This window comes from Nostoc sp. DSM 114159 (assembly GCF_053470285.1).
The window spans coordinates 6,392,501-6,450,171 of record NZ_JBPFEH010000001.1 but is presented as its reverse complement, the minus strand read 5'-3'; the positions used below and the strand labels follow the sequence as shown (position 1 = coordinate 6,450,171).

The 57,671-nt window shown below is 41.9% G+C and carries 48 protein-coding genes, 2 tRNA genes, 2 rRNA genes, 4 pseudogenes and 1 riboswitch (1 of these 57 cut by a window edge); of the genes and pseudogenes, 25 read left to right on the top strand and 31 right to left on the bottom strand.

Translation table 11 applies throughout. From position 1 onward, the window contains the following. Positions 1-485 precede the first annotated feature (485 nt). The 3 genes from ACR5KR_RS27240 (at position 486) to ACR5KR_RS27230 (ending at position 4,413) form a co-directional block, all read left to right on the top strand. On the top strand, positions 486-2,237 hold the full coding sequence (locus ACR5KR_RS27240; RefSeq protein ID WP_448268642.1) for a ScyA-related TPP-binding enzyme: 1,752 nt from the start codon (positions 486-488) through the stop codon (positions 2,235-2,237). A gap of 16 nt (positions 2,238-2,253) precedes the next feature. Further along, positions 2,254-3,372 carry a 3-oxoacyl-ACP synthase III family protein gene (locus tag ACR5KR_RS27235; RefSeq protein WP_448268641.1) on the top strand — a complete coding sequence of 373 codons (1,119 nt, stop codon included), beginning with the start codon at positions 2,254-2,256 and terminating at the stop codon, positions 3,370-3,372. A gap of 66 nt (positions 3,373-3,438) precedes the next feature. Next, the gene (locus ACR5KR_RS27230; RefSeq protein ID WP_445628361.1) at positions 3,439-4,413 is read left to right on the top strand and encodes an SGNH/GDSL hydrolase family protein; all 975 of its coding nucleotides are present in this window, start codon (positions 3,439-3,441) and stop codon (positions 4,411-4,413) included. Between the two features lie 123 nt (positions 4,414-4,536). Here ACR5KR_RS27230 and ACR5KR_RS27225 read toward each other — a convergent pair. After that, positions 4,537-5,449 (bottom strand): annotated as a pseudogene (locus tag ACR5KR_RS27225) (IS982 family transposase). A gap of 167 nt (positions 5,450-5,616) precedes the next feature. After that, positions 5,617-9,159, bottom strand: a complete 3,543-nt coding sequence (locus ACR5KR_RS27220; protein WP_448268639.1) for a WD40 domain-containing protein — start codon at positions 9,157-9,159, stop codon at positions 5,617-5,619. A gap of 437 nt (positions 9,160-9,596) precedes the next feature. Here ACR5KR_RS27220 and ACR5KR_RS27215 point away from each other — a divergent pair, with 437 nt between their 5' ends. Then, positions 9,597-9,776, top strand: coding sequence for a CopG family transcriptional regulator (locus ACR5KR_RS27215; RefSeq protein ID WP_448268638.1), 180 nt, complete (start codon positions 9,597-9,599; stop codon positions 9,774-9,776). Here ACR5KR_RS27215 and ACR5KR_RS27210 read toward each other — a convergent pair. Then, a complete protein-coding gene (locus ACR5KR_RS27210; RefSeq protein ID WP_445628358.1) occupies positions 9,761-9,904 on the bottom strand; it encodes a hypothetical protein in 144 nt (47 codons plus the stop codon). The genes ACR5KR_RS27215 and ACR5KR_RS27210 overlap by 16 nt on opposite strands. A gap of 359 nt (positions 9,905-10,263) precedes the next feature. Further along, positions 10,264-10,410 (bottom strand): ribbon-helix-helix protein, CopG family, encoded by a 147-nt coding sequence (locus ACR5KR_RS27205; protein WP_094348756.1) that lies wholly within the window; start codon positions 10,408-10,410, stop codon positions 10,264-10,266. Positions 10,411-11,430: 1,020 nt separating this feature from the next. On the opposite strand from ACR5KR_RS27205, the gene ACR5KR_RS27200 reads away from it, so the two are divergent. From ACR5KR_RS27200 to ACR5KR_RS27150, 11 genes are all read left to right on the top strand, one after another. Beyond that, the gene (locus ACR5KR_RS27200) at positions 11,431-11,931 is read left to right on the top strand and encodes a fatty acid hydroxylase (RefSeq protein WP_322674359.1); all 501 of its coding nucleotides are present in this window, start codon (positions 11,431-11,433) and stop codon (positions 11,929-11,931) included. A gap of 385 nt (positions 11,932-12,316) precedes the next feature. After that, a complete protein-coding gene (locus tag ACR5KR_RS27195) occupies positions 12,317-12,511 on the top strand; it encodes a hypothetical protein (RefSeq protein ID WP_448268636.1) in 195 nt (64 codons plus the stop codon). Then, positions 12,498-14,477, top strand: coding sequence for an ATP-binding protein (locus ACR5KR_RS27190; protein WP_448268635.1), 1,980 nt, complete (start codon positions 12,498-12,500; stop codon positions 14,475-14,477). Before ACR5KR_RS27195 ends, ACR5KR_RS27190 begins: the two co-directional genes overlap by 14 nt. 13 nt (positions 14,478-14,490) lie before the next feature. Then, entirely contained in the window at positions 14,491-18,621 is a 4,131-nt protein-coding gene (locus ACR5KR_RS27185) for a PAS domain S-box protein (RefSeq protein ID WP_445628355.1), read from the top strand. 265 nt (positions 18,622-18,886) lie between these two features. Next, positions 18,887-19,264, top strand: coding sequence for a response regulator transcription factor (locus tag ACR5KR_RS27180; RefSeq protein WP_322712093.1), 378 nt, complete (start codon positions 18,887-18,889; stop codon positions 19,262-19,264). Between the two features lie 458 nt (positions 19,265-19,722). Next, complete coding sequence (locus tag ACR5KR_RS27175; protein WP_445628353.1) at positions 19,723-20,796, top strand: hypothetical protein; 1,074 nt, start codon at positions 19,723-19,725, stop codon at positions 20,794-20,796. A 366-nt stretch (positions 20,797-21,162) separates the two neighbouring features. Next, entirely contained in the window at positions 21,163-22,257 is a 1,095-nt protein-coding gene (locus ACR5KR_RS27170; protein WP_448268634.1) for a phosphotransacetylase family protein, read from the top strand. Between the two features lie 151 nt (positions 22,258-22,408). Further along, the gene (locus ACR5KR_RS27165) at positions 22,409-23,320 is read left to right on the top strand and encodes a helix-turn-helix transcriptional regulator (protein ID WP_448268632.1); all 912 of its coding nucleotides are present in this window, start codon (positions 22,409-22,411) and stop codon (positions 23,318-23,320) included. A gap of 84 nt (positions 23,321-23,404) precedes the next feature. Next, the gene (locus tag ACR5KR_RS27160; RefSeq protein ID WP_292860451.1) at positions 23,405-23,908 is read left to right on the top strand and encodes a DNA recombination-mediator protein A; all 504 of its coding nucleotides are present in this window, start codon (positions 23,405-23,407) and stop codon (positions 23,906-23,908) included. A gap of 87 nt (positions 23,909-23,995) precedes the next feature. After that, a complete protein-coding gene (locus ACR5KR_RS27155) occupies positions 23,996-24,394 on the top strand; it encodes an MAPEG family protein (protein WP_448268631.1) in 399 nt (132 codons plus the stop codon). A gap of 115 nt (positions 24,395-24,509) precedes the next feature. Further along, complete coding sequence (locus ACR5KR_RS27150) at positions 24,510-25,001, top strand: YajQ family cyclic di-GMP-binding protein (protein WP_012411046.1); 492 nt, start codon at positions 24,510-24,512, stop codon at positions 24,999-25,001. A gap of 112 nt (positions 25,002-25,113) precedes the next feature. On the opposite strand, the gene ACR5KR_RS27145 is transcribed toward ACR5KR_RS27150, so the two are convergent. Next, positions 25,114-25,683 carry a glutathione S-transferase family protein gene (locus ACR5KR_RS27145; RefSeq protein WP_448268630.1) on the bottom strand — a complete coding sequence of 190 codons (570 nt, stop codon included), beginning with the start codon at positions 25,681-25,683 and terminating at the stop codon, positions 25,114-25,116. Between the two features lie 6 nt (positions 25,684-25,689). Beyond that, complete coding sequence (locus ACR5KR_RS27140; protein ID WP_448268629.1) at positions 25,690-26,154, bottom strand: hypothetical protein; 465 nt, start codon at positions 26,152-26,154, stop codon at positions 25,690-25,692. A gap of 461 nt (positions 26,155-26,615) precedes the next feature. On the opposite strand from ACR5KR_RS27140, the gene ACR5KR_RS27135 reads away from it, so the two are divergent. After that, complete coding sequence (locus tag ACR5KR_RS27135) at positions 26,616-27,314, top strand: tetratricopeptide repeat protein (protein ID WP_448268628.1); 699 nt, start codon at positions 26,616-26,618, stop codon at positions 27,312-27,314. A gap of 225 nt (positions 27,315-27,539) precedes the next feature. Here the strand turns inward: ACR5KR_RS27135 and ACR5KR_RS27130 are convergent, their stop codons facing one another. Beyond that, on the bottom strand, positions 27,540-27,950 hold the full coding sequence (locus ACR5KR_RS27130; protein ID WP_448268627.1) for a slr1601 family putative cell division protein: 411 nt from the start codon (positions 27,948-27,950) through the stop codon (positions 27,540-27,542). A gap of 296 nt (positions 27,951-28,246) precedes the next feature. Next, positions 28,247-28,378, bottom strand: coding sequence for a photosystem I reaction center subunit XII (psaM, locus tag ACR5KR_RS27125; RefSeq protein ID WP_190912801.1), 132 nt, complete (start codon positions 28,376-28,378; stop codon positions 28,247-28,249). Between the two features lie 158 nt (positions 28,379-28,536). Here psaM and ACR5KR_RS27120 point away from each other — a divergent pair, with 158 nt between their 5' ends. From ACR5KR_RS27120 to ACR5KR_RS27110, 3 genes are all read left to right on the top strand, one after another. Beyond that, positions 28,537-29,808 (top strand): FGGY-family carbohydrate kinase, encoded by a 1,272-nt coding sequence (locus ACR5KR_RS27120; RefSeq protein ID WP_448268626.1) that lies wholly within the window; start codon positions 28,537-28,539, stop codon positions 29,806-29,808. Between the two features lie 643 nt (positions 29,809-30,451). Further along, complete coding sequence (gene sat / locus ACR5KR_RS27115) at positions 30,452-31,630, top strand: sulfate adenylyltransferase (RefSeq protein WP_448268625.1); 1,179 nt, start codon at positions 30,452-30,454, stop codon at positions 31,628-31,630. Positions 31,631-31,819: 189 nt separating this feature from the next. Continuing rightward, the gene (locus ACR5KR_RS27110) at positions 31,820-33,931 is read left to right on the top strand and encodes a caspase family protein (RefSeq protein ID WP_448268624.1); all 2,112 of its coding nucleotides are present in this window, start codon (positions 31,820-31,822) and stop codon (positions 33,929-33,931) included. A gap of 417 nt (positions 33,932-34,348) precedes the next feature. On the opposite strand, the gene hisC is transcribed toward ACR5KR_RS27110, so the two are convergent. Next, entirely contained in the window at positions 34,349-35,410 is a 1,062-nt protein-coding gene (gene hisC, locus ACR5KR_RS27105) for a histidinol-phosphate transaminase (protein ID WP_448268623.1), read from the bottom strand. A gap of 163 nt (positions 35,411-35,573) precedes the next feature. On the opposite strand from hisC, the gene ACR5KR_RS27100 reads away from it, so the two are divergent. Beyond that, positions 35,574-36,338 carry a methyltransferase domain-containing protein gene (locus ACR5KR_RS27100; RefSeq protein WP_448268622.1) on the top strand — a complete coding sequence of 255 codons (765 nt, stop codon included), beginning with the start codon at positions 35,574-35,576 and terminating at the stop codon, positions 36,336-36,338. A 129-nt stretch (positions 36,339-36,467) separates the two neighbouring features. On the opposite strand, the gene ACR5KR_RS27095 is transcribed toward ACR5KR_RS27100, so the two are convergent. Further along, positions 36,468-36,540 (bottom strand) — tRNA-Ala (locus tag ACR5KR_RS27095). A 403-nt stretch (positions 36,541-36,943) separates the two neighbouring features. On the opposite strand from ACR5KR_RS27095, the gene ACR5KR_RS27090 reads away from it, so the two are divergent. Next, entirely contained in the window at positions 36,944-37,123 is a 180-nt protein-coding gene (locus ACR5KR_RS27090; protein WP_448268621.1) for a hypothetical protein, read from the top strand. 113 nt (positions 37,124-37,236) lie between these two features. Here the strand turns inward: ACR5KR_RS27090 and ACR5KR_RS27085 are convergent, their stop codons facing one another. From ACR5KR_RS27085 to ACR5KR_RS27060, 6 genes are all read right to left on the bottom strand, one after another. Beyond that, a complete protein-coding gene (locus ACR5KR_RS27085; protein WP_445628339.1) occupies positions 37,237-37,545 on the bottom strand; it encodes a metal-sensing transcriptional repressor in 309 nt (102 codons plus the stop codon). Positions 37,546-37,681: 136 nt separating this feature from the next. Then, a complete protein-coding gene (locus ACR5KR_RS27080; RefSeq protein ID WP_445628338.1) occupies positions 37,682-38,476 on the bottom strand; it encodes an energy-coupling factor ABC transporter ATP-binding protein in 795 nt (264 codons plus the stop codon). A gap of 20 nt (positions 38,477-38,496) precedes the next feature. Further along, positions 38,497-39,276 (bottom strand): cobalt ECF transporter T component CbiQ, encoded by a 780-nt coding sequence (gene cbiQ, locus ACR5KR_RS27075; RefSeq protein WP_445628337.1) that lies wholly within the window; start codon positions 39,274-39,276, stop codon positions 38,497-38,499. Between the two features lie 22 nt (positions 39,277-39,298). Further along, positions 39,299-39,670 (bottom strand): PDGLE domain-containing protein, encoded by a 372-nt coding sequence (locus ACR5KR_RS27070; protein WP_445628336.1) that lies wholly within the window; start codon positions 39,668-39,670, stop codon positions 39,299-39,301. A gap of 87 nt (positions 39,671-39,757) precedes the next feature. After that, complete coding sequence (gene cbiM / locus ACR5KR_RS27065) at positions 39,758-40,510, bottom strand: cobalt transporter CbiM (RefSeq protein WP_448268620.1); 753 nt, start codon at positions 40,508-40,510, stop codon at positions 39,758-39,760. A gap of 48 nt (positions 40,511-40,558) precedes the next feature. After that, the gene (locus ACR5KR_RS27060) at positions 40,559-40,792 is read right to left on the bottom strand and encodes a hypothetical protein (protein ID WP_448268619.1); all 234 of its coding nucleotides are present in this window, start codon (positions 40,790-40,792) and stop codon (positions 40,559-40,561) included. Positions 40,793-40,835: 43 nt separating this feature from the next. Here ACR5KR_RS27060 and ACR5KR_RS27055 point away from each other — a divergent pair. Further along, positions 40,836-41,048, top strand: a pseudogene (locus ACR5KR_RS27055) (chlorophyll a/b-binding protein). A 59-nt stretch (positions 41,049-41,107) separates the two neighbouring features. Next, positions 41,108-41,347 (top strand): hypothetical protein, encoded by a 240-nt coding sequence (locus tag ACR5KR_RS27050; RefSeq protein ID WP_445628333.1) that lies wholly within the window; start codon positions 41,108-41,110, stop codon positions 41,345-41,347. 178 nt (positions 41,348-41,525) lie between these two features. Here the strand turns inward: ACR5KR_RS27050 and ACR5KR_RS27045 are convergent, their stop codons facing one another. From ACR5KR_RS27045 to ACR5KR_RS27030, 4 genes are read right to left on the bottom strand one after another with little or no spacing between them, the layout of a single operon-like run. Then, complete coding sequence (locus ACR5KR_RS27045) at positions 41,526-42,356, bottom strand: energy-coupling factor ABC transporter ATP-binding protein (RefSeq protein WP_445628332.1); 831 nt, start codon at positions 42,354-42,356, stop codon at positions 41,526-41,528. Further along, positions 42,331-43,143 carry a cobalt ECF transporter T component CbiQ gene (cbiQ, locus tag ACR5KR_RS27040; RefSeq protein WP_445628331.1) on the bottom strand — a complete coding sequence of 271 codons (813 nt, stop codon included), beginning with the start codon at positions 43,141-43,143 and terminating at the stop codon, positions 42,331-42,333. The genes ACR5KR_RS27045 and cbiQ (ACR5KR_RS27040) overlap by 26 nt, the downstream gene beginning before the upstream one ends. Continuing rightward, positions 43,140-43,442, bottom strand: coding sequence for an energy-coupling factor ABC transporter substrate-binding protein (locus tag ACR5KR_RS27035; protein WP_448268617.1), 303 nt, complete (start codon positions 43,440-43,442; stop codon positions 43,140-43,142). The genes cbiQ (ACR5KR_RS27040) and ACR5KR_RS27035 overlap by 4 nt, the downstream gene beginning before the upstream one ends. Then, entirely contained in the window at positions 43,429-44,205 is a 777-nt protein-coding gene (locus ACR5KR_RS27030; protein ID WP_448268616.1) for an energy-coupling factor ABC transporter permease, read from the bottom strand. The genes ACR5KR_RS27035 and ACR5KR_RS27030 overlap by 14 nt, the downstream gene beginning before the upstream one ends. A gap of 26 nt (positions 44,206-44,231) precedes the next feature. Beyond that, a riboswitch (cobalamin riboswitch) is annotated at positions 44,232-44,371 on the bottom strand. 264 nt (positions 44,372-44,635) lie between these two features. Between ACR5KR_RS27030 and ACR5KR_RS27025 the strand changes: the two are divergent. After that, a pseudogene (locus ACR5KR_RS27025) lies at positions 44,636-44,728 on the top strand (hypothetical protein); the annotation flags it as partial. 365 nt (positions 44,729-45,093) lie between these two features. Here ACR5KR_RS27025 and ACR5KR_RS27020 read toward each other — a convergent pair. The 9 genes and pseudogenes from ACR5KR_RS27020 to ACR5KR_RS26980 all read right to left on the bottom strand — a co-directional run. Then, positions 45,094-45,167: transfer RNA gene (locus ACR5KR_RS27020), tRNA-Met, on the bottom strand. 165 nt (positions 45,168-45,332) lie between these two features. After that, positions 45,333-47,666 (bottom strand): peptidoglycan DD-metalloendopeptidase family protein, encoded by a 2,334-nt coding sequence (locus tag ACR5KR_RS27015; protein WP_448268615.1) that lies wholly within the window; start codon positions 47,664-47,666, stop codon positions 45,333-45,335. 794 nt (positions 47,667-48,460) lie between these two features. Continuing rightward, complete coding sequence (locus ACR5KR_RS27010; protein WP_322674339.1) at positions 48,461-48,922, bottom strand: tRNA (cytidine(34)-2'-O)-methyltransferase; 462 nt, start codon at positions 48,920-48,922, stop codon at positions 48,461-48,463. Between the two features lie 345 nt (positions 48,923-49,267). Then, positions 49,268-50,407, bottom strand: coding sequence for a glutamate--cysteine ligase (gene gshA / locus ACR5KR_RS27005; RefSeq protein ID WP_448268614.1), 1,140 nt, complete (start codon positions 50,405-50,407; stop codon positions 49,268-49,270). Positions 50,408-50,608: 201 nt separating this feature from the next. Continuing rightward, positions 50,609-52,417 (bottom strand): hypothetical protein, encoded by a 1,809-nt coding sequence (locus ACR5KR_RS27000; protein WP_448268613.1) that lies wholly within the window; start codon positions 52,415-52,417, stop codon positions 50,609-50,611. Between the two features lie 92 nt (positions 52,418-52,509). Further along, positions 52,510-53,022: a hypothetical protein gene (locus ACR5KR_RS26995; protein ID WP_448268612.1), complete on the bottom strand. Its 513-nt coding sequence runs from the start codon at positions 53,020-53,022 to the stop codon at positions 52,510-52,512. A 310-nt stretch (positions 53,023-53,332) separates the two neighbouring features. Then, positions 53,333-53,548: a hypothetical protein gene (locus tag ACR5KR_RS26990; protein ID WP_445628324.1), complete on the bottom strand. Its 216-nt coding sequence runs from the start codon at positions 53,546-53,548 to the stop codon at positions 53,333-53,335. Between the two features lie 232 nt (positions 53,549-53,780). Then, a complete protein-coding gene (locus ACR5KR_RS26985; protein WP_448268611.1) occupies positions 53,781-55,196 on the bottom strand; it encodes a hypothetical protein in 1,416 nt (471 codons plus the stop codon). A 234-nt stretch (positions 55,197-55,430) separates the two neighbouring features. Next, a pseudogene (locus ACR5KR_RS26980) lies at positions 55,431-55,592 on the bottom strand (IS701 family transposase); the annotation flags it as partial. Between the two features lie 774 nt (positions 55,593-56,366). Here ACR5KR_RS26980 and ACR5KR_RS26975 point away from each other — a divergent pair. Then, on the top strand, positions 56,367-57,113 hold the full coding sequence (locus ACR5KR_RS26975; RefSeq protein WP_445628322.1) for a peptidylprolyl isomerase: 747 nt from the start codon (positions 56,367-56,369) through the stop codon (positions 57,111-57,113). Between the two features lie 149 nt (positions 57,114-57,262). Here ACR5KR_RS26975 and rrf read toward each other — a convergent pair. Then, positions 57,263-57,380 (bottom strand): 5S ribosomal RNA (gene rrf / locus ACR5KR_RS26970). Positions 57,381-57,502: 122 nt separating this feature from the next. Further along, a 23S ribosomal RNA gene (locus ACR5KR_RS26965) occupies positions 57,503-57,671 on the bottom strand (it continues 2,728 nt past the right edge of the window).

Below are 57,671 nucleotides of genomic sequence, written 5' to 3'. Positions count from 1 at the left end.
TACTCCAGAGCTTGATTAATAGCGTTCAGTTTTCACAAACCAAAAGACGGGTGAAATCATCCGTGTTGGCGCAGGGGGCATTTCTCTACGAGACGCTTTGCGTAGCTTGCCCGCAGGGGTACGACAAAGCTACTTCGGCTGCGCGGTAGTTGAATCTCGACTTCGCTCGATTACCGCGCAGTCGAAACTCAGTACAAGTCAGTGACCACCGCAGGCATCGCCACATCCACTGTTCTTGAAGTCTCTGAACATTTTTATTTTTTCTATATCAGGGTAACGCGGAACTTATAGGTTGCTCAAAGATTGACAAAGTGAACCGCCAAGGTCGTTTTACAGTTATACCTGCGTTGGAGAGCATTGCTCGCCAAAGTTGTATTGGCATTATCCAAACAAATTTATATTACATTGATAATACAATATTACTAAGTTGTAGGTGTGGGATAATAGTTATTCCAAAAAGGAAATTATTCCTAAGTATAATTTGTATGGATGTGAAATTTCAGGATACACAAGCGAATACCACTAAACAATTAAACTCAAGTAAACAGCCATCTAATAGCAAGCCATCCGATACTTTTTCGGTAGCGGAGGCAGTGGTAAAAATTCTGGAAGATATGGGAGTGCAGTATGCCTTTGGTGTTTCGGGAGGTGCGATCGCCCCAGTATGGGCTGCGCTACACCAAAGTTCCATCCAGGTGCTGCACTTTCGCCATGAAGCCGGAGCAGCTTTTGCAGCCATTGAGGCATATTTTGCTAGCGATCGCCCAGTTGTGGTATTCACTACCACGGGGCCAGGAATCACCAACGCTTTGACAGGGCTATTAGCTGCTCGTTGGGAAGGTGCTAAGGTGATTCTGATCTCAGCTTCAACTTCAGCGCCACAGCGTGGCCGGTGGGCTTGCCAAGAAACTAGCACCTACACAATGCCTAGCGCCGGAATTTTTACTTCCGGGCAAATATTCCATTATGCAACCACTCTCGAATCCAGCGATGAACTCACAGAAGTTTCTCGAAGGCTTGCTCTTGGACTAGGACAACCAGGAGGATTCGTAGCTCATATAAGTATTCCTACAAATATCCAGACAACTTTACTAAAGACATTATTGCCACGAGTAACTCTATCTCACGATGGGGCAACAGCAACTGAGGAAACAATTGCCGAATGTGTCCGATTATTATCTGAGGAACCGTTTGCCATCTGGGTAGGTTTCGGGGCACGGGGTGCTGCAAAAGAGATTCGCCACCTAGCCGAGAGAACAGGAGCTGCGGTGATGTGTTCACCACGGGGCAAAGGTATTTTTCCTGAGGATCATCCTCAGTTTGTAGGTGTCACTGGTTTCGGTGGGCATGAGTCGGTTTTGAGGTATATGCAGGAGTACGGTCCTTTACGAACATTAGTTTTAGGAACACGTTTGGGTGAACTGACTTCGTTTTGGAACCCCATGATGGCTCCTCGGAAAGGCTTTTTACATGTTGATATAGACCCGCAAGTACCAGGAACCGCGTATCCATCTGTCGAAATTTTTGCCGTCCATTCTGATGTGAGAGTATTTGTCAAAGCATTACTGAAGTACTTTCCCGATCGTCCTGGCATATCAAAACTCCCGTCATTGGCATTAAAGACCGATGTAATTTATCCACTTACTGACGAGAAAGTGCGGCCAGATGTGCTGATGAATATGATTCAACAGGTGATTGTCGAACAGAGCAATGCAGTTGTCATGACCGAGGTCGGGAACTCGTTGGTTTGGGCAATTCACCTGCTGCGATTTGCCAAACCTTCTCGTTTCCGAATCAGCACAGGCTTCGGGTCTATGGGACATTTTGTGACTGGTGTCGTGGGTGCCGCCTTAGCAGGGAATGGCAAGGTGGTTGCGATTGTCGGGGATGGTGCTATGCTCATGAACAGCGAGATAAACACTGCGGTAGAATACCAAATTCCGGCTGTCTGGATTGTACTCAACGACGGGCGCTACAATATGTGCGAACAGGGAATGACGTATTTGGGCTTCAACGGTATAGATGCAAAAATTCCCCAAGCAGATTTCGTCAAAATTGCTCAGGGTATGGGAGCTGATGGTATCCGTGTTCAAAGCGAGTCCAACATTCAAGCGGCGCTAGAGAAAGCTATGGCATCGCCTCGTCCGTTTGTTATTGATGTACTCATTGAACCTACTAGTTCTGCACCAATAGGAAGCCGTCTCGACAGTCTAATTTCGCAAGGCGCTACGAATTAGTGAGAGGAAATTAGTTATGGTGAATCAACCAGTAGGTATTCGGGCGATCGCACTGAGCTTTCCCAGCATTAGACGTACTAATGATTACTACAGGCAAAAATACCCTGAGTTAATTGCTCAGGCAGAGCAAAAAAGTTTGGCGAGGATGTTTTCGCTCGCAGGCTCAACTCCCAGCAACGAGTTTGACTTAGAAATGATGCCATATCTGTCAGACCCATTTCGTGGTACTGTTGAGCGATGGGTACTTGGTACTGGCGAGTCATCACTGACGTTAGAAGAGCGGGCTGCAAGGGATGCCCTCGAAGCCGCTAGGCTTTCTCCCAAAGATGTCGATCTAATGATTGTCGCTTCTGTATGGCCCGAACAAATCGGGTTGGGCGATGCAGCTTTCCTTGCCCGTAAACTTAATCTAGGGGGTGCCGCATGGAATCTTGATGCAACATGCGGCAGTACACCTATTGCGCTTCAAACCGCCTGTGCCTTGGTACGAGCAGGAGAGTACCGCAATGTTTTGGTAGTTATTTCATGCACATACTCTCGCTTTTTCGACGAGGATGATACCATGTCATGGTTCCTTAGTGATGGTGCCGGAGCTTTCGTAGTTGGTTCATTAGAATTGAATCAGGGAATCCTTGGCACAAAGACCATTCATGCCGGTGAGTTGTGTAATGTCGTTTTTCCCAAACTTACAACGGACGCACAAGGCAATCCACAGCTTCGCATGAAGCTATGCAAGGAAGCCAACAAGGTAACTCGCGAAACCGCTGTGGGGTTTCTCCGTACATGCTGTGAGGGTGCGATCGCCGCAGCCAGTGTGACACTCGAGCAAATCGACTTTTTTATTTTCAATACATCTACTGCTTGGTTTGCCAGCTTCTGCATACGCGTACTGGGCATTGATCCAGAACGGACGATCGATCTCTATTCTCAATATGCAAATATTGGGCCAGTACTTACTGTCGCCAATATGTACTATGCTGCCAAATTGGGCAAGATTCGCGAAAATGACTTGGTTCTCGTTTATGGCTTCGGTGCAGCCGGTGCTATTTCTGCGAACGTGATGCGCTGGGGCAATGTAGCGCTAAGTCCTGACCCTCTTGAAAGCTCTAAATCAGCAAGCAAAAGAAAGCTCTAAACATTCGAGCGAAGTTTCTTTTTAAAGACATGTTTGCAAGGTTGAAACTAGATTAAGGAATTAGCTGTGCAAAGACAAATTATAACAATAGGATTTTTGCTATTATCTTTGATATTTCCACTCAAAGTATTAGCAAAAGATTATGACAACATTTACGTCTTTGGAGACAGCTTTTCTGATACTGGTAATGTATTTAATGCCACTAACGGAATCATTCCTCCAAGCCCAACCTACTCTAATGGGCGTTTTTCTAATGGCCCAATTTGGGTTGATTATCTTGCCTCTGATCTAGGATTAACATTAAATCTGAAAAATAACTTTGCTTTTGGTGGTGCGACGACAGGAACTAAGAACATTGGTATACCTAGCTTACCAGGATTACAGCAACAGATAAATAACTTTGTAGCAGGACAAACTGCTGATTCTAATGCTCTATATATTATTTGGGCTGGTACTAATGACTACCTAAGTTACTTTTTCGGTGGTGTTCCCAACCCTACCAATACTGGGGGAAATTTATCAGCAGCGTTGACATCACTTGTTACTGATGGCGCTAGAGATATCATGGTGGTCAACTTGCCAGATTTAGGAAAATTGCCTTTTGCAAATTTCGATAGTCAACGTTCCAACTTATTTAATACATTCAGCAGCACACATAACTCTACCTTAAACACGACACTCAAATCTTTAAAGCAACAATTAAGTCCCGATATCAACATTATAGAACTAAATGTTAATTCCCTATTTGATAGGATTATTGCGACTCCAGATGAATTCGGTTTTACAAACGTGACCAACTCTTGTATTAGCAAAGACTTATCAGTAGTACCCATAGATGTTCCCACACAACAAGTTTTATGTAACCCTGAAAAATTTGTGTTTTGGGACGAAGTTCATCCTACAACTGCTACTCATAAGCTAATTGGAGAATTAGCTTTCTCAGCACTTGAGCCAGTGCCTGAACCATCTGCTGGATTAGGGATATTAGCATACAGCGTTTTAGGTGCAGTTTCGCTACTGAAACGCAAAATCCCCAACTGATAGTGTTCGCGCAGCCTGTCGTAGAGAGCGTCTTGATTATGACACCTTAGCAGACCGTCTCCGGCTCTGCTCCTGAATTCAGAATAGCCGAATTCTTCTTCAATTAACGTGAGTTCGACGGAACTAAAAAATGGCAGGAGGTAGCGCAGGCAAATCTTTTGGGTAAATATCAATTGAAGGTTTTTTAGGCAAATAGGTATAAGCAGCTAAACCAGCCATCAAATTCACCAAAAAATTAAATGGACTACGATGGCGAGAGTGTTCGATTTGACATATATTTTTCAGATGGTCATTGACGGACTCAATCACAGCACGTTTGCGTAACAGAATTTTATCAATCAGTTTTACCAAGCGATTTTTCATTTTCTTTTTAGATTTTGTGATTAATTGCAACCCTCGTTCATATAACTCCTCAAATAATTTTTGAGAGATGTAACCTCTGTCACCAAAGAGTTTACCAATTAAATCTTTAGTCATATCTGGGACTGGTTTTCGGTCATTGATATTTGCTGGAGTTAGTGAAAATGCGAGTAATTCTCCACAATCATTAATAATCAAATGCAGTTTAAATCCAAAGTGCCAGCCCACAGAATTTTTGCCCCATTTCACCAACCCTTTAAATACCTTGTGAGAATGCGCTCGACAGTTGTGACAAACATCTATTGGGGTGGAATCGATAAAACTAATCCCTGTAATTTCTCCTGTTCGTGTATGCAAAAAACAACACAGCAACATTAAACACCAAGGCATGAGTTCCACAAATCTTGTGTAACTGACCAAATTTGGAAACACTCCACGCCAGCTTTGTAGTACGTGCAACGTATAAAATTCCTTAAAAGTCTTATAACCACTGCCATGAAACGCGATTACTATTGTCATCACTTCCGATAAATGCATCCTGGACTGACTGCGACGTTCTCATGGGTGTGGATGGTAACTGTGGTACTTGTTGCCATAAGCTTTGCCACTGATTGCAGAAATCATCCACATCCCAGAAGATTTGCGTGATATCAAGGCGAGATACAATGGTGGACATAGCCGAGACCCTTATTTTTCTTAGATATTTTTAGTCTCGGCATTTTTTTGTGATTTTTTGGCTAATCCTCAATTAATCTTAGCGATCGCTGCCGTGAATAACCTTGTTTTGCAAATCTATACATCGCAAGCTTTTTACCTTTTTATAACCGTCGAACTCACGTTCAATTAATACTCAACTGCTCCTAAAGCTTTTAAAGTATCCTTCTGAGACTCAGTTAACCCAGTTATGCTAGTGATATTCATTCCCTCATAAGGGCTTTTGCTTCTCAAAGTTTTCAAGCATGCACCTGTTTCTACATCCCAAACTTTAATTGTCTCATCTTCACTGCAACTGACCACACTTTGACCATTGGGACTAAAGCCAACTGACCAAACCCACCTAGTATGTCCAGATAAAGTCCTTAAGCAATTACCTGTGTCAACATCCCAAAGCTTCACTGTTTGGTCGCCACTACCACTAGCTAGTATGCAACCATCTGCACTGAAAGCAACTGAGTATACGCTATTAGTATGCCCTTGCAAAGTTCCAAGGCAGCCACCAGTGCTAACATCCCACAGTTTTATAGTTTGGTCTCCGCTACCGCTAGCTAGAGTGGAACCATCCGCACTGAAGGTGACTGAATATATCCAGTCAGTATGACCTTGCAGAGTCTGAAGGCATCTACCAGTATGAACATCCCAGAGTTTCACTGTTCGGTCATGACTCCCACTGGCTAATATATGACTGTTAGGGCTAAAGGCGACTGACCATGTTCTACCGCTATGTTCTCGTAGAGTATTAAGACATTGACCAGTGCTAACATCCCAGACCATTACTGTTTGGTCATCGCTACCACTGGCAATAAAATGACTATCAGCACTGAAAGTGACTGATGTAACTCGATTAGTATGTCCCCTCAAAATTTTTAGACACTTACCAGTATTAAGATCCCATAGCCTTAAGGTTCGGTCTTCGCTGCCACTAACAATAAAATGATTATCGGCACTGAAAGTGACTGATGTAACTCGATTCGTATGCCCTCTCAAAATTTTTAGACATTTACCAGTTGTAATATCCCACAGTGTCACTGTTTGGTCATAACTACCACTAGCAATAATCTTACCGTCTGGGCTGACAACGACTGACCATATCCCATTGTTGAAACTTTGCAAAGTTTTAATACATCTACCAGTGCTGATATTCCATAACTTTACCGTTTGGTCATCACTGCTACTGGCACAAATATTTTGATTTATACATATTGCTAAAGACCATATCCTACTTCTATGTCCTTGTAGAGTTTTAAGGCATTCACCAGTATCGAAATCCCATACCTTAACTGTTTGGTCATCACCGCAACTAATAAGAGCATTACCATCTAGACTGAAGGTAACTGAATGTACTAAGTCAGTATGCCCCTGCAAAGTTTTAAAACATTGAGCAGTACTGATGTCCCAAAGTTTCACTGTTTGGTCATGGCTGCCACTAGCTAGTGTATTACCGTCAGGGCTAAAAGCGACTGAGTATACCCTCTGAGTGTGACCCTCTAAGATGTAAATACATGAACTGCTGTTAATATCCCACAGCCTCATTGTATAATCATCATTTCCACTTGCCAATATGTAATCTTTTGGACTGAAGGCAACAGACCATATACTACAACCAACTTCTTGTAAGGTTTTTACACATTTGCCTGTAGTGGTATTCCATAGCTTCACTGTTTGGTCATCACTGCCACTAGCAATAACCTGACTGTCGGGACTAAAAGTGACTGAACGAACCCCACCACTATGACCCTTTAAAGTTTTGAAACACTCACCAGTACTAGTATCCCACAGCTTTATTGTTTGGTCATTACTGCCACTAGCAAGAACCTGACCGTCGGGACTAAAGGAGACTGACCAAACCCAACCAGCATGACCCTTACAAGTCAGAAGTTGCTGACTATTTGCAACTTCGTACAAGCGAATTTCTCCATTGGTATCACCAGTAGCTAAAAGTTTACCATTAGGGCTGAAGGCTACTGAAAAAATACCACCAAAGGTTTCAACAAAAACGCACTTAGCTAGATGGGCGTGAGCAAAATTTGCATTATATAACTTGACGTTTTGCAGGTCGGCTTGCCAAATAGTTAGATAAGAAAAATCATAACCGCTAAGATCGGTTTCTAAATCAGAAAGTAGGTTAAAAACATTTCCTGCCGTATAACTTTGTTCTAGAGGGGATATATCTCGTAGGGTTGTTAAAATTTGAGCTAAGTGATTTTCTAGGTTTTTTTTACTTCTAAAGACAGTAAGCAACCCATTTATAACTGGTTTGACGATCAGGCGAATTTGAGTATCTCTAACATATTCTTTTGCTGTCGCTTTTATCAAAGCTTTGCTTGTGAATACATCAAGATTCTGAGTGATAATCTCCTCACATACGATTTCTATAAAGCTACTAGTCACATACTCCATGACAACAGGCTGGAGAGTAAAAAGCGATCCAGTTTTTTCAATGAGCGTAGGCGTAGCCTTCTCGATTAGCGATCGCCTTCCTAAAGATTCTACAGCCTCTAGTAATTTTGCTTGCGGTACTTGTGATATAATATCGTCTCGCAATTCTGGAAGCGTCATTGGCTCACGATTAATCGCTAGCCAATACATTATTTCCTTTTCTAAATCTGACAAGCGCTCAAACTGCTGCTCTAAGATATCGCGAATGTCTCCAAAAACAGCTGTGTCTTGTTGTAAAAAGTCAGTAATATTACCATCAAAGATATGTTGAATGGTTGTGGCAACTATCTTTAAAGCTAATGGATTGCCTGCGTAACGTTCAATCATTACTTTCCATTCATCTTCTGCCGCCGATAGTCCCTTGAGTTTTAAAATTTCTTGCCCTTCCGCCACCTTCAATCCACTCAGTGGCAATGAGCGAACAGGTAGTGCTTGTCCTTCCATAAATGCTATTTCTCTGGGTTTTTCACGACTAGTTAACACTAAGCAGCTTTGGTGAGTTGCTTCTCCTACCCGTCTTAAAAGCTCACCATATTCTTCATATCCTTCTCGATAAAGTCCAGCGCGGCTACCACTACGGAGAATTGATTCTGCATTATCAAGGAATACTAAACAGCGATAATTTTGTAAATAATAGAGTAGTCGCGATACCCGATCGCTAAAACTTTCTGGTAAGTTACTTTCTGTTTCCTGTTCGTCAGATAAAAATTGAATTAAGTTACCTAAAATAATTTTAACAGGTGGTGCTTCTCGTAGCGATCGCCAGATCACATACTCAAAGTTGTCCTGATTTTTTTGAGCAAACTTTACAGACAGTGCTGTTTTTCCAATACCTCCTATTCCCAAGAGTGCAACCAATTGGCAGTTCTCATTAAGAATCCATTGCTCTAATGTAATAAGTTCTTCTATACGCCCATAAAAAGCGGAGTTAAAGATAGCCTCTCCCCAATCTAGACGAGTATTTGAGCTTGAATAGTCACTTTTGTCTATTTTTAAATTAAAAACTGAAAAAAGCTTCTCAATAGTCTGTTTGTCAACTCCTCCTTCCCGATTCAATACTTTCGAGATGGTAGCGGAATATAAACCAGAACGTACACTCATTTCTTCAAGAGTATACCGATTTCCAAAATTTTCCTTTGCTTCTGATTGATGCTTTGCTTCTTTAATTTTTTGTAAACCCTTCGTAGTAAGTGCAACGCCACGCTTACGTCTCCAATTCTGTAAAGTCATGTATTAACTCACTGTTCGTTTAATCACTTTTTATTAAAAGGAATTATCTACTAGGTTGTTATAGATATAGGGTAATAGCCATAACAAACGAATAATCTCATGTTGCAGAAGATTCAAAATAGGCATATTACCAACATACCCAGTAATAAAAACTACCTTTGCATCCACTCATCTCGGTAATTCAACACCGCTTGCTCAACAGACTATCTGGACTGTAGGACATTGCTAACATCATCTTTTTAGCCGAAAGCTTCTTACATTTGGTAATGGCAGATTTATTACGTAGGGTATTAGTGATTTAATACCTCGTATTCTCAGTAATATTTTTGGGAGTAAAGCTTAAGTTCAATCTCAAAATCCCGATCTTCACTGGTAAATACAGCTCAAAATTGGCAATCTTGATAAGGAAAGTTTCTATATATCTAGCTTATCAATCAATGAATAAAACTGCTGCACTGAAATTTCCCCGTTTGACCACCTCCAGTCAAAAAAGAGCGCTTAAGCGAATCACTATCAATTTGACAGCAGATGAAGCTAAAAACCTTGAAAAGTATTGTGAACAGAAAGGCAAACTAGCAATAGACGTGATTCGAGAACTCATTCAAGCTTTGCCTTGAGCTGCTGAACGTTGACGCCAAGTCCCAAAAGCGATATCCAGAAGAGTTATAGCTAAAGTAGAAGTGCAGATTTGGACAAAGGTTTCCAATTTTTCTCTGATGTGAGTAATTGCAAGAGCTGTAATCATAGATTAGATCCTCACGACTGTATATTTGCTACCTCAATGCTATTGTTTGTGGCGAAAATTTTAAACAATATGGGTTAGAGATTATTTTCTGACGAAGATGACGACACAATATAATTACCCAACCAAAAAAATATTCTCTCACTCCTCATTGTGCAACTCAATAATAGCGCTCGCGTCATCTTCTTTTTGACGTGCTGCGCTCGTAGTAATGAGCGCAGCACGCCAGAAACTAAATTTTTACGTTCTTCTCAATATCACAAAAAATTACTACCTCTTACTTTAAGACCTCCAAATTAAACCAAATTTTAATAGTTATATCTTGAAAATCAACCAGGGTGAAATAGTTCGCAAATCTACTTTTATTTTGTCAGTGGCAAGGCTCGAATAAGTTCTCTGATGACATCCGTTGCTGGTCTGCCTGTCTGTTCACAATATTTTTCAAGGTTTTTGGCTTCATTTGATGCCAGGTTTATAGTGATTCGCTTGACCGCCCATTTTTTGTTCATACTGAAATAGATAAATCGTGTAATCATAACTTCAAATTCTGATTTTACCTTCCAACTGGAAAGTAACCTAAATTTTGGATATACTGAGATACCCTTTTAATAGGACGCGTTGTCAATAAATATTGCAGGTGTGCTTTACTGATTTACTAACTTGTCTATAAATGATAATGGAAGAATCAATCTTTGGTACTCTATCATTTAATTTTTTATATTTTTTAGCTTGGGCTGTAGTCTAATGCATACCCCGTTTGCTGTGCGTAGCAAGCTATGCGCAGTAGTAACCACAAAACAAGGGTGACACATAGAGTTGCTAGTGTCTACAACTCGAGCGAACGAATGGTCTAGAGTAAGGAAATCCAGACGCACTTGGCAAATAAAGATAAATTATAAAATTATCCCTACATTTTGAATGTTTATTCATCATTGAAAGTGTAAATTAAAAGTGATATTGTTACTCAATTTTTAAAAAATATCTATGGCATCTAATTAATTATAGATGCTCTAAATGTTACAGATAAATTCAACTATAAACCTACTTAATTCACCTCAATAACTCAATTAATATTGGCATAATATCTATTTAGATCGTTCTAAATCGAGTCATCATTCAAGCTTAATTGCAATAAATTTAGAATTAACAATATTGCAGAAATCCTTAACCTAAATTTGTACCAAGCTTAACTCAACCTTTGCTTACGCTGTATGCCTTAGTAAGAAGATTGTGTAGTAACTATGGTAAACTACTGTATTTACATAGGGTTTTAGAGGTATTAATACCATTAACTCAGAGCTACAAGTCAAATTGGAAGTTCTTACAAGTTGCTGTTGACTGTATTAAGGAGCGGAGATTCATGAAACTGCAACTGATTTAATTACATATACTCTGAGCCAAATTAACTGGAGGGTAGACTCATGAGACACACAGGTGCTACTTGCATAGTCCAAAACAGGTGTCTACGCCTACAGCATGACATTTGCATATTTTCTGTGGAGTTTTTTTATTAAACTTGAGGAGTACAAATGCTTGAGGCTATCGCTGTTGCTTGGTTGTTACTGTTTGTTGGCGATTTTCTATCTACATTTTTTTACCACGTACCCGAGCACGTTTTTGGTAGCCTTCATTTAAAAACGCACCACTCCTGGAAGAAAGACTTCCGCCACTACGCTATTTTGACTTTTAATCCCCAAGTTCTTTTAGATGGTATCTTGGGAGCTTTGCCTTATGTACTTATAGCAGTAGTCCTGTGGTCTTTTTCTCCTATTGGCGTGATTTCTGGATTACTGCTTGGTCAATTACATGTATGGTGGAGACATATAAGTGTACTGGGTTGGCAAACTTCAAAGCCTGTAAATATTTTATGCCAAATTCTATTTATTACTACTCCTGAAAGACACTGGTTACATCATCACAAAACTAATTTGGGTTTCGGTGATATTTTTACTTTCTTTGAACAACCTGCACAAATGTGGTTACGCTGGCTACGGCTACTCAGACTTCGTTTTCGCTACTCTCGGATCTAACTAAAACTAGCACCTACCTAAATACTTTTTAAAACCACCAAAAGAAGCTGCGATCGCAGCTTCTTTTGATGCACTAAAGGCGATTATTTTACTCTCATAAATACGCTAACTTTTATACTCAAAAAAGCTGATTCCCAATTTATCAGGAGTAGTAACAACAGACATGAATTTAACATAGACTTTAATCTATGGTTTTATATAATTAATAAATTTTTATTTATAGTTTTTTGAGAACCTATCAAACATTAAGCGAGTTATAAGAACAGAAAAATGCCTCTGGTAAAGAATTTAAAGGTATTTGCTACCGTTCGACTTCGCTGTTATATCGCTAAGGTTTTTGGGAAAACTAGCCTTAATTAGTAAACTGTTATATCCCTAGATTTGTATGAAAATTCCTCTCTTCTTGGGAGATGGTAGCTCTAGCTTGCTTATGCAAAGGAGTATTGATAGCGGCATTGAAGGTGGCAAGAGGTTGCAATACACTGTATTTTTCTCGATGAGAAACTACGCCAACGAACCAACACTGATTATGAGAAATTTGCAACCTGCTCTAGATGAGGTGTTTCATGCCCGCACTTAGCCTTAGAAAGATGCTCAACAAAAAAGAGTTGCCATCTCTTATTCATAACTTAGTCTATCAGTTCAACATCGCGATTGATGTTGAACTGGTAGACGGCACGAAACTAATTAGCATTGGAGAGCAAACTGTAGAAAACCGTTATCCAATCGAGGTCTCAGGAGAAATCATCGGTTGGGTTGTTGGAGAAGAACAGGCAACTATACTTGCAAATTTGCTTTCATTTTTGGCAAAGGAGGAAGCTGAAAAGAAAGTACTCGCCAAAGAATTGTTAGAGCGATATCAGGAAATTGATTTGTTTGACGATATCTCGACTCAACTGACAACAAGTTTAGATACGCGACAGATTGCCCAACTTGTGCTTCAAGAATTGAGTCAATTAATTGAATCATCTGCGGGAATGATTCTGCTCCTGAATCGAGATGCAACTGCGTTTGAAATCATTGCCGAATTTGGAGTGTTTTTTGACCACAGTCAGCCAGAACCCGGTAAGGGAATTATCGGCAGCATTGTGCAATCCAACCGGGCCGAACTCGTTAATGATGTGCAAGCCGATCCGCGATTAGAGGGACAAAAACACGTTAGTGCAATGATTTGTGTACCGTTACGAGCCAAAGAGCGGGTACTGGGAGCGATCGCTATTGGAACGTCCAAAACTGACTCATACAAGGCTGAACACTTGAAACTGGTGAGTATTTTTGCCTCTCAAACAGCGATCGCTATTGACAAAGCTGTGCTTTACGAGCAAAGTACTCAAGCAGCTCTCCAGGCAAAAGCCCAAACACAGAAGCTTCAGCAAGCTCTCCATGAGTTGCAATTGGCCCAAACTAAGTTGATCCAAAGCGAAAAAATGTCCAGTTTAGGGCAACTCATTGCCGGAGTTGCCCACGAAATCAACAACCCGGTTAACTTTATTTACGGCAATTTAAAGTATGTTGCCGAATACACCCAAGACTTGTTACACCTGTTGGAAAAGTATCAGAAATTTCTACCTGTTGCTCCTCCAGAATTGGAATCAGAGTTAGACAATATAGACCTGGAATTTATCATGCAGGATTTTCCCAAACTGCTAGATTCGATGAAATTAGGCACAGGTCGTATCGTCGAAATTGTCCAATCCTTGAAAAACTTCTCCCGCCATGATGAAGCTGAAATGAAAGCCGTGAACATCCACGATGGCATCGATGGAACGCTAATGATTCTTCATCATCGTTTGAAAGCAGATGTTCATCGTCCGGCAATTGAAATTGTTAAAGACTATGCAACACTTCCTCTGATTGAATGCTATCCCGGACAATTGAATCAGGTGTTTATGAACATCCTGGCAAATGCCATTGATGCTTTAGAAGAAAGCATGGAAAATCGGAGAATCAAAAATAATTCTCAATCCCCAACCCCGAATCCCCAAATCACTATTCGTACCATAGCCATTGACCACCAGTGGGTTGTAATTCGCATTGCCGACAACGGCCCAGGCATGAAGGAGGAGGTAATTCGCCGCATTTACGATCCCTTCTTCACCACGAAAGATGTTGGGAAGGGAACGGGGTTAGGCATGGCAATCAGCTACCAAATTGTTGTAGACAAACATGGGGGAATGCTTAAGTGTCGTTCTCAACCGAGTGAAGGCACAGAATTCTGGATTCAGATTCCAATAAATTGTGCATTGGCAGACGCTATTGAAGAACAAAATAGCACATCTGGCTTGTCAACTCCCACAACGGAATCATCCCCTACTCCCGATACCGACGGTTTTATTCGATCAACAGCTCCAATCCTCAAGCCGACGGATCTGCTGATCCGCCATACTCAACTGATCCAGCGACTTTCACAGCACAGTCCAGATGTGGAAAGTGCATCACCCGATCAACTTTACCAAATGTTTCAACACCACCCAATTTCGTTAAAGCTTTACGCCACTTTGTTGTCTTGGTTCTGTTGTTCTAACCCTACCCAAATACGCCACTAAAGAAACCTCAATCATGTTTAACCAACTTGATGAATACAATAGTCAGCTATTTGAACAATGTCCTGTTGGGCTGGTACTTTGCCGAACAGATGGGACGTTAATTAGCATCAACCCCGCCTATGCTGCCATTTTGGGGCGAACTGTTTCAGAAACCCTGAATCTCACCTACTGGCAGATTACCCCAGAAAAATATGCTGCTACAGAGCAATCTTGCCTAGAAGACTTGGAACGAACTGGTCGCTATGGCCCTTATGAGAAGGAGTACATCCATAAAGACGGGCATCTGGTTCCGGTGAGGATTTCTGGACAGATGATTGAGAAAGATGGAGAGCAACTGATCTGGTGTAGTGTAGAGGACATCAGCTACCTTCGACGCGTCCAGCAGGAACGCCAAGATACCGAACAAATACTGAAACAGAGTGAAGCCCGATACCGTTCCTTGGTAACAGCTAATACACAAATTGTCTGGGTAAGCACACCACAAGGAATTTGTTTTGAACTGGCAAGCTGGATAGCCTATACAGGTCAAAGTCTAGCTGAAGCGGAAAATGGGGGCTGGATTGATGCCGTTCATCCTGACGATCGCGCCTATACCGGAGAAGTCTGGAGTGCTGCCGTGGCAAACCTGAGTATGTATCAAATTGAATACCGAATTCGTGGCAAGGATGGCAACTATCGCTACTTTTGGGTCTGGGGCGCGCCCGTTATAGAAGAAGATGGCAGCGTCCGGGAGTGGATTGGCACCTGCACCGATATTCACGATCGCAAACTAGCAGAAGCCGAGAAGCAATATCTCGAACAACGGTATCGCTCTTTAGTGACTACCACTTCACAAATGGTCTGGACGGCATCTCCGGAAGGAATGGTGAACTCTGAAATAGCTGGTTGGGAGGCATATACAGGTCAAAGTGCAGCCGAAATGATGGGCTGGGGCTGGTTGGATGTCATGCATCCCGATGACCGTGCCTACAGTGCTGAAGTTTGGAGTGCTGCTGTGGCAAACCAGACTATTTATCAACTGGAATATCGGATTCGTGCCAAAGACGGCACTTATCGCTACTTTTTTTGCAATGCAGCTCCTGTTTTGGAAGCAAATGGCAGCATCCGGGAGTGGATTGGCACCTGCACCGATATTCACGATCGCAAGCTAGCAGAACAAACTCTGCAACAGAGCGAACAACGGTTTCGCTCTTTGGTGACTGCCAGTTCGCAAATTGTCTGGGTGACTACCCCTGAAGGACTGGGGGTGAGCAGTGAAATGTCTACCTGGTTAGCGTACACAGGTCAGAGTGCAGATGAAATCCAGGGTTTGGGCTGGCTCGATCCGATTTACCCCGATGACCGTACCTGCACCGCCCTAGCCTGGAGTGCTGCTGTGGCAAATCAGAGTCTCTTTCAAACCGAATATCGGCTGCGTGGTAAGGATGGCACACACCGCTACTTCTTTGTCTGTGGCACCCCCATCCTAGAAGTTGATGGCAGCATCCGAGAATGGATTGGCACCTGCACCGATATCCACGATCGCAAACTGGCAGAAGCCGAAAATCAGCGTCTTAAAGAACGATATCGCTCCTTAGTAACTGCTACTTCACAGATTGTCTGGGGAGCTACCCCAGAAGGACTGGGAATCAGCAAGGAAATGCTCACCTGGATTGAGTATACGGGGCAGAGCCAAGCTGAAGTTGAAGGTTGGGGCTGGCTCGATCCGATTCACCCAGATGACCGTGCCAGCTCCACAGAAGCTTGGAATGCTGCTGTGGCAAACCGAGGTATCTATCAAACCGAATATCGACTGCGTGGCAAGGATGGCACATACCGCTACTTCTCTGTCTGCGGTGCCCCCGTACTAGAAGAAGACGGCAGCATTCGGGAATGGATTGGCGCTTGCAGCGATATTCACGATCGCAAGCTGGCAGAAGCTGAAAATCAACGTTTATTGGATATGTTGAATCATTCCAGCGATGCCATCATTGTCCGCGACATGAGCGAGAAAATCTCTTACTGGAATCAGGGTGCCGAAAGACTCTACGGTTGGACGCGTGAGGAAGTGAAAGACCAATACATTCACACATTTCTAAAATCAACTTTTCCAAAACCTTTAGAAGAAATCCTATCAGAGTTTCTACGGGAGGGTACTTGGGAGGGAGAACTGGAACACATAACGCGCGATGGCAGACCGATCACCGTTCAGAGCCGTTGGACTTTGCAACGAGATTTATCTGGTCAACCCTGCGCTATGCTAGAAATCAATACCGATATTAGTGCCCGCAAACAAGCAGAAATCGCTCTGCGGCAACTAAATCAACAACTGGAAGCCAGAGTTGTAGAGCGGACGGCTGCCCTGCAAAATACCTTAGCAGAAGCGCAGGGATTAAATGCCATTTTGGATAACTTAGCAGATGGTTTGTTAGTGGTAGACACCGCAGGACAAATCACCCACTTCAATCCTGCTTTTTTAGCTATGCATGGATTAACAGCTACCGCCCTCAACGGTCACTACCGAGAATTGCCGATATCTGGTTTAGCAGACCTAATTGCACGAACTCAATCCCATCCTGGTGAGGTGTTCTCTGCCGAAGTTGCACTGACCAAAGAACGCATTGGTCAGGCAGTGGCAACCGCCATTTTCAAAAAGACGGCAAATTCGGAACCCGCTGCCTGCTTCGGTTCAGCACTGCTAATTCGAGATGTGACGGCAGAAAAGGAAATCGACCAGATGAAGACCGATTTCATCTCAACAGTTTCCCATGAGCTGCGAACGCCACTGACTTCTGTCCTCGGTTTTGCGTCGATCATTCAAGAAAAGCTGGAAACCGATGTGTTCCCAATGATTTCTACCGAAGACCGCAAGCTTCAGAAAACGATTAAGCGGGTGGCTGACAATCTCAACATTATTGTGTCGGAAGCAGAACGGCTCACGTCTTTGATTAACGATGTCCTGGACATCGCCAAGATGGAAGCGGGTAAAGTGGAATGGCAAATGCAGCCGATCGATCCCAGCGAATTACTGGATTGGGCAACCAATTCTACTGCCGGGTTATTTGAAACCAATGGCTTGCAGTTGGTCAGCGAGATTGAACCTGGACTGCCTCAGATAGTAGGCGATCGCAACCGTCTGCTGCAAGTTTTAATTAACTTGATTTCTAATGCCGTTAAGTTTACCGAATCTGGTTGTGTCATCTGCCGCGTTAAACAAGGAAACGACGGTGTTTGCATCAGCGTCATCGACACAGGCATTGGAATTGCACCTGAAGACCAACCGAAAGTATTCGAGAAATTCCGCCAAGTTGGCGACACTCTTACCGACAAACCCAAAGGCACTGGGTTAGGACTGCCCATCTGTAAACAAATTGTCGATCATCACGGCGGTAGAATCTGGGTTGAGAGCGAACCAGGTAAAGGCAGCATATTCTCGTTCATCATTCCCACCTACGCTTGCGATCGACAAACCACTGCTAATCTGAATTTGGATATGCTTGTCAAACAACTCAAAGAACACGTTATTACCAAAAACGCTGTACTGAACCAAAACCATAAAACCATTTTAGTTGTAGATGATGACGCTAACATTCGGGAACTGCTGCGTCAACAATTGGAAAACGAAGGCTACAACGTTCGAGAAGGAAAGGATGGTATGGATGCAATTCATCAAATCAAAACATCCCGTCCCGATCTGATTCTCTTGGATGTGATGATGCCCCAAATCAACGGCTTCGATGTGGCAGCTGTTCTCAAAAACGATCCTCAGACCGCAGACATTCCGATCATTATTTTGTCAATTATTGAAAACAAAGAACGAGGCTACCACATTGGCATCGATCGCTATCTTACCAAGCCCATTGATACAGAAAAACTCCTGAGCGAAATTGGCTCACTGCTTTACCAAGGCACTTCTAGTAAAAAGGTATTGGTTGTAGATAAAAATGCCTCAGCCTTAAAAACTTTATCTGATGTATTACAAGCTCAGGGATACAGCGTCATTGAAGCCTCCAATCCGCAAGAATGCATCAATAAAGCCCTGTCAGCCAAACCTGACATGATCATCATCGATTCTATCTTCTCTCAAGAAGCCGATTTGGTGAAAACCCTACGCTTTGAGAAGGAGTTAGAAAATGTATTTTTTATTATGCTGTCAGAACAGTAATCGCTAGGGATTGGGGACTGTGCAAAAAGCAAGGGAGCAGGGGAGCAGGGGGACAAGGGGACAAGTCTCTTCCTTGTCTCCCCCCTCTTCCTTGTCTACCTTGTCTCTTCTTCATACCCTGTTTACCAATGCCCAATGCCCAGTACTTCAACTCCCTTCTACTGCGCTACTTCGACTTTGCCCTTCGGCTACGCTTAGGACAAGCTCGGCACAAGTCAGGGAAAGCCGCTCAGTACAAATACCCAATACCCAATACCCAATCCTTATGAACCAGAAAATTCTAATTGTTGACGATGAACCCAATATCTTGATTTTGATGGAACAAGCCCTAGAAGCATTAGAAGACGAGGGTGTTGAACTTTTAACTGCTAGAAATGGCGAAGAAGCTCTCGAAACTATTAAAACTGAAAAACCAAATCTAGTTTTTCTTGATGTGATGATGCCGAAAATGAATGGTCTGCAAGTCTGCCATATTGTAAAACACGACCTGCAAATGACTGATATCTACATTATAATTTTGACAGCTAAAGGACAGGAATTTGATAAACAAAAAGGAATTGAGGTTGGTGCAGACTTATATCTAACTAAACCATTCCGCCCCAAAGAAGTACTTGAAAAATCAATGCAGGTTTTGGGTTTGTGAGGAAAGTTATGAATAATTTTCATCTGCGATCGCTTCCAATTTAACGTCGGCGATCGCAGTACTTTCTTTGTTGTGCTAATTCATCCTAATGGGCGTAGCTTGCTTCTGCAACTAGGCTATTTTTACTTTTAATCACCAGTTTTTTTAGATAAAATTAAATACTTTTTAAAATTATTAAAATTAGCGGCGATCGCATCTGCTTTTGGTAGATTAATCCTATCTAACTTATGAGAAATAATTTCTTATAACGTAAAGAACGAGTGGCTTGCCGTAGGCGATCGCTCCAGACGCCGAGAGAATCAAGAGAGATTTTCATGAATTATTTAAGATTGCTATACGTTGTTTATATGATTAAATAGTTAAATCTGAAAATTACAATCCAAATTCTACACTAATCTCAGGAAATTAGAAACTCCTGAATTTATACTTGATATAAATAAAACCATAGATAAACACAAATGCATACAGATGAAGTCATTACTAATATTAATCAAATTAACCTTGACTGGCTCAATTCAGCACTCGCCACTGACTCTATCCAAAATTTTGCTATTGAAGCCTTAAATAGTAGTAATTCTCAGCTTACTAAAATTCAGCTTCAGTATCAATCAGAAACAACAGGTACATTACCAGCATCCCTGCTGCTAAAAATTTGTGCAGATAACAATGACATTTTCGGTGAATCTGAAGTCAATTACTATATACGGGATTACATTGAGCTAGCAAATCGACCTATACCTACTTGCTACCATGCAAGATATGCAGAAAATCCTCGTCGTTATCACCTTCTTTTAGAAGACTTATCTACAAGCCATTGTGACAACCGACGAATTCAGCCGACACTTGCCTATGGTTGTACAGTCGCTAAAGCATTAGCCACATTACACGCTCATTGGTGGGGTGTTGAAAAATTACGAGTTATTGACAGTAATATTACTAGCCAGACTGAAATTGAGCAATATGTAGCTCACGTTCAACTTGGATTATTACCAATGTTAGAGGAGATTAAGACCAAAATTGATGATTCATGGAAGTCATTGTTAATAGATGTATTTGAAAATCATCCTTACAAGATGATTGAGCGTACAAAAAACCCATCTGGCTTTACGCTAATTCATGGCGATCTTAACCCTGGTAATGTCCTGTCTCCCCTAAATGGAAACGGCAAAACCTATCTCATCGATCGCCAACCGTTTGATTGGTCTTTAACTACCTGGCTAGGAGTAAGCGATCTTGCGTATATGATGGTGCATTGGTGGGAGACTGATTTACGTAGGCAATGGGAAATTCCGATTTTGCGTGAATATCATGCAAATCTCATCAGCAATGGTGTTTTTGGCTATGATTGGGAGCAACTGGTCAACGATTATAAACTTACCGCAGTTCAAAGTCTTTACGTTGCTACAGAGTGGTGCGTTTTAGCAGAAAATCGCCAACGGATGAAATGGTTATGGTTTTGGCAATTGCAAAAATCCATAACAGCTTTCTTGGACTTGGAATGCTCTGAATTATGGACAGGGAAAGTGGACTAGTTAGCATTTTCGCTTTCCCAACCCCAAATCTCTAAGCTGTTACACAAAAAGAAAAGCACATCAACTGGTGAAGGTTGTCCTAAGTCAATTGTCATTTGTCCTTGGTAAACACAAATGACTAATGACTAATGACGGTCTTAACGGAGTTTGTGCAATATGTAGGCGCATTAGCTTATACAGTTTTTCAAAACTCGATCATCTTGCCAAACAGAAGCTTTCATCCTTACCCTTGCCTCTTACTTGTTCAATCAGAAGGTAATTCTGGGAAAGCTTAATTTGTGAGAGCGGGAGGCTTTTGCCAGAAGGAACTAGAATTAGGAAACACCTAGCTGGGTTCTTCTGACTTTTGAAATTAGGAGTGCATGTGTGCCAAAATCCCCTAAATATTTGCTGATTGGATCGACCGAGAATTACAGCGGTAAATCTGCAACTGTTCTGGGTTTGTCTCATCAGCTACAGCAAAAAGGTCTGGATATTAGCTACGGTAAACCACTTGGTACGTCTTTCAATTCGTCCGGTGGAACCGTAATTGAGGAAGATGTCCAGTTCATCGCTCTTAGCCTCAATTTGCCGGAAAACCGCGTTGCACCTACAATGCTGGCTTTGGATGAACCGAATGTGCAAAAGCGCTTGCGGGGGGAAGACAAAACCGATTATCAGCAGTCCCTAATACAGCAGTATTTACATAAGTCTCAAGGAGATTTAGTGTTACTGGAGGGGCCTGGTAATTTGTCCGAAGGCAATTTGTTTGATTTGTCTTTGCTGCAAATGGCTGAAGTATTGGATGCTGGTGTGCTGTTAGTAAGCCGCTATAAATCCTTGCTTTCGGTTGAGGCGCTGTTGGCTGCAAAACAGCGTCTGGGCGATCGCTTGATTGGAGTTGCGATCAATGATATCCCGATCGCCCAACTAGAAGCGGTTGAAACCCTCATCCTACCATTTTTGGAACAGCAGGGTATTCCAGTGCTAGCAATGCTGCCGAATAGCGATTTGCTTCGCAGTGTGAGTGTTGGCGAACTAGTCAAGCAGTTAAAGGCTGACGTTCTCTGTCGCAACGATCGCATGGATTTGTTGGTGGAAAGTCTAGCAATTGGAGCGATGAATGTCAATTCCGCTGTAAAATATTTCCGCAAGCGCCGGAATATGGCAGTGGTGACAGGAGGCGATCGGGTGGAAATTCAGCAAGCGGCTTTAGAAACTTCTACCCAATGTTTAATTCTCACTGGGCAACTACCACCCCCACCGTTCATTCTCAGTCGTGCTGAAGAACTAGAAATACCCATTTTGTCTGTTGACTTAGATACCCTCACTACTGTGGGAATTGTTGATCGCACTTTTGGTCAAGTCCGTGTCCACGAGCCGATTAAGGTTCAGTATATTCGCCAGTTGATGTCACAGCATTTTGACATTGACCGCTTGTTATCCAAACTAGGTTTAACTCCCGCAGCGGCATTGTCTTAGATTCATGAGTGTATTGAAGGAGGCAAAAGGCAGGAGACAGAAGGAGTAAATCATCCGGGATTCGATCCCGGATTGATTTGAAGCTACTGAAGTAAGAATTCAGTGGGGTCTTATTAGTGATGGCTATAGAAGTCACTGAAACTAGGAGAAAATGGATTTAACGGCAATCGATCCCTTGAAATTACCCTCGCTTCCATTGGAGAAAAAAGCCGATCTCCCTGACTGTCCAGCCATCTATTTTGCGATTTCTGGTTCTGGGGAAATTCTCTACATAGGCAGAACTGCTGATCTTGCACGTCGTTGGATATCACATCATAGATTTAAAGAACTCATTGATTTGGGAAATGTCAAGTTAGCTTGGCTACAATGCGTAGATCCTTCCATTCTGAAAACTCTTGAGGCCAAGTTGATTTATGCACTCAAGCCAAAGCTAAACGAACAACTGCCATCAAGCAATACACTTTTTTCTTATCTTCACAAAGCCAACCAAAGTACAAGCCCGATAAAAATACAAGGTAGCAAATTAGCGCACGCAATATTAGCGGCTCTGGTTGACGCACCCTGTAGTGGGTATGATTTAGCAAAAAAATTTGATGGCTCTGTAGGCTTTTTCTGGTCAGCAAGCCACCAGCAGATTTATCGGGAATTGGCGAAGCTAGAAGATCGTGGATGGATTAGTTACGAATCGATTCTTCAAGCCGGACGGCCAGATAAAAGGCTCTACAGCGTTACAGACTTAGGAGAACAGCACCTCAAAGAGTGGATTGCTCAACCTTGTGAACCCACATCGATTAAAGATGATTTACTGGTAAAAATTTTTGCTGGTCATATTGTTTCTAAGCAAATTATCTTGGCAGAATTAGAAAATCACCAAAAAGCCCATCAAAAAAAATTGTCTACGTACAATGAATTAGAACAGCGTTACTTTCAAAATCCGCAAGAACTACCAGAAGCAGGCAAATTTCAGTATTTAACTCTCCTAAATGGCATTAGTTATGAAACACATTGGCTAGCCTGGTGTTCCCAAGTAATGGAGTTACTGAATCAAAGAATCGAAAATTAGTCGCAATGTCTAACTTAAGTTTTCCTCGTATCTACACGCTGTTTGGTAGAATATCTGGGTCGTTTAATCTGATTTTCTCCATCTTTGAGCCAATCAACAGACCTTATTAACCTAGATACATTAGCGCAAGAACTCGCGACAATCCAGCAAACGGGTTCTAAAAGAATTGCCTTGCTGGGTTCTCGTCACGTCCCGATTACGCATCAGAATCTTATTGAAATGATGACTTATGCCCTAGTTTTATCAGGTAATCGAATCATCACTTCTGGTGCTACAGGTACAAATTCAGCTGCTATCAAGGGAGCAACGCGGGCTGATGCAAATTTGTTGACAGTGATTCTACCTCAAAGCCTGGAACGCCAGCCTTTGGAATCGCGCCAGCAACTAGAACAGGTAATGCATCTAGTCGAAAATCCCAGTAATGATAATCTGTCTCTAGCAGAAGCTAGTTACTTGTGTAACAAGGAAATTGTCTCCCGTTGCCAGCAACTAATCTGCTTTGCGTTTCACGACAGTGGCACCCTGTTACAAACTTGTCAGGATGCAGAAGAACAAAGAAAAGTAGTAACGCTTTTCTACTTTGATTAGTCATTTGTCATTTGTCTTTTGTCATTTGTATTTGACTAATGACTGATGACTGATGACTGATGACTAATAACCAACGACTAATAAGTAATGATAATTTTTTTGTACTCGATCGCTGCTGCTGCATTTCTCATTTATGTGCCATTTTTGCTAGTAGCTTATGCCCGTGCGCGTATTGGGCCTGAAATGTTTTCTACTCCTCGCGCTCTGTTTGATAAATTGCCACCTTATGCCCAACGAGCTACTTGGGCACATCAGAACACCTTTGAAGCCTTTATGATATTTTCCGCAGCCGCATTGATGGCTTATGTAACTGGTGTCAATTCTTTTACAGCCCAAGCGGCTGCGATCGCTTTTGTGGTAGCTCGTTTCCTATACTCGATTTTTTATATTTTGAATATACCCCTTTTGCGATCGCTGATGTTTGCCATTGGCATCTCTAGCTCTGCTACTCTCATCTTTTTGAGCATCATCCAAGCTACTAGTTAATTGGGGCATTGGGCATGGGGCATTGGGCATGGGGCATTGGGCATGGGGCATCGGAATTATTATTAATGTTTTATGCCCAATTCCAAAATCCAAAATCTAAAATCCAAAATGTTTTATGGCTTCTACTTTTTCTTTTGACATTGTGAGCGACTTTGACCGACAAGAGTTGGTTAACGCTGTCGATCAAGTTATCCGAGACATCAAAGGTCGTTACGACCTTAAAGACACTGAAACTACTGTCGAGTTAGTTGAAGAAAGCATTAACGTTAGTACTGACAGCGAGTTTACCTTAGATTCTGTACACACCATTCTGCGAGAAAAAGCCGCCAAGCGTAACCTTTCCCAAAAAATCTTTGATTTTGGCAAGGTTGAATCAGCCAGTGGTAATCGTGTCCGTCAAGAAATCAAACTCAAAAAAGGCATAAGTCAGGAAATTGCCAAACAAATTTCCAAATTGATTCGGGACGAATTTAAAAAGGTACAAGCTTCAATTCAAGGTGATGCTGTGCGGGTTTCTGCCAAATCTAAAGATGACTTGCAAGTTGTCATGCAACGGCTAAAACAAGAAGACTACCCAGTTGCTTTACAATTTACAAATTATCGTTAAAAAATTCGTAATTCGTAGTTAAAAATTCAATTACGAATTACGAATTACGTTAGCGCCGGCGGCAAGCGAAAGCGTTGCGGTAGGGAGTACTCGAGCGTCCGCAGGAGCGTCATTACGAATTATTTTCAGTCCGTCCGCCAATACTTCTATGAAATGCCGGACGTTCAGATAACTGCTTCATATAGTTCAACACTGCTGGATAGGGGCTGAGGTCTAGTTTCAGGATCATGGGAATGTAATTCAAAATAGACCCCACTGCTACATCAGCAACAGTGAACTCATTGCCAAGTAAAAAAGGCTGCTTACTGAAAATTTCATTTAAGGGAGTCAACAAGCGGGGCATTTCCCGCTCCCGATTTGCTTCTACAAAAATCCCTGGGCTAAGGGTAGCATTAGCAAACAACACCCATTGGGAAAATACAGCACGTTCTTCTGATGAAAGTGGAGTTTTACTATACTTATCGGCAAGATACAACAAAATTGCCCCAGATTCCCAAAGCTGAAAATCTCCATCAACAATTGCTGGAACTTTACCAAATGGGTTAATTGCTAAATATGCAGGCTGGAGGTGTTCACCCGCCTGCATATCAAGCTTGACGAATTCGTAGGGAATTCCTAATTCCTCTAAATACCAGTGGACAATTGACGCTCGACTACGAACGCCACCGTAAAGTTTGAGCATAATGACTTAAAGCACTTTATGAGTGTGAGAATGCTGTTTAATATTGTCTTCTTTGGTGACAACTCTGGCGGCATTTAAAACCCGTTTCCGCTCAATTGAATATTTAAATTCAGTGTAGTTTGTACCCAAGGGAATCAGAGATTTTGCAGATTCACGACGCTTGTAGGTACGAGCTGCTGCAAATACCCGTGGTACAAATTCTTCTCCAAACTGAGCCGACTCTGGAAAGCCATCTGGTAGCAGTGGTGAATCGCCATCCAGCACAGATCCCAAAGTTGTGGCATAAGCCAGCTTATAAGAGGTAGGAATGCCCTTTAAAAGCGCTTCCAAAGCCGCAGAGGGAATCGGTTCTATAACTTCGATTTGATAAACTTCTCCATCTTCTTTGACGAAGCAGGTTGCCAAGCCGACCACAATGTAATCATCGGTTGCTAAATCAGGGGCATCGGGATAGGAAATTGCAGTTGTCATCAGAAAATTTCTCAAAATTTAAAAATTGAATTTAGGGAATAGGGCATTGGGCATGGGGCATTGGACATTGGGAAAGAGGAGGCAGAAGTTCTAAAATGTTTGAATTTTGAATTTTGAATTTTGAATTTTGAATTGATTTCTCCCCTGCTTCCTCATTCCCTCTTTAACGAACGGCTTGTTGGCATTCTACCAATTTGCTGCTCTCACTACTTGACTAGTCTTTAAGATTAACGTCTGCTATTTCTGGAATTCATCTTCGGGATCGAGTATCTATGAATAGGTTTGAGGAGCAATTGTTTATTTAAAGAGTAGATTTCTACTGGTGTGAGTAGTTTAAATCTCAGTCTTAAGATGGCTTTCAAGTAACCATAAGTACCTTGAAAATAAAAATAGTGGTAAAACCACCAGCCTTAAAAAACTCAATTTTTATTTAAAAAAGCAGGGATTTCAAGCAGGGAAAGATGAATATTCACTCATTTTTAGCTGACGATGACCATGTTTTAAATAGTACAAATAAACTTCAAGAGCGGAGGAAAAGCGATCGCAGCGAATATATTTTTGGGGATAGCGACTTGCGCTCTTGTGCTTTGAGGTTGGCTCAACAAGGAGATTATACCGAAGCGATCGCACTTTTAACCCAACTAATTTGCCGCCATCCTGATAATGCCGTTGATTACAACAACCGGGGGCTAATTTATTTCCAAAGTGGCGAAAGGGAAAAAGCGCTTTCCGACTACAATACCGCCCTGAAACTGAATCCTTATTTGGCTAGTGCTTATAATAACCGCGCAAATTACTACGTGGCTTGTGGAGAATTAGCATTAGCAATTGCCGACTACGATCGAGCGATTGATTTGAAACCTCACCATGTCCGGGCGTGGATTAACCGAGGCATTACCTGGCGTGATTTGGGGCAATATCAAGAGGCAATTGATAATTTTGAGGTAGCACTGCTTTTCGGTCAACTAGAAGGTCATATCTGGGCTGAACGCGGCAGGACTTACCATCTTTGGGGCGACTGGAATTGTGCGATCGCTGATTATCGTCGCGCTCTTACTCAACTAACCTCTCTCGACAATGATAAGGATATTACTGATTGTCGCTTGCGTTTACAACTCGAAAATTGGTTAAACGAGTTACTATCTCAATCAGCGTCCTAATTGGTAGATTAGTTCTTCTGGGGGATTTAAAATTCAAAATAATTGATTAATTTTGAACTATAGTTTAGTGACGCTGTATCGCTAATAACTAATAGATGATAACTACATAGCTATTCAAAAATTAGCTATTAACCATTATTTATTAGCAATAATATAAATTAACACCCGGTTTATACGTAGCCTAAATCACAATAAACCTAAATAATCCCAAATTCGCCATTTGTCTTAGGGTGACGAGTCTGTTTGCTCATCTTCTCGGCGATCTTGATTCATCAACACGATCTGACGCTGGCTGGGATCGAATCGGTATCCTTGTCGTTGTCTAATAATTTTAGCTTCTTGGGGATCAAAGTTACGGCTAAATTCCGCCTGTAAACCATTGACATGTCCTTCCATCAGCTTGACTTCAGTACTCATTTCTCGCAATTTTTCTTGCTGTAACCAATGATAAGGCAAGAGTTGTGTTAAGGCGGATGCTGCAACGGCTGCGATCGCAAGATTGACCCCTATTTTGGCTGTACTTTCTAGTGCCATCACCTTGTAAGAACGTTGCCGAAGATGCCGCTTTGGTCGAGAAATGACTCGGCGTTTTTGTATAGGTTGTAACGGTGGTTTGGAGGGTTGAATCGCGTTCATGATGCTAAAAGATAACCTCGCTTAGTGAAGGGAAACACTATCAAGAATGCTGAGTTATGAGTTCTGAGTGAGATTTCCAACTCAGCACTCAGATATCAGCACTCCTGAATGCTTGATTTAGCTGTCATATTACTTCATTTTTTTGAAATAGCTACAAGTGTCGCACTAGTTAAAAAATAACCTGGCTTACGTAAGTGCAAGGTTTCTAGGTACTTATGACATAAAGCCATAAAATCTGGAAATTGCACCCCGTACTGCCAGGATTATTAGCTTTTCAACTGTGTCACATCGGAGCCTTATTTGTAAAGTTCCGTGGCTAATCGCCAAGCTAGAACTCCTGGGATCAAGGCTACAACTAGAGCGATGTAGACTTGAGTATCTGAGATGGAAGACACCTGAGCGATGTACAGAGTATCTAAGATAGGCATGGCTGAAAACCTCCTAACCTGAATTGATTTTGAACAGTTCGTTTACTACTTTTCCTTGTTTTGCCAGAATTGTGGAATATCTTGTTACAAGATGCAACAAAAGCAATTATTGGTCAGTAGTTCTTATTTATTCTCCATTAAAAAAATTTATAAAAATTATGAATTTATATCTGGGTATCGACTTCGGCACATCTGGCGGACGCGGTGTGGTGATTGACGAGGAAGCCTCTTGTATTCAGACAGAGGTGCGATATCCCTTCTACGACTCACCAAGTACCGTGACGCCAAAAATTTGGCAGGAGGCTTTGTTTGCGTTGGTGGAACAAATACCTGAGCAATTGCGGCGAGAAATTAAAGCGATCGCAATTAATGGTACTTCCTCTACTGTCTTGCTGGTCGATGCTGCTGGCAACCCTGTAGATGCACCATTGCTGTACAACGATGCGCGGGGATCGTTGGTGCTAGAGCATTTGAGGAGTATTGCACCTCCCAATCATACTGTATTGAGTGCCACCTCTAGCCTCGCTAAACTTTTGTGGATGAGGCAACAACCCTCTTTTAGTGAAGCTAGATATTTCCTGCATCAAGCAGATTGGCTGGCGTTTCTGCTGCATGGACAATTGGGTATTAGCGATTACCATAATGCTTTAAAGCTGGGTTATGACGTAGAAGAGTTGAAATACCCAGAATGGCAAGAATTGCTAGAAATATCGATTCAGCTACCCAAAGTTTTAACTCCTGGGACTCCGATTGCCGAATTGCGTTCTGAAATTGCGGACAAGTTTGGTTTAAGTCGTAATTGTCTGGTGTGTGCTGGTACAACCGATAGTATTGCGGCTTTTCTTGCCAGTGGGGCAAAATTACCTGGTGAAGCCGTGACTTCCCTTGGTTCAACGTTGGTACTAAAGTTGTTAAGTTCTACCCGGCAAGAAGATGCCAGATATGGAATTTACAGCCATCGGCTGGGTGATTTGTGGCTGACTGGGGGTGCTTCTAATACTGGGGGTGCAGTACTAAAGAAATTTTTCACAAACCTTGAGTTAGAAAGTCTTAGTCGGGAGATTGATGCTTCAATTGCCAGCGAGTTAGATTATTATCCGTTGTTGAAGGTAGGCGATCGCTTTCCGATTAACGATCCCAATCTACCCCCACGCTTGTCACCACGCCCAGATAATCCAGTAGAATTTTTGCATGGGTTGTTAGAAAGCATTGCCCGCATAGAAAGCCGAGGGTATGAATTATTACAGCAAATGGGAGCAGACAAATTGAGCCGTGTTTATACTGCTGGTGGTGGTGCGGCGAATGATACTTGGACTGCAATTAGGGCACGTCATTTGCAGGTTCCTGTAGTAGCGTCAGTATACACAGAAGCTGCTTACGGGACAGCACTGTTGGCGATGGGGAATGGAAGAAGCGTTGAAAAAGAGTAATTGTGTACCTATATTTTTGTAGATATCTTCTAAATCAGTATCTATCCCAGTGACAATCGACATATCTCGGCCGATACTGGGATGATTAGATACCGGACTATAGATTCCAGGTTCACGATCTGGGCAGCTATTCGGGGATGGATGCTTCGCAGCAAGCGAAATGTCATCGATCCCCTTTACTCATTACTGGTATAAATTTTGAGGAAATTAAGAGAAAATCTAAAGGTTCTTGAAGCAGGTTTGATCGGCGCGATCGAAATTATCATCTAGAGAAAAGGTAAGGCTGCGGACTTGAGACCTCTTGGCAAAAGTGCTTTTTGCACTCTTGGGGAAAAGGTTTTGGTTAAAGGGGAAAGGGACTTTTGCAGAACCTTTTCCCCTTACCCTTTCCCCTTTTCCCGACAAATGCCAAGAAGTCTTCGGATTCGATCGCTTTTAATATTTACTTTGCCCCATACCCCTCGCTCACTAAGCGTAGTCGTACCCCTACTCTTAAAGCTTGCTAGCAAGAGCGTCTCCAAGAGTTGTGCTGCTTTTGTGCCTCTTGTGCCCAATGCCTAAACTATTTTTCTCTACGTACCAGCATTTGATAAGTTAGTACATAATCTGAAACAATAACAGTAAAAGCAGAGAGGGGATTAAGTTGAGTCACAATCCAGATGCCATAGCCCCCCACGGTGGACAGTTGGTTAACCGTATCGCTACACCAGAACAAAGAGCAGAGTTTCTCTCAAAAGCTGACTTTTTGCCACGAGTGCAACTTGACGATCGCGCCGTTTCCGATTTAGAAATGATTGCGATCGGTGCTTTTAGTCCGCTGACGGGTTTTATGAACCAAGAAGACTACGATCGCACTGTCACAGAAATGCGATTAGCTAACGGTCTTGTGTGGTCAATCCCGATTACACTATCGGTAAGCGAAGAAGTAGCTTCCCCGTTGCCAGAAGGCGGCTTAATCCGTCTGGATAACTCCAGTGGCGAATTTATTGGAGTTTTGCAACTCACCCAAAAATATCACTACGACAAAATCCGCGAAGCCATAAAAGTCTACCGTACTAATGATGTCAATCATCCCGGCGTACAGGTACTCTATAACCAAGGTAGTGTACATCTGGCGGGTGATATTTGGTTGTTGCAACGCGAACCTCATCCCCAGTTTCCCACTTATCAAATCGATCCAGCAGCCTCACGGCAACTATTTCAAGACAAGGGTTGGAAAACCATTGTCGGCTTTCAAACTCGCAACCCCATCCACCGCGCCCATGAATACATTCAGAAGTGCGCCTTAGAAACTGTTGATGGTCTATTTTTGCACCCATTAGTCGGGGCGACAAAAGAAGATGATATCGCCGCTGATGTCCGGATGCGCTGCTATGAAATTTTGCTGGAACACTACTACCCCTTAGACAGGGTAACTTTGGCAATTAATCCCGCTGCAATGCGCTACGCTGGGCCTCGTGAGGCGATCTTCCATGCTTTAGTCCGCAAAAACTACGGCTGTACTCACTTTATCGTCGGACGGGATCATGCTGGTGTTGGTGACTATTATGGCACTTACGACGCTCAGTATATCTTTGATGAATTTGCGCCAAGTGAATTAGGCATTGTGCCCATGAAATTTGAACACGCTTTTTACTGCACGCGCACTAAGCAGATGGCAACATCTAAAACCAGTCCCAGCAGGCCAGAAGAACGCATTCACCTATCAGGGACAAAAGTTAGGGAAATGCTGCGGCGCGGTGAGTTACCTCCACCAGAATTTTCTCGTCCAGAGGTAGCAGCAGAGTTAGCGCGGGCAATGCGGATAGAAGTAACGGCTTAGGGTACTGGGCATTGGGCACTGGGCATTGAATTTTGAATTTTGAATTTTGAATTTTGAATTTTGAATTTTGAATTTTGAATTGATTTCTCCCCTGCCCCCCACTCCCCGTTCCCACATTTTTGTAACTTTACAATACAGAGTTCAGCCCTGTAAGCTGCTAACTGAATAGCTGAGGGCTGATAGCTAATTATGAAACGTCGCGCGTTTTTAGAGAGAATTGGCTCAATACTCGCGGTATTGGGGATAACTGAAGCTGAGTGGTTGTCTTTAGGAAATCGCTATTATCAAGCTTTGGCACAACCCAGTCCGCGCAAGTTGGCATTGTTAATAGGTATTAACCAATACCCAAAAATTCCAGCCCTCAGTGGTTGTCTGACAGATGTGGAACTACAAAGAGAAGTTTTGATTCATCGCTTTGGTTTCCAAGGGTCAGATATCCTAACCTTAACTGAGGAAGAAGCTAGTAGGGAATTCATTGAGGCAGCTTTTTTAGATCGCTTGGGCAATCAAGCTAAACCCGATGATGCGGTCTTCTTCCACTTTAGCGGTTATGGCAGCCGTGTCAAATTGGAAACATCTCCTGAGACAATCCAAAATGCTCTGGTGACAGCTAATACCAGTTTTGAACCACAAGAAGAAAAAATAGTCAACTATATATTAGAAGAAACTTTATTGCTATTATTGCGATCGCTCCCTACAGATCGAGTCACAGCAGTATTAGATACTAGCTATCATGCGCCAACCCCAGTATTAGGATTAAAAAGTCGTGCCCTTCCAGAATCAGTAGAGGCAAAGCTAGCAGCAAAAGAACTCGACTTTCTTCAACAACTTAAAACTCAGAAGTTACCCAGCACGCCGATTGTCTTAGCAGCTACCTTAAATCCCAAGCAGTCGGCGAGGGAAGAACTCTTTTCTGGTTTTAGTGCTGGGTTATTTACCTACGCCTTGACACAGTATTTGTGGGAATTCACCCCAAATACCAAAATTCAAGTCGCCCTCTCGTATATAGAAAATTCTCTATCCAAATTGGGTAGTAAACAACAACCAGGGTTATTAAGTAGTCAAAAAAATCAACATTTAACGTCTCTACCGCTAGACACTATTATTGGTGCAGAAGGCGCAGTGACAGCCATTGAAGAAGACGGTAAAACAGTCCAGCTGTGGTTAGCAGGATTACCGCCACAAGTGCTGCTATACTACGGAGTTAATTCTCGATTTACTTTAGGAACAACAAGAGAAGAATTAGTATTGCGATCGCGGACTGGGTTAACAGCAAAAGCGCAAATTTCCCAAATAGAAGGTGCAAATCCCCTACAAATCGGGCAACTTGTCCAAGAAGCAGTCCGAGTTTTACCCCGAAATATTCATTTAATAATTGCTCTGGATACTGGATTAGAAAGAATTGAGCGGGTAGACGCTACAAGTGCCTTTGCTGCATTTCCCCATGTCTCCACCGTAGTCGCAGGGGAAAAACCGGCTGATTATCTATTTGCCAAACTACAGCAAACACCTAGCCGTTATGGTTTATTTTCTCTTAGTGGCGAACTAATTTCTAATGCCACGGGGGAAGCAGGAGAAGCAGTAAAATCAACAGTGCAAAAGTTAGCACCAAAATTATCAACCTTGTTAGCAGCCAAGTTATGGCGGCTGACTGAAAATCAAGGTTCTTCCCGCTTGGCTCTCAAGACAACCTTAGAAATAATTAACAACATATCGCCTCGCGTTATCATGCAGCGCGAAACAGTACGAACTTCTAAAACAGAAACTTCGATTCAAAAATCACTCCCTACTCCGATTGTCCCTATCGGTAGTCGAATGCAATATCGGGTAGAAAACCAGAGCGATCGCCCAGTATATTTAATCTTGCTGGGATTAAACAATAATCATACAGCGATCGCCTTGTATTCTTGGGAAACCCCCCAAGAACCAAACACCTCGGACACCAAGCCCCTCCTGAAAGAAGTCGTTATCTCTCCAGGTGAAACCCTCATCCTACCCCAAACGAATACTGCTTCCGAATGGATGATTTCAGGACCAGCTTCGGAGTGCGAACACCAACTGATTTTTAGTACTGCCCCCTTTAACGCAACTCTGGCCGCTTTGAACGCTGCCAAGTATTCCACAGCCGAACAAGAACCAATTGGCCCATTGTTGAATTCCTTAGAAGTTGTACAAGCTTTGTTACAAGACTTACATAACGCTAGTGCCTTCAAAACAGAGATGAACGTTACAGCAGCCGATTCACATAGCTTGGATGTGAATAATTGGGCAAGTCTTAGCTTTAGTTTTCTAGTGCTGTAAGTTAATGTGATTGAAGAAGAATGCAGAATTCAGAATCAAGACATTAGATTTATTGGCATTTGTTGGGGTAAAGGGGCGGGGGAAAAGGGTAAAGAAACTCAAAATCCTTTTCCTTTAATATGAGTCCCTTTTCCCTAAGAGTGCAAAAACATATTTTTGCAAGAGGTCTAATTTCTACGATACGCTGCGCTATTCGCTTTTTCAATCAGAATGAATTCTGACTCCTGACTTCTGCCTTATCCCAACGACAAATATTTACGCCCACCTACTTATACCAATTCACAAAAAATATGATACTAGATGCAAACCATCAAACCTATGCTAATTCTCACTTTCTTAATTTTGAATACTTCGACTCCCTTCTCTACGAGAGGCTGCGCCAACGACTTCGCTCAGGGCAAGACGCTCAGTACAAGTTTAGAATTTGGAATTTGGAATTGCTATTAGTGCCTCTACTAAAGCCTGATTTTGCTCATCTGTCCCAACAGTAATGCGTAATTTATCATCTAGTCCAGGCTGCTTGAAGTAGCGAATTAAAATTCCCCGTTCCTTCAATTTTTGATAGAGATATTCTGCGTTTCCTTCTCTTGGCTGTGCCAGCAAAAAGTTAGCTTGGGAATCCCAGATATGAAAACCTAATTGTTTTAAGTCTGTTGCTAACTTAGTCCGTGATGCTTTAATCTTGGCTACACAAGCATTTTTATAAGCTTGGTCAGTGATGGCAGCCGTGCCAATTGCACAAGCGATCGCATCAATGTTATAGCTATCTTTAACCTTAAACAATCCCTGCAACAGTTTGGGATTTGCCACTCCAAAGCCCAATCGCAATCCTGCCAACGAATATCCCTTAGATAGTGTCCGAATCACGATAACGTTTTCGTATTCCTTAACCAAAGTCAATGCATTCTCTTCGGTAAAATCTATGTATGCTTCATCAATCACTAAAACTCCAGATAACTGGCTGGCTAATTTTCGCAAATCATTTGTTGCCACCACATGACCCGATGGACTATTGGGCGACGCAATAAAGGTCACAGCCCCATTGGCAGCAACTAATTCGTCCTTTGGTAAGCTGTAGTCTTTGCTGTAAGGAATCTCAATAATTTCCGCCGCTTGCATTTCTGTCAATGTCCGATATAGCACGTAAGTAGGCATCGGATAAACTACCTTTTTCCCAGGTTCAGCACAGGCTCGAATCACCACACTTAACAATTCATCACTGCCATTTCCGACAATTATCCAGTCACTAGGAACTCCTAAAACTTTACTTGCAGCTTGCCGAAATTCTCCCCCAAAAGGTTCTGGATACCGCCGCAACCATTCACCATCAATATTCCGTAGCACAGCTAATGCCGCAGGAGAAGGAGGATAGGGATTCTCATTGCTGTTAAGTTTAATAATCTGTGTACCACGTTGAGGCTGCTCGCCAGGAACATAGCTAGCCATTGCATCAACATTAGAGCGAAAGTAGTTGGTCATAGGGCATGGTAAATTGGGTGGGATGTCTACAACGGGCGTAGCTGCAACACCTTATGGCGTATCTTAAGCAAATTTCAACCCGCAATTTCTGACGATATCGTTTTTTTGTCGTTTACATCAGAAAATACGGCTTTATAAATTACGAATTACTAATTATAAAAATATGTCAGATAAATGGAATCCAGAACTATACGAACGATTTCAAGCTGAAAGAAGTCGTCCATTCTACGACTTGGTAGACATGATACATCGGCAAGAAAACTTACGAGTTCTCGATTTAGGATGTGGAACTGGAAAGTTAACGAAATATCTGCATGAAACCTTAGCAGCACAGGAGACTTTAGGGATAGATGCTTCTGAGAAAATGCTGGAAAAAGCGCGTCAGTTTGCAGGCAATGGACTACGGTTTGAGCAAAGACGTATTGAGGAAAACCCAGGAAATGAGGAGTTTGATGTGGTATTTTCTAATGCGGCATTGCAGTGGTTGACGGGACACGAGATTTTATTTGAGAAATTGCGGGCAAAACTGCGACCTGGTGGGCAGCTTGCCGTACAAATACCAATGATGGATAGTGAGCCAGTGCATCAGATAGCAGTTGAGACTGCACAGGAATTCAGTGAAGAATTAAGAGGATATGTGCGGCGTTTAGAGGTACTTCCTCCAGAAACATACGCCAGACTGCTTTATAAATTGGGGTTTGTCAAGCAGGAAGTCAAGCTTCAAATTTATGGGCATGTGTTGCCCTCACGAGAAGCCGTAGTGGAGTGGTATCGCGGGACATTGCTAACGGCTTATGAGTCCCTACTGGATGCCCAAACCTATGAAAGATTTGTCGAACGCTATCAGCAGAAGCTATTCGAGTTGTTAGAGGATGAGCGCCCGTTCTTTTTTCCCTACAAGCGTATCTTAATGTGGGGGTGTATTTAAGAAACAGTCCACTAGTTGTGATTTCAAGCATAATCTTGCTTAATTTTGAAGGAGAAGTTAGACAAGTTGTGCAACTTCTCCTTCAGGTGACACAAAACAAACAGGTTTTGAGTACCTATGTTTTAATAGTGGAGCTAAGCGGATTCGAACCGCTGACCCCCTCAATGCCATTGAGGTGCGCTACCAACTGCGCTATAACCCCAAAACTACTAGTAGATAAGCTTAAAAAGCTTACTAATTAGTTTTATAAATTGTATTAGCTTTATTATTATGCAAGTTTATGCAATTTAAGTCAAGACACCTGTATTAAGTTATGTGGATGCGATCGCCATCAGTTACGCTTGTTATCAAAATGCCCTGTCTGTGAAAAACCCTTTCCTATTCTGGCTTTATGGATAAACGGACAATGCCAGCAATTGCTTTATATCCTTTGCAGAAATTGCAGAATATCAAAAGCATCAAAAGCATTACTAACTAAGAGAACTTGTCTTAACAAAACAGCGCAGATGTTTCACCCTTACGTCTAAGTTTCACTGGCACATTACGAGTTGTTTGTCGTGCTTCCCAAAATTCCAACGTTTACAACCACAAGAACTTCCCTTTTTTTGAGTTGGTTAACTGTGGAGATTCTCGATCGAGTTTTACCTGAAAGGGTTCATAGAAACAACCCTAGAGCGATCCATTCTTCTGGAGTTTGGGCTTTTACTGGTACAGACGGAACTAAAAGACACAAACAAATTAATAAGGATATAAGTCGCTTAAGTTTGTTAGATACCATACTTTAACAAAATAACTACTTAAAAATCGTAATTAACTTGAATAAACAATCTCTAAAGCTCAAACCATTTTGCTAAGAGCCTCTAATGAGCAATAACTTCACTGCGTAGCAAACTTATATCTAGCTTAAGAAACGATCCAACACCGTCTTTAATGCTTCAATCTCAGTTTTAATATCTCCTTGTTGAGTAGTTCGAGCAACGGATTCCTTGAGATATTCATCTAAAATAATTCGACCAACTTGCTGAACTGCTCCTCGAACAGCAGCTATTTGAATCAATACATCCGGACAAGGACGACTACTCTCAATCATATTTTTAACACCCCGAATATGTCCTTCAATACGAGACAATCGCTTCATCAAATCATTTAGAGATGCTTCACTGTAACTATGTTTTATATTGGATATGTTTTCTTGATGAGAATCCATATAGCTATTTTTGGTAGATTTTGATCGGTTTAAAATTGATAAGTAACAATTTACTAGTAGCTTAAAATCTAAATTACTGCTAAAAAATCTTGATAATAGCAAGTACCTGTTTGAATAACAATTGAATGTGATTGAATCAAACAAATTCACCATACCGAGATGGACTAACAGGTGCGTGTTCCAGCTGACAATAAGGGCGGCTATAGCATAATGGTGACTCTAAAGCGTGCCTAACCAAGAACTCTGGATTGCTCATTACCTGCTCAGTTGCACCATCGTACACGACCTGACCTTGACTGAGAACAACTGTGCGATCGCACAAATCCAAAGCTAAATCTAAATCGTGAGTTGCAATCAGTTGTGTTAGAGGTAAACTGTGCAGCAGTTCGATTAATTGACGGCGAGAACGAGGATCTAACTGAGCTGAGGGTTCATCAAATACTAATATTTGTGGATTCATGGCTAAGACACCAGCGATCGCAATCCGTTTTTTTTCACCTCCAGATAAATTACCTGTGTAGCGTTGTCCATACCATTGGGGATCGATATCAACTGCTGCCATTGCATGAAGAACTCGCTGTTGTAATTCCTCACCTTGTACGCCCATATTCATTGGGCCAAAAGCAACATCTTCCCAGACTGTTGTCATGAATAACTGATGATCGGGATTCTGGAACACCAACCCGACAAAATTCCGAATGTTTCGCAAATTCTCAACATTTAAAGGCCATTCTCCAATCGTTACCTGTCCCGATTGAGGCATGAGAATGCCATTCAGATGTAACAGCAACGTAGATTTTCCTGAACCATTGGCTCCAATTAATGCTACTCGCTCAGTTGCTTTGATGGACAGATTAATATCTCTCAAAGCCTGAGTTCCATCAGGATAGGTATAGCTAAGATTTTGAATTGATATTGGATTATGATGCATTAAAACAATCTAAACAAATATTATTTCCGCCAGTAAATAGCCTGACCCAATAATGCTAAAACTATAGTCAAACTCAAAGCCACAATGTCATTTCGTCCTCCTGACGAGACTTTTTCTATCATCGGTGGGACTCCTTGATAACCTCGTGATAGCATCGCCTGATAAACTAAATTTCCCCGGTCATAAGTGCGGATAAACAACGCTCCGATCGTGTTGCCAACAATTAAACGTATCGAGCGATTGCTGTTCATCAGGTTTCGGGACTCGGCTGCTCGACGCATCGCGTTAAACTCACCTATTAATACGCTGATATAGCGATACATAGATGCCAGAATTGCTACTAGTAGCGGTGGGGTTTTCAGTTCCAGCAGGGCATGAAGTAGTGCTGTTACTGAAGTTGTTAACGTGAGTAAATTTAGTATCAATAGCGATAGCAATGCCTTAAGCGTTACACTACCCAAAACAGTTAGCCCCACTGTCGTAATCTGTAATGGCCCCCAAGACCATAAAACTTCGCCACCACCTCGAAATAAAGTTCCCAGGAGAACTACACCAATAAATGTGAACTCTACTGCCAACCGTTTCAGTAGTACTGCTAAGGTGACTCGACTCAGTAATAGCAGGCAGACTAAAGCTAATCCATAAATAGTCCAAGTCCACCAGTGGCCATCTGGTGTTAAGACAGTGGCGAACACGAACAACAATGTACATAATATCCGGGTACGGGGAGCAAGTTTGTGCCAAACAGTAGCCTGCTTGCTATCGATATCCAGCACAAATGCTCCAATGTGCAACAGCATGATGTTAAGTTCCTATTTGTATTTAATCTGCTGCATCTGAGTCGGAATAGCCATCATGTGTGGAAGGTGAAGTTGAACCACGCACGACTAGTTTGCCAATACCCCAAGCCAAGCCAAAAGTTACTAGTGTTCCAACTAAACCAGCTAAGGGAGTGGCGATCGCCTCTGGTACACCTCTGAGAGCATACTCATCAAATATGCCGTAAAAGGGTAACTTACGAGCTGGCGTATCTTCATGTGCCTTGCTATCAAATTTCAGGTCTTGTGAAACTCTATCTAACCCATCTGGGTTTTTGCTAGCTAGCGGCGAAAGGAAAATTGCAATCAGCAGGGCAATACCTAAGCCAGCGATGACAAAAGCACGGTTACGCGATCGCGAGATGTTGCTACTCATAAGCATTCACTCCTGATTCATTCGATTTAACTATCGATAACGGGTCTAAATCCCTTTACAAAAAATAATTACGAATTACGAATTACTTTAATACCGAGACAGAGGACGAGAGGTTGATACTTTCGTCTTGCGGGGCGGGTCGTAAAGTAATTCAGGTCGAGTCCGCCAAATGAAACTGAGTGCTACTACAGTAATCACTGCCTCGCCAATACCAATTAGAACGTGCCAAGAAGCCATTGCTGTGAAAGCTACCGCTAGAGGAACTGTCCCAGAAATTGCAAGTTCCAAGGCACATATAATTGAGGCTACGACTACGCTTGTCCAGGCGGCGATCGCCGCGCCAATAACTAATCCAGATAAGCGATCGCGTCCAATAGCAAATCTCACTGTGCGATAGAGATAGTAACCGCCAAACGTACCAATTAATCCCATGTTAAAGATGTTGGCTCCTAACACGGTCAGTCCACCATCTTGAAACAGAACGCCCTGGACAATGAACACTGCAACCATCACTAGCGAACCAGCCCAGGGCCCTAGTAAAGCTCCTGCCAGCGTTCCACCCAAAAGGTGTCCAGACGTACCTCCAGGAATCGGGAAATTAATCATTTGTGCTGCAAAAATAAAAGCTGCACAAACTTCCATTAAAGGTACGGCTCGTTCTTGGTATTCTGCCTGTGCTTGCCTTATAGCTAGTGCAATCAAACCGATAGCAATTATCCAGGTGACAAGGATAACAGGTAGATTCAAAAAGCCATCGGGAATGTGCATCGCTAAATGCGGCTGTATTATCCAGTACAGCCAGCCGAAGGACGAAATACCCGCGAACGCTACTATGTTCATAATTTAAGAAGTGTTCTTTGCAGCCAGATTATTTAAGGGTCTAGTTTTTTAGTAGACCATGTATTTTGTATAAACTTCAATCCGGTAGGGGGGCATAAAATTTGTAGTGCGATCGCCTACGGCGGACGCTTGCGCCATCAAAGTAATGGCAGCAACACGAAAAAATGATGCTTGCACACAAGCAATAATTGCTTTCTTTTCACAGATACGGTATCTACGATCTGATTTAGTACGGTTTACCGCACTTACTTGCATTGTCAAGCATTTGCAAAAAATATTCACATATAGTTATATTTAGTTACATAAACCAGCAAAGGAAAAAAACATGACTAGCAAAGGCTTCACCATCAACGAACTCGGTTAACTCAACAACTTTGCAGTTGAACCAAAAGTTTATGTAGACCAAACTCCAAGAGTTGGCTTTACCGAGTATGCTGAAAAACTCAATGGTCGTCTGGCAATGATTGGCTTCGTCTCACTTATCGCTGTGGAAGTAATCACCGGACACGGCCTGATTGGATGGCTGACAAGCTTGTAAATAATTTCGACTATTCAAAAATTACATTCAATCAACCCATAGAAAATTAAAGGAGAGTTATGAGAACTGATTTTGATTTCCCTAAACAAGATTTGATTGGCCCCGTTGTTTTCCGACCTGATTTCACCAACTTTGAGAAAATCAATCTTAACCAAGCTTGGTCATTGTTTTTCACCGCAGGTCAAGATGACAAAGCACTTGGACAAGAAATTGAATTAGGCAAGTTTTTTACTAACCTTTTAATTGCTGTAGGAGTAACAGGAATCCTTTGGGGAACTTTCTTCAGCAATTTGGGATAAGCAATTGTATAAGCGTGTTCAATCGAATAAATTCGCTTGAAGTCTTGGTAAACAAAACCAAGACTTCTTTTAAATATATAGTGATGTCTGAGTTTGAGGCTTGTTTCTGCTTCAAAAAGATTTAAGTCCTGATAGAAGCATTGTCTTTCATTATTGAAATTCTCTAACTGTAAAATTATTAAAAATTGCGAAATAATTCTACTATTCGTTGTTGCACTCGTTCTCTAACTACTCCTGACTCAGCAGATAACCCATTAAATAACATCTCATATATCAATGGTATGCCCAACTCTAACTCTTCTAAAAGTGTACGCTGGCTAAATATATCTTGGGGTTTGCCTTCTAAAATCAGTCGCCCTTTATCCATAACAAAAATCCAATCCGCCCACCGATAGACTAAATCTAAATCATGAGTTGCCATTATTAAAGTAGTGCCATCTTGATGAATTTTTTTCAGAGTTGCTATCAAATTACGAGTATGTTTGACATCTAAATAGGCAGTAGGCTCATCCAGCACTAATAGTTCTGGTTGTAGTACCATCACATCTGCAATAGAAACTCGCTTTTTTTGTCCCAAACTCAGATGATGTACTGGTCTTTGGGCTAAAGTAGTTAGTCCAAATTCAACTAATGTTTGCTCTACTCGCTGTTGAATTTCCGATACTGGTAAACCCAAATTACACAAACCGTAAGATATATCTTCTTCAACAGTAGAAGCTACTAATTGTTGTTCTGGATCTTGAAATACTAACCCGACATTTTGCCTTAATTTAGCCAGATAATTCCGATTATAACTTAACGGTTCACCACGCCACCGAACAATTCCAGAATCAGGTTTATATAGACCATTAGCTAGTAAAAATAATGTTGTTTTACCACAACCATTCTGACCAATTAACGCACATCTTTTACCTAATGGAATGTTCAATGTTACACCATTCAAAGCTGATTGTTGTGCGCCAGGATAAGTATAATATACCTGCTCAAATTGAAGTAAATATTCCTGCATTCCGCCAAAAGTCCAATCCTATTAATACTACACAGCCGAAAATCGCTTCGATAATATACCGTAATTGAGGACGATAGCGACTCTGATGCCAAACTCGAAATTCACCAACAAAACCTCGTGCTTCCAGTCCCAGAGAGAACTGACTATATCGTTCTAAGGTTCGCTGTAATAGTTGTCCGATTAGTAGTGCTAAACTTTTCATTCCACTACGCCAAGTTCGGTAGCCACCACGGGAATTTTGTGCTGTCCATAATTCATTGGCTGTGTTCAGCAGGATGAAAATAAACCGATACATTAGCAATAATAAATCGGTTAACAGCACTGGGAATCGTAAGTAACGCAGAGTTTGTAATATCTCTATGAAAGGGACGGTCAACATGAGAAAATATAAGCAAGAAACAGAGGCTAATGCTCTGGTTAAAAGTCCCAATGCTTGGATACTGCCACTATGGCTGATATAAATATAGAAGTGTCCGAGAGTCAGTCCATACCACGAATCTAATTTGACGCTTTGTAAATCAGGAATGGCAACTCCATTTACCATCAGGGCTGGTAAACTCGTCAAACAAAAAACTATGGTGAACGTTAACAACCGAAAATAAACTCCAGCCGGAATTCTTGCATAAATTACTGTCCAAATACTCATCCAAACTATGATTAAAATTTGTACTAGCGGATGGCTGGCAAGGGAAATAGCAAGAGTAGTAAATGCAAAAATTAGTTTATGTTCTGGTGGCAATCTCCGGAGTCTATTGGTATAAGCTAAAGTGTCTATTTGCAGGCTCATTCTTCACGTTTTTGTTGTTGGGAACGTCCTTTATACAACCCAATTGCATAACCGACTACTCCAGCACCTAAAGCTGCTTGTGAAGCAAATAATAAACTTTCTATTTCCCCACTAGCTGGTTCAAAAAATGATTTAAACCAGGGTTTATATCCAGGTTGGATTTCAGTAATAGCAATTTCTGCTTTGTCATCGGAACCTGTAAATTCGCCACCACGGACAAATATTAACGGTGCAACTGCTAAAGCTAATACAGCTACTACCAACAGCCAGTTACTCAACCCTTTTTTAGACTGATTCATTTCTTTGGGGTTCCCGTTTGATTAATTTCAGCAATTCCAACTCTTGAGGATTATAAGATTGCAGCCAGTTCCACACCAATACAGTTAGCAACCCTTCACTAATTGCTAAAGGGACTTGAGTTATGGCAAAAATCCCGGCGAACTTGGTAAATGAAGCGAGAAACCCACCAATAGGTGCAGGAAAAGCTAAGGCGAGTTGGATAGAAGTGATAACGTAAGTGAGTAAATCTGCGATCGCAGCTGCTAGAAATATCGCAATTTTTTGTTTACCACCCAACTTGATTGTCAGATTATATATCCAGTAAGCGGCAAATGGCCCAGCGATCGCCATTGAAAAAGCATTTGCTCCCAGCGTCGTTAAGCCGCCATGCGCTAGTAACAAAGCTTGAAACAACAATACTAAACTACCCAAAACCGTCATAGTGAGGGGGCCAAACAGCACCGCACCTAACCCCGTCCCTGTAGGATGAGAACAGCTACCCGTGACGGAAGGGATTTTTAACGCTGACAGCACGAAAGTGAAAGCACCAGCCAGGCCTAGTAGCAGTTTTAGCTGTGGGTTAGCTTGAGTAATGCGAGTCAGACTACGCAATCCTAATAAAAAAAATGGTAATGCCACAATCCACCAAAAAATCGCCCACTGCACTGGTAAAAAACCTTCCATAATGTGCATAGCGTAGGCGGGTTTGGGTAAACCAACTACCAGATAAAAACTGATAACTCCCATCAGGGTTAGACTGACTAACGCCTGTTTTCTTTTCATAACCTGTACCTCGCAGATTTATGTAAACGAATTGATTCTAACCGGCGGGCATCCTGACTCACCTATTTTAGGTTCACAGTTGCGGGACAGTGCTGGATTTTCACCAGACTTTCCCCCTTGCGTCCGATGGCTGCTCCCCATCAGAACCGATTGGAGTAACTATATCACTATTACCAATTTTGAACAGCGATTTTTTCTTAATACAGCTGCCGCAATACGGTTCAGTTAAGGCTCAAACAGTTGTAAATTAGGTATTGCTTCCAAAAATGGAAATCAAGTACGGTGTATCTGAAAGAATTCTCATTAATGTATTACAAGATACAAAATACTGAGATATTCAAAGCAATAGAGATGGCTATTCCAGCAACTTCAATCGAAGAAGCGATGCCTTCGGCAAGCCGCTAAGAGCGTCTACGCTAAAACTAAGGTCGAAGAGGAACGTCATCGCTCGTTACCAGCACAACTGGTAGTTTGCTTGATAATAACAATGAGCCTGTGGTCGAGAGATGCAATGCGGGATGTACCTATTTTCAGGAGTGTCAGCTAAATGTAAAGATAAATATTTCTGATTAGTATTAATAATCAAACTATAGTAAATCTTAATCTTATATCATGTCCGGCTAATCACTTATGATTACCGGATCTGTGCAAAAATCCCAAAAGTCTCTTTCCCCCTGATCCCAGCAAGAACTGCCCTCTAAATGATAAGTCTTCAACCGGATATGATATTAAACGACCTTTCAGGGCTTCAATTCCAACTTTCATGACTATCACGCTGTTGAATGAGCATAGTCATTTGATAGTCAAAAGAGGCTTATATAGCAATTCAGCTCCCTAGTACTACAAATGCCTAGAAGCTGAAACACTTATATTATCTTACTTTTAAAATGGCTCAGGTCGGAGTTGAACCAACGACCCCAGGCTTATGAGTCCCGTGCTCTAACCAACTGAGCTACTGAGCCATGTTTTTCAAAATCATTAACTACTATAGCATATAAATTTGCTCAAGACTAGTCTGTTTTGCAATTTTGTTAGAACTTTCATTCTTATTGAGGTAATAAAAGTAGAAGAGGGAGGTAAACTCCCTCAACTAACAAAGCAATGATTTAGTTAAAGACAACTAAGAATTACAGGCGTTGTGGTAGAAAGGCTATTGGGTTAACAGCACCCTTGCCTGATGGATGAATTTCAAAGTGGCTGTGTGGGCCAGTGCTGTGACCAGTAGTACCCATTAAAGCAATTGTTTCTCCTTGATGTACCTGTTGACCCGGTTGCACCAGAATCTTGCTGTTATGAGCATAGCGAGTGCTGCTGCCATCAGGATGATGGATTTCGACGAGGTTGCCGTAGCCACCATTGTTCCAGCCGGCTTTTTCTATCGTACCGTCAGCTGAGGCAACAACTGGCGTGCCAGTGGAGTTAGCAATATCAATTCCCTTGTGGGGTCTTCCCCAACGCATACCAAAGCCAGAAGTGAGAGTACCCTTCGTTGGCCAGATATAAGCCAAAGTTGAACTAGATGGAGGAGGCGTAAGTTCGTCAATGGGTCTGGGAAGATATTGATCCACTGCTGCCAAAGGCGGTAATACCTGTGGAGAAACTGTGGTTCCTCGCATCTTTCCTAAAGAGTCAGAGGCATTTACTTTTCCAGGAGGCGTTGCCACCCTTGTCGCAGATTGAGTCCGAGAGGGAGTCCACTGGCTAGCAGAACCTAGATTAGGCAAGAATTCTGGGTTTACTGCTTCGGTAGGGCGTACAGTAGTACGCAATTGGGGCTTAGGCTGAACGCTATAGTTAGCCCGAATCGGTGTCGGAACTGGAATTGGTATTGCTACACTATTTGGTCTAGATGCAGAGTTAGGTACACTGAAATTATTGGGCGTAGAAATAGGAGTGAGTATAGCAGCATTATTTGCTTCGATCGCTGCTGCTGGCACAACTAAATTACCAGACTGTTGAGCGCGATATTTCTGCTGTAATCTCTGGATTTCCGCTTGTAAGCCCCGCAAACGGTCATTATTGTTATTGTTTACCCTTGCTACCCTATTTACTGGTGTCTTCGGCTGTTGCATTTCGGCAAAAGCTTGTGGCACTGGAATATCACCACCGACGCCATTAGACTTAGCTGTCGGGGGGGCCGTTTCTAAGTCGGTTGCACTATTTGCCTGAATCTGTACAGTTACCGGTGCAGGGACGGTAACGCTACTGTTGTCGGCAATAGTTGGTGATGGTGAACTAGGTAGATATGAGTTAGCACTACCAATATTCAAAGGGGAGGTAGCAACATTAGGAGTTTTGCTAGACTCTACAAAAGTCGGCTGATTCGCTACAGTTGCCTCAACTTTAACGGTAGGAATTTGAACCGCAGGAATTTGAACCGCAGGAATTTGAACCGCAGGAATAACTAGTTTTTGACTAATTCGCAGTTCATTGGGATTATTGAGGTTATTTGCTTTAACTAGTTCTGATACTGAAGTGTTGTATCTGCTGGCGATCGCTGCTAGTGTATCTCCAGGTTTAACTTCATAAGCTGTATGCGTCGAGGAGGCAATCACTATTGGCGCCGATGGTACAGATGCAGTGTCTCTTGGCTTCTGTTTTAACTTCGATACCAGGTTCGCTTGGCTTGCATCGCTAGAAGTATCTGACTGGACTGCTAATGCAGTCTTCTCAACCACAGTTGTCGGCTGCGCCAATTCTATATCAGCTTGTGATAAATTTTTGGTCTCTCCAGACTGCAACTGCGCCAGACTCTTTCTTAAGCGGTTCGATTTTTCTTGTAAGCGATTTAGTGCGAACTCTTGTTGCGCCTTAAGTTGTGCATTTATTTCATTGTTAACTGCGGTTGACGTTGCCACTGTTTGTGGCTGGGCAGTTAGTGATGTATTTGTACTATCAACACCATCAGCACTATAGTCAGACAGCTTATTGACTGTTGGAAAACTAGTTTCGGCTAAGGTATTGTTCAATCCCTGTGCCATTTTGGGCTTCAGGTAAGTGGAATTTTTATCACCTGCTGTTGTTTGAGAAAACGTGTTTGATGCAGGAACTTGCAAAGATATTCCACTTGCCGCGACTTGCCATTTAGCTTCAAGCCCAGGCACTTGTGATACTGCCGTTGGTTCCACGATTACAGGATTTTCCGGCACGCTCGCTGATGAGACTGCTTGGGACTCCAGCTTTGTGGAGGCAAATTTCACTTTGGTGTCAGGAACAGCAGGAATCGCTGAAGTTGCCTTTTGGCTACCTACTGGCACCGCTGCTTGGGCTTGATCGCTTTGTCGAGTCACCAAAAGGCTGGTTGCTCCCATAGAGATTGCCAAGCCAATCATCGCCGCTTTTGTCCGCACCCGGCTGTTCACTTTTGGATTCATCACATTTAGCAGTTCTACCGGGGCATCATCGCTGCTAGGGGTATTGTTCAACACAGCTTTTACTCTCTTTTTCAATGCTCGTTTCAAAGACGACCTCCTTACGATCACTAGCGCTTAACTAACCTCGATTTTTCAGTTGGATACTAGTCAATGATTTAGATCGCAACAAATGATAGATCGAGATCACATTCACCAGAGATGCTTACGCAAGATTAACCTGCTTCTCTGATTTAGACAAGTTCACATCTGTTTGCAAAACTTAAATTTTGCTGTGTTTACTTGTCCGAACCACTCCTAACACCACTTAGGACGAGATTTTATTCTTTACCATTATCCGCGCTTGTCTTGCGTCAATCACGGGGACTGGACAAATTATTTGCCAAGTCCAAGTCGCTGCTAAAAATTAAATTGCGGCGACTTCTGGAAAAGTTATGCCCCCTGCTGTAGATATCTTCAAGATATTTCTACCCCATCCGTCTTCTCAACACGAGACTTTACGTTGATTATTCCCTAAAAAACAACCGTATTAACTATCGGCTACTTTTGGGCTAATTTCTGTCCTCGATCGAGCAAAAATAGCTCAAATGTAATACATGACTGGATTTTAGCAATTTCGTTCCTAGTTTAGGATGTTTTAAATTCATCAAAATCTATCATTCAAATTTGGCAATATCCCAAGTTTTATATACAAATTTCTTATAATAACCTTACTATACTTGTAAGTATCTTCCACTACATTTCGCGAATAAACCCATTTTTTGGTATATTGTTTTACATATTCTTGCTGCGAGCGAGAAAAATTTTACAGTCACAAATAAATCGTCTAATAGGTTTATGGAAAGCTTATAAGTAAATACACTTATAAGCAGTCATGTAAACAACTATTCTAAATAGCCTAACTGGCGACGGGTTTCAAATAAGCCTATTGCTACACTCACTGACAGATTCAAGCTACGAACCCCTGGTTGGCTCATGGGAATATAGACGGTAGCATCGCAATCTGACAGAATTGCTGGTGGTAAACCCGTGGTTTCACTACCGAACAGTAGCCAATCATCAGGTTGAAACTGAAAGCTTACATAATTACAATTTCCATTAACTGTATAACCCAACCATCTGCCGCCACGCCTCTGATGTACGGTTTTAAAGGCTTCTAGTGATTCGTGATAGTGTAGTTTGACATAAGGCCAGTAATCTAAACCGGCTCTTTTGAGGTAGCGATCGCTAATTTCAAACCCCAAAGGCCCCACCAAATGCAACTCTGTACCTGTAGCTGCACAAGTACGGGCAATATTACCTGTATTAGGAGGTATCTGCGGGTTCACTAAAACTACCTGAGGCATTATCCGTATAATTTAAGTATTGTATAAAAAAATTTATGGTCAATGTTAAATCTACCAAAAGGTAGAGGCTATTCATAGGTTTTGTTAATAATAATCAAGCATCCTCTATCGATTAGATTTTTAAAAGGAAGTACAAATTAGCCCAGATTGATGCCTGAGAAGATATTTGGCTACAATCGGGACATGTTAAGTTTTGTGTAGACAAAGTAAGTGCTTGTGTTTTTTAGGGCTGGTAGTGCCTGCAAAAAAATCTACCATTTGTATGAAGACGAAAGTGGGGAAATGAGGGGATAAAGGGATAAAACAAAGTGTTTTCTCAATGCTCAATCCCCAATGTCTTTTGAGTTAACCCAGCAGAGACGAACATAATTTGTCTTCGAGTTCGATTTCGCGCTCTTGGGTGGCAATAATAGCCTGAGTGATGACGCGCTGGGTGTCAAAACCAACTGCGTGTAATTGCAACCACTGTTGAGCTTCATTGCCTTCGCGGAGGATTTTGTGCAAAGGGGAAAGGAAACAGCTAAAACCTTGTTGCTTGGCGATCGCCCAAACATCTTGGTAAATTTCGGCAATCCAATTTCTGGCTACAATACTTCTGCCATCTTGCCAATGCCTCAACTGAGCATCAAGACTACCAGCAGCAGCAGCAGCTTCGTTGTCAGCAGTCAGGGTGACAAGTTCTTCAGCAGAGAAAGTGCTTTGGGTTAACGGATCGATGCTGGGATTTTCGATTATTTGCAACAAACGCGCTTCTAATAAGGCAGTAATAGCTAATAAGGCAATGGGATCTGTGACTAAATCGCAAATTCGTAGTTCTAGGCGATTCAAGTCATAAGGACGGCGATCGCCATTTGGTCGCACCGATGCCCACAAATGCCTTACATTCTGCATGGTTCCGGCAACGAGTTGATCTTCCACCCACTGGATATGATCGGCGTGGCTGGCAAATAGGGGCACATGGCTGGGCGTTTGTGGGAAAACGCCCCAACGTGTGGAATGATAGCCGGTAGCTTTGCCATCCAAGAACGGAGATGAGGCGCTGAGAGCGAGAAATAGGGGTGCTTCCATACGGATTACCCGACACGCCCGCATCAATACTTCTGGGTCGCTGATGCCTATATTGATGTGTACGCTAGCGGTGACTACTTTCGTGCCGTAGGTGTTCTCAATGTAGTCATGATAGGGGTTTGCTGGATCGGAACGCACAAAGCGATCGCCCCCACCCAAAGATAAAGTACTCCCTGGTATTAAGGTGTAATCGCCCAAACGATTGAAGTAGTTTCGCAACTCCCGCCGGGGACGCAGCAAGGCACACAACAAATTTTCGTAATTATGGGATGGTTGAGTTATGTACTCGACGTTGCGGCTATCTGGTTCGCGCATAAATCCATCCAAAGCCGCAACAATTTTGTCGGAGAGACCGACGATTTCACCTTGAGGCGTGCCCGTGTACATCTCAATCTCAAAGCCTTTTAATAAGACCACCTTGTTCTCCTCGGCTCTCTCTACCCATAAATTGTATCGAACAAGACGAATCTCTGGATCTATCTTTAAGTCAATCAAAGGTTAAGAATCATTTAATTGACAATCCCCGCCAAATCAAGACGGTATATTTCAGACGGCATATTTCTCGATTGTCTTTGATAAATTATTACTATTGAAGTATGAAAAATATCCCAGTGCGGGTTAAGTGCGGTACAAAATAAAATGATTGCGTGAATCACTCTCTTGAACAATATTGAGACGTATAAACTGCGCCCATACTTCATCATTAAGTAAGTTTAAAGCAGTTTCAGGATTATTAATTGCGATCGTGCCGATAACTTTCCGCCATCCCTGTTGCAATTGCTCAATAAAAGCTTCTTCAACAGAAACTTGACTGAGTAACGAAAGTGCAGTTTGAAAACTTGTTGAATCACCTGATAGGTTTTTCGATTTTAATCCCTGTAGTGCTACATTTAACCATACAGGCAAAAGTTCAAACCAATTATTTTTTTGTATCTCTTTGAGTACAATATCTTCCATACCTAGCGCACTCCAGATACATAAAGACTCTACAGCCAATTGAGAATCACGGTTTTCGAGAGCATTTTGCCATAATTTTTGAGCGTGATTTTGGAAGCGATTAGCGAGAAATTCATAAGCTTCCTGGACTTGAAGGGGAATTGTAACTTTATAAACTGACTCGTCTAGTGGTAGGTAATTACCGCGATCAGATAGCCACTTATGAGAGCCGCAAAGATAGATTTCTCGATCGACTATTACTTCTTTGACATGGGAATCTCCCAAACAAAAAACCTGTACGGATGGTAACCCATCGGGTGTTTTTATCGCTCGAAGTTTTTTTTCCACTTCTGGTGGAATTGGTTTATCTTCATTTTCTAGTTGCTGCGTAATTCCATATCCAATTAAAATCCATACTCCGCGATTAGCTAATTTCTGTAATAGAGTCAGAAATTTTTCATTAACAACTGCTTGATTCATCCAAGGAGAATAAATCAGAACTTGGCTTTTCGCCGAATTTAAAACTTCTAAAAAAGCTTGGCTAATTTGTCCATTCCGTAGCTGAATTGCTTGACCTACTACTGATTTTTTAGAAGTTTCTAGAGCCTTTGTGCAAATATTTTTGAGTCTAGCTTCTATTTCAGTATTTTTCAGCTTGAGAATGGTTTCACGTTCATAATTGATGGTTGCAATTGAAAATTTACATAATTTTTGCAAAGAGATTTTTCCTTCACTATGTAGCATTTCTAACCAATTGGATGCTGACTCTAAGATTTGTTTTCCATTTCTTATTTGAATACTCAATTTATCTTCAAGGGCATCAAATATAATGAAAATCGATATCTTTCTCCAAATTTTTTGAGTTGAAGCTAGCACCTTACAGGAAGTGACAATTTTTCCCTCTTCTGAAACATGAAGTCCTAAACCTGAAGCTTGAATACTTTTTTGGATTTCCTCAAGAGGTAAGGAAGCAATATCAGCAATTGTATTATCAATATTTATAAAGTCTGCCAAATCAGGCAAATTTATTACTGTCTCATTTAAGGATTCAAATTGAAAGGTTATCTTATCGCTTAAAGGGTCTGTAATAGCATAAATTTGTATAGGATATGGCGGCTGTGGCACTGACCCTTTTTCATAAAACGATCGACCTTCAGGAGTAACTGTTAGTGGCGATGTTGGTGATAGAGTTTGTAAAGAACGAAGTGTTGCAGTAGTAGTTTTAATAAATACAGAATCCAGCCCAAGTATAGAGGCTAATTCATCTTCTGTTGGCGGAGGTTGAAATTCAATAGCAGCACGGATGATAAATTCTTCGAGTACGTTAAACTGGCGGGGTTCTTTGATGCTCACTTCTACCGGAGTTTGAAGCAAACTATAACGGAATTGACGCGCTGCTAAAACTGATAAACTAAAACTTTGCGCTTCAATTTCGTCTACTAAATTTTTGAGATTGTCATCAATGGGTTTAGCAGAAGAGGCTAGAAACATCAACGTAACAAGATTGAATAATTCAATTTCTACAAATACTTGTAACCTATGAGGCAAACTAATTTTATGCTTTCAAAAAATATTGGTGACGACTAGTCCACCAAGTAAATCCAGCACCAGTCAGACAATTTTGGATTTGAAATACTTCGACTTACCTCGGCTCCGCTACCTCGACTTCGCTCGGCACAAGTCGGTACGAGTCGCTCGGTACAAGTTTTGGATTTTGGATTGACCCCATAGATAAATCTAGGGGCTTGGGAATTTGAGATACTTCGACTTACCTCGGCTCCGCTACCTCGACTTCGCTCGGCACAAGTCGGTACGAGTCGCTCAGTACAAGTTTGAGATTTGAGATTAACTCCATAAATGAATTTAGGAGCTTGTACCATCAAGGAATGTCGGTCACAAACATTAGCAGACCATAAATTGCCCCAATAAATAATGGTCATTGTAGGACTGTTCAGTAGTGTAGGTGTAGAAGCGATCGCGATCGCCAGTGTCCCATTTTGAATTCCTACTTCTACTGTAATTGCTGTAAAACGTTTTTCTCCTAATCCGGTTAAAGTAGCGATCGCAAAACCTAAAGTTATTGCAACTATATTCAAAACTAGAGTTGCCCAGCCTACATCTATGACATAAGAAACAATAGCGTCACTGAAAGAGCAATATCACCCCCAGCCAAAAACGTAATCATATTACTTCCATCCTTAACCCGCGTTGATAACAATAAAAGTACCTCTGGATTTTACCGTATTCCCGTTAAAATTCTCGTTATTGCTTGTGACAATCAATATAATTAACCACAGATCGATATAGATTCTCATAGAGGCGCACAGATGTACGCCCCTAAGCAAGCCTATATTTTCTTCAAATGAGAATCGCTACAGCAGGCAGATTTCATCGAAGAGGAGTGGTTTATACCTCTTCTAAGGGTGGTAGAGATTTAGAAGAACTAGCGCTACTTTCTGGTGTTGAAAGTTCATCATTTACAACTCCATCCCATGAATAATTGCAGATTTTAGTGCGAAGTAATGTACCAAATGTCAGGTTAATTACTACAGCAAAGGAATCGATAAAAATTAGATTCAAAAAGCGATCGATCATTAGACCCCCTTGAGCTAACTTGAGCATCAAGTGATATTTGCTTTCTTACTACACATGCCACAATGTCTTTTCCAGAAATGCATCGTGTATTAATACTTGTCGGTTGGGTCGCATAGCTAACTGTGTGCCCATAATATAAATATAATTTGGGATAATTTATTTTTTGGAAGTCTCTAAATAATAGACTAGACAAGCGATCGCTGAGAAATGCAGCACTCAAGCTGGAAGATGGATTATAGCGAATATCTGTATTCACATCCTACTTATTACCCGTCAATGCTGAAACTGCTACCTGCAAAGGTAACTTTCCCGGACGCCAAAATAATTCTGCTAAGGCTCTAGCCGATTCGTTATACACTCCACCTAAACCTACTGTCAGATTTTCCGATGAACCCCAACGCCCAGCAATTCCGCCCCGAAAGTCAGAAAAGTTACCCAACAAACTTTGATTTTCCACAAAATCCCGTCGTAAGCCACCAGAAACGATTAATCCTGAAGCACCTGTTGGTAATTGTCCTAGTACTGTCGAAAAAGTAGCCTCTTGAATTTCTGGTTGGGCGGTGAGTCGTCCTTGGGGATAGAGCAAGATGCGATAATTGTTGCCCAAAAATTGATTTTGGCTTTTAATATTTTCAAAACGGTAAATGCCAGAAGAATCAACTAAAATTTCGGCAATCACGCGAGCGCCAAAACCTTGCACCAATCGCACTAATGTACCTGGTTCAGCCTTACCAGAAATTGTCCGTCCAATAGAATCTGCTTGTAACCGTTGGCGAGGATCGGAAGAACCACCACTGAAGGGTTGAGGTGGTACAAACCCCCGTCGTTGAATGGATGTAAAATCCCAATAGTCTCCTGTTCCTTGAGCCTGCCAAAACGTTGGCTGGGAACCTACAAAATAATCAGTTGAATTAGTTTGTCGAAGAAACTGCGCTTCGGCAATATTCCAAGTTTGCGGATTTTCTAAATTTGGTTGAGCGGTGCGGAAGAACCACGAACCACTAAAAGCACTACCAACACCAAGAAAATCATCTCTATAGTTTGTCGCTCTGCTAGCACTACCGCTAACATTTACCTTCTGTTCAATTGCGGCGATACTAAACTTTTGAGGTGCAACGTGTGGTAATCCTTCTAGTTGAATTGGAGTTTCCGTTTCTGCCAATTTGCCACTAAATCGATCTAGTCTTGGAACATCCAAAACTATGGCGTATTCATTGATATCAAATTTTGCCGTTACCCCAAAGAGATTTTGTAAATCTTGAATTGTAAAGACTAATCCTAATTCTGAATCTGTGCGAAGTTTTGTTGGGTCGATGCGAGTCATAACACCAGGCGATCGCACTTCTAATTGACCATCAGGTAAAGTGGTAATATTTAATTTTAACCCTTGAATTACAGCATCGTATGGTAACAGCCAATTTCCAAAATCAACTGCTTCGGAACCATCTTCTTGACCACGCACTAAAACGCTAGGATTGACATTGCGGTTCCCTACATTCAATCCTACGGGAAAAACTTTAAATTCGGAATCCTTAGCTAATTGGGCAGTTGTGGGCGTTTGGGGATTTGAAATCGCAGGTATATCTGCCTTCGCTGGGGCAATCGTAATTTGACAGATCAGAGCGTTCGCAGCTAGCAGATATTTGCGTGTGCTAGTTAATAACCGAAATTGCACAAAATTTTCATTTACCAGGAAATTTATTCATAAAAATAGAGACGTTGCATTGCAATGTCTCCACAACATATAATTCCCACTTGCCAGACAAAATTATCTATATTAATGCTGTATTTTACAGCCAGATTAATTCTTCCAAATCAGGCTACAGATACCACATATAATTTGAATTTATTCAGGATTTACGCAACTGGCACAAGCAATGGTGTGCGAAGCGCACATAGCACCCAAAAACTACACAGAAGACATAGCAATCTTTGGACGTTTTAGTTGCTCAATTAAATAATTAAAAAGCAAATTGTGCTTGAGCTTGTAAATAGTTTTACCTGTTTGATAAGCTAAACTTTTCAGTCTTAGCTCAACTAACATAGTGCAAGCAATATGATTTATTTCAAGATACATCATTGATTATTATTACTAATTCGAGTAAAGCCAATCAAACACATTCTGGGTAATTAAATACTTCTGTACTACTGGGTAGCGATCGCACTGTGCCAGTTGCGTAAGTCCTGTGGTTATAGGATACATAAATATCCTTATTTGAAAAGGCAGTATATAATGCGTCCCCCTTTATACCCGAAACACTTGTAAACTAGGCCCCCTAGATGCTCGATAGCGTTCTTCGCGCAACGTCTTGTAAAGAAGCTTTAGTAACATAAGAGCGTCGCCCTCAGCACATCAAGCCTGCTCTACTTGAGAAAATTCTAAACGCTTAGATGCGAAACGCCGCGCGAAGGCTCTCGCGTAGGGGTTTTCGCGTAGGGGTACGCGGACTCATGAAAATCCTTGGCGTCTACCCTTATCTACCAAACGCTCTTTCGAGGTTGAGAGAAAAACCGCGACACTAATACCACTGTGCCTCTACGCATAATAAATAATAGAAACCTCAAAACACCCTAACTCAGTCTGATAAACTTCGTCTTCTAAAGTCGTAGTAGCAAGAACTGTCTTTTATATTTATCTTTACATCTGCTAGCATTTGCATAGAATCTTTGATAAAAACTCATACAAACTGTATATTTTTAAGTATGTTAGCAAGTAACTATTTAATTATTGCGAAAGTGAGGTTAGTATACCTAACTCTGTAGAATTCAGGTAAAAATTCCTAGACAATGGGCTAAGGTATAGCTTCTTTAACAGACTAAATATTCTTGAGATGACCGAAAGCTAATGACTGAAGCGATCCAAATCGGTAATCGTACAATTACAGCTAGTGAACTGATTTCTTTACTGGCAAGTTACCAAATGCTGCCACAGTTGCAGCGGGAATTAATTATTGATGAGGCGATAGAGCAAAACTCACGTTCCGCCAAGGTAGTTATAGAGTGTACTCCTGAAGAAGTGGCCCAAGCTAAACAGCAGTTTTACGCTGAAAAACAGTTTAAAAATGAAGAAGACATCCAGGCTTGGATGGCACATCAAGGGCTGACTTCCGATCAACTAGAAATTATTACCACTCGTAAGCTGAAAATTGAAAAATTCAAGCAAGCCACTTGGGGTAATAAACTGGAATCTTACTTTTTTCAGTCCAAGGCAAAACTGGACAAAGTAATTTATTCCCTACTGCGAACCCAGGATGTGGGAATTGCCCAAGAACTCTACTTTAGGATTCAGGCAAAAGAAAACTCTTTTGCTGATTTGGCACGGGAATACTCACTCGGTCCGGAAGCCCAAACTGGTGGCTTGGTAGGCCCGATTGAACTGAATGCACTACATCCGATAATGGTGCAAATGCTCTCTAGCAGTCAACCAGGTCAGATATTGCCCCCTACCCGTATCGCTGAATGGTTTGTGATTTTGCGTTTAGAAAAATTTATTCCAGCACAACTGGATGAATTTATGAAAATGCGCCTGTTGAATGAACTCTTTGAAAACTGGCTACAAGAACAGCAAAAGCAAATCATGTCTGCACGATAAGCAAAGGAGGATAGGTGACAGGCGATAAACCTTTAACCCAATCAAATCTCCTCTCCTCTAAAAGTGTTGTGTGGCATTAGTAGCGCAATTCATGAGCAACAAAAAGCCCCACGCCAGATGAGTGTGGGGCTTGATGTGAGAAAAATGAAACCTGGCATCGAGCTATTTTTGCGTAGGGCGACCCCTAAACTATCGTTGCCGCAGCAGCGTTTCACCTCTGAGTTCGGGAAGGGTTCAGTGTGGTTCCACCGCGCAATAGACACCAGGAAAACTTTGAGGGCAAGGGGGAAAGGGGAAGGGAAAAAAGGAAAAAACTTACCTTTAACCTTTACCCTTGTTCACAAAACCCTGAAGACTGCACAGGAACGCCAATCAACCAAATTATTTGTGAGGTCAAGCCCTCGGTCTGTTAGCACGGCTCGGCTACATACATTACTGCACTTCCACCTACCGCCTATTAACCTGTGTTCTTCAGGTGACCTTACCCACTAATTGTGGTGAGAGCACTCATCTTGAGGTGGGCTTCCCACTTAGATGCTTTCAGCGGTTATCCGCTCC

Coding starts and splice junctions, on each gene's coding strand:
- ACR5KR_RS27240 (WP_448268642.1), top strand. CDS start 486: ATGGATGTGAAATTTCAGGATACACAAGCGAATACCACTAAACAATTA.
- ACR5KR_RS27235 (WP_448268641.1), top strand. CDS start 2,254: ATGGTGAATCAACCAGTAGGTATTCGGGCGATCGCACTGAGCTTTCCC.
- ACR5KR_RS27220 (WP_448268639.1), bottom strand. CDS start 9,159: ATGACTTTACAGAATTGGAGACGTAAGCGTGGCGTTGCACTTACTACG.
- ACR5KR_RS27215 (WP_448268638.1), top strand. CDS start 9,597: ATGAATAAAACTGCTGCACTGAAATTTCCCCGTTTGACCACCTCCAGT.
- ACR5KR_RS27210 (WP_445628358.1), bottom strand. CDS start 9,904: ATGATTACAGCTCTTGCAATTACTCACATCAGAGAAAAATTGGAAACC.
- ACR5KR_RS27205 (WP_094348756.1), bottom strand. CDS start 10,410: ATGAACAAAAAATGGGCGGTCAAGCGAATCACTATAAACCTGGCATCA.
- ACR5KR_RS27200 (WP_322674359.1), top strand. CDS start 11,431: ATGCTTGAGGCTATCGCTGTTGCTTGGTTGTTACTGTTTGTTGGCGAT.
- ACR5KR_RS27195 (WP_448268636.1), top strand. CDS start 12,317: ATGAAAATTCCTCTCTTCTTGGGAGATGGTAGCTCTAGCTTGCTTATG.
- ACR5KR_RS27190 (WP_448268635.1), top strand. CDS start 12,498: ATGCCCGCACTTAGCCTTAGAAAGATGCTCAACAAAAAAGAGTTGCCA.
- ACR5KR_RS27185 (WP_445628355.1), top strand. CDS start 14,491: ATGTTTAACCAACTTGATGAATACAATAGTCAGCTATTTGAACAATGT.
- ACR5KR_RS27180 (WP_322712093.1), top strand. CDS start 18,887: ATGAACCAGAAAATTCTAATTGTTGACGATGAACCCAATATCTTGATT.
- ACR5KR_RS27175 (WP_445628353.1), top strand. CDS start 19,723: ATGCATACAGATGAAGTCATTACTAATATTAATCAAATTAACCTTGAC.
- ACR5KR_RS27165 (WP_448268632.1), top strand. CDS start 22,409: ATGGATTTAACGGCAATCGATCCCTTGAAATTACCCTCGCTTCCATTG.
- ACR5KR_RS27155 (WP_448268631.1), top strand. CDS start 23,996: ATGATAATTTTTTTGTACTCGATCGCTGCTGCTGCATTTCTCATTTAT.
- ACR5KR_RS27150 (WP_012411046.1), top strand. CDS start 24,510: ATGGCTTCTACTTTTTCTTTTGACATTGTGAGCGACTTTGACCGACAA.
- ACR5KR_RS27145 (WP_448268630.1), bottom strand. CDS start 25,683: ATGCTCAAACTTTACGGTGGCGTTCGTAGTCGAGCGTCAATTGTCCAC.
- ACR5KR_RS27140 (WP_448268629.1), bottom strand. CDS start 26,154: ATGACAACTGCAATTTCCTATCCCGATGCCCCTGATTTAGCAACCGAT.
- ACR5KR_RS27135 (WP_448268628.1), top strand. CDS start 26,616: ATGAATATTCACTCATTTTTAGCTGACGATGACCATGTTTTAAATAGT.
- ACR5KR_RS27130 (WP_448268627.1), bottom strand. CDS start 27,950: ATGAACGCGATTCAACCCTCCAAACCACCGTTACAACCTATACAAAAA.
- psaM (WP_190912801.1), bottom strand. CDS start 28,378: ATGCCTATCTTAGATACTCTGTACATCGCTCAGGTGTCTTCCATCTCA.
- ACR5KR_RS27120 (WP_448268626.1), top strand. CDS start 28,537: ATGAATTTATATCTGGGTATCGACTTCGGCACATCTGGCGGACGCGGT.
- ACR5KR_RS27110 (WP_448268624.1), top strand. CDS start 31,820: ATGAAACGTCGCGCGTTTTTAGAGAGAATTGGCTCAATACTCGCGGTA.
- hisC (WP_448268623.1), bottom strand. CDS start 35,410: ATGACCAACTACTTTCGCTCTAATGTTGATGCAATGGCTAGCTATGTT.
- ACR5KR_RS27100 (WP_448268622.1), top strand. CDS start 35,574: ATGTCAGATAAATGGAATCCAGAACTATACGAACGATTTCAAGCTGAA.
- ACR5KR_RS27085 (WP_445628339.1), bottom strand. CDS start 37,545: ATGGATTCTCATCAAGAAAACATATCCAATATAAAACATAGTTACAGT.
- ACR5KR_RS27080 (WP_445628338.1), bottom strand. CDS start 38,476: ATGCATCATAATCCAATATCAATTCAAAATCTTAGCTATACCTATCCT.
- cbiQ (WP_445628337.1), bottom strand. CDS start 39,276: ATGCTGTTGCACATTGGAGCATTTGTGCTGGATATCGATAGCAAGCAG.
- ACR5KR_RS27070 (WP_445628336.1), bottom strand. CDS start 39,670: ATGAGTAGCAACATCTCGCGATCGCGTAACCGTGCTTTTGTCATCGCT.
- cbiM (WP_448268620.1), bottom strand. CDS start 40,510: ATGAACATAGTAGCGTTCGCGGGTATTTCGTCCTTCGGCTGGCTGTAC.
- ACR5KR_RS27050 (WP_445628333.1), top strand. CDS start 41,108: ATGAGAACTGATTTTGATTTCCCTAAACAAGATTTGATTGGCCCCGTT.
- ACR5KR_RS27045 (WP_445628332.1), bottom strand. CDS start 42,356: ATGCAGGAATATTTACTTCAATTTGAGCAGGTATATTATACTTATCCT.
- cbiQ (WP_445628331.1), bottom strand. CDS start 43,143: ATGAGCCTGCAAATAGACACTTTAGCTTATACCAATAGACTCCGGAGA.
- ACR5KR_RS27035 (WP_448268617.1), bottom strand. CDS start 43,442: ATGAATCAGTCTAAAAAAGGGTTGAGTAACTGGCTGTTGGTAGTAGCT.
- ACR5KR_RS27030 (WP_448268616.1), bottom strand. CDS start 44,205: ATGAAAAGAAAACAGGCGTTAGTCAGTCTAACCCTGATGGGAGTTATC.
- ACR5KR_RS27010 (WP_322674339.1), bottom strand. CDS start 48,922: ATGCCTCAGGTAGTTTTAGTGAACCCGCAGATACCTCCTAATACAGGT.
- ACR5KR_RS27000 (WP_448268613.1), bottom strand. CDS start 52,417: ATGTTTCTAGCCTCTTCTGCTAAACCCATTGATGACAATCTCAAAAAT.
- ACR5KR_RS26990 (WP_445628324.1), bottom strand. CDS start 53,548: ATGCTCAAGTTAGCTCAAGGGGGTCTAATGATCGATCGCTTTTTGAAT.
- ACR5KR_RS26975 (WP_445628322.1), top strand. CDS start 56,367: ATGACTGAAGCGATCCAAATCGGTAATCGTACAATTACAGCTAGTGAA.